Here is a 57,671-nt window from a genome sequence, read left to right as displayed (position 1 = left end):
CCCTCCGGGAACGGCCGGACGATCACGCCCGCCTCGGCGCACGCGACGGCGAACTCCTGGGAGCGCTCGCCGAGCCCCAGCCAGACGAAGTTGGCCTGCGAGTCCGGGATGTCCCAGCCCTGGGCGCGCAGCCCGGCGACCACCCGGGTGCGCTCCTCGACCAGGGTGTCCACCCGCTCCATCAGCGCGGCCTCGGCGCGCACCGAGGCGACCGCCGCGTCCTGGGCGAGCTGGTTGACGCCGAACGGGACGGCGGTCTTGCGCAGCGCGTTCGCCACCGGCTCGTGCGCGATCGCGAAGCCGACCCGCATGCCCGCGAGGCCGTAGGCCTTGGAGAAGGTGCGCAGCACGCAGACGTTCGGGCGGTCCCGGTAGAGGTCGATGCCGTTGGGCACCTCGGGGTCGCGGATGAACTCGATGTACGCCTCGTCGACGACCACCAGGACGTCGGACGGGACGGCGTCCAGGAAGCGCTCCAGCTCGGCGCGGTGGATCACGTTGCCGGTGGGGTTGTTGGGGTTGCAGACGAAGATCAGCCGGGTGTTCGGGGTGATCGCGGCGAGCATCGCGTCCAGGTCGTGGTCACCGGACTCGGTGATGGGCACCGGGACGGGGGTGGCGCCGGCCACCTGGGTGATGATCGGGTACGCCTCGAAGGAGCGCCAGGCGAACATGACCTCGTCGCCGGGGCCGGCCGTGGCGAGGATCAGCGACTGGGCGACGCCGACCGAGCCGGTGCCGGTGGCGATGTGCTCGGCGGGCACGCCGAAGCGCTCGGCGAGCACCTCGGTCAGCCCGGTGACGGCCATGTCGGGGTAGCGGTTGAACGAGCCGGCCGCCGCGACCGCCGCCTCCAGCACGCCGGGCAGCGGCGGGTACGGGTTCTCGTTCGAGGACAGCTTGTAGGCGTCGGCGCCGGCCGGCTTGCCGGGCTTGTAGGTGGGGATGCCGTCGAGGGTCGGCCGCAGCCGCGGGCCCTGCGCTGACGTACCACTGCTCACGGTCGTACTCCTTCTTCTCTCTCCGGTGCGCTCGCCCGTCACCGGTGGGATCGCCACCGTGCCCCGGGATCTCGGAACGCGCCCGGACCACCCCGGTCGGGTGCCTTGAACGATACCGACCGCGCTCACCCGTAGGGGTGAGATGCCCGGTCGGCCGATGGGCGCAGATCAGCCATTCTGCCGGGTTCCTTTGGCACATGTCAGAGGTAAGACGGCTGGTTTCGTACGGGTATCGAAGGAGCGCACCCCGGCTCACTCGCGGAGAAACGTATCTCCAAGGGCTCCCGATGCGCCGGTCACAGACCCTTGTCAGGAGCCATACGATCGGTCCGCCATGACAGCAGCAGCCAACCAGAGCGGTCGGCGTCCCACCACCTCACGGCGTCTGGAGCGGGCCGGCATCCGGGATGTGGCAGCAGCCGCCGGAGTGTCGATCACCACCGTCTCCGACGCGCTGAACGGCAAGGGCCGCCTGCCCGACGAGACCCGCAGCCGGGTGCGCGAGGTCGCCGAGCGCCTCGGCTACCGCCCCTCGGCGGCCGCCCGCACCCTGCGCACCGGGCGGTCCGGCCTGATCGGCCTGACCGTCACGACCTACGGCGAGGAACCCTTCACCTTCACCGAGTTCGCGTACTTCGCCGAGATGGCCCGGGCCGCCACCAGCGCGGCGCTCGGCCGCGGCTACGCGCTGGTGGTGCTGCCCGCCTCCTCCCGGCACGACGTCTGGGGGAACATCGCCCTCGACGGCACCGTGGTGATCGACCCGCCCGACCAGGACCCGCTGGTCAGCGAGCTGTACCGGTCCGGCGTCCCGGTCGTCAGCGACGGCAAGCCCGGCAACTGCCCGGTCACCGCCTGGGTCGACAACGACCACGAGGCCGCCGTCCTCGGCATCCTCGACCACCTCTCCGAGGCCGGCGCCCGCCGCATCGGCCTGCTCACCGGCACCAGCACCGACACCTACACCCGGCTCTCCACCGAGGCCTACCTCGGCTGGTGCGCCAAGGTCGGCCAGGAGCCGGTCTACGAGGCGTACCCCGCGCACGACCCGGCCGCGGGCGCCGTCGCCGCCGACCGGCTGCTCGCCCGCCCCGACCGGCCCGACGCCGTCTACGGACTGTTCGACCCCAACGGCACCGACCTGCTCGCCGCCGCCCGCCGCTACGGCCTGCGCGTCCCGGACGACCTGCTGCTGGTCTGCTGCAGCGAGAGCGACGTCTACGCCGCCACCGAGCCGCCCATCACCACGCTCTCGCTCAAGCCCCGCCGGATCGGCACCACCGTCGTCAACCTGCTCATCGACGCGATCGAGGGTGTCGACTCCGGTACCGGCGTCGACATCGCCCGGCTCTTCCCGCCGCGGTTCCGCACCGCCGGGACGGGCCCGCCCCCGGGCACCCTGATGCCGACCGAGCTGATCGTCCGCGCGTCCTCCCAGCGCCGGAGCCCGCGCACCACGGTCAGCCCGCCCCGGCCCCCGGGCGAGGTCTAGACCATAACGAGCCGGGACAAAACGGACCATGCGGGCGGCCCGGCTGACGCTCCGGAGGATTGGATACCCACCAGGTGACGACGCCGGGAGAGTGGTCTTCCTATGATGGGCGGATGACACCCGAGGACCGCTTCCCCGGGCCTGAACACCCCGACTCAGGCCCCCGCCACCAGCCGGACCTCGACGTGCTGCCGTACGGCACCTACTACGAACCGGAGCCGGCCACCGGCTACCCGGGCACGCCGTACGACGCGGAGACCTACAGCGGCTACGGCGGCGCCCGCTACCTGGAACAGCACTGGCCCGACGACGGACAGGGCCACGGCCACACCGTGCACGCCCAGGAGCACGGCCAGGAACACGCCCAGGCCTTCGCCCACCAGGACCACCCCGGCTACGAGCCGACCCTGCCCGACCAGCCCTCCCCGGCCCTCCAGCTGCCCGGCCGCGACGACCCGCCGACCATCGAGCTCGGCCCGCCGCTGCCCGACCCCTCCGCCCCCAGCTACCCTTACCCGGCCCCCGGCCCCGGCGAGCCCCCCGGCCCGCTCTACGTCGTCGGCGACGTGCACGGCTACCTGGAGGAACTCCGCGCCGAGCTGCGCCACCAGGGCATCATCGACGCCGACGGCCACTGGTCCGCCGGCCGCTCCCGGATCTGGTTCCTCGGCGACTTCACCGACCGCGGCCCCGACGGCATCGGCGTCATCGACCTCGTCATGCAGCTCGCCGCCGAGGCCGCCGCCGCCGGCGGCTACTGCCGCGCCCTGATGGGCAATCACGAACTGCTCTTCCTCGGCGCCGCCAGGTACGGCGACGAACCCGTCCAGTCCACCGCCGGCACGGCCTCCTTCCTCGCCGCCTGGCGCCTCAACGGCGGCCAGCAGCACGACCTCGAACGCCTCGAGGCGCACCACATCAGCTGGCTCTCCCGGCTCCCCGCCATCGCGCTGGAGGACGGCCACCTGCTGCTGCACTCCGACACCACCGCGTACCTGGAGTACGGCGAGTCCATCCCCGACGTCAACGACGCCGTCCACAGCCTGCTCGCGGACGAGGGCGTCGACGAGTGGTGGGACTGCTTCCGCCGCTTCACCAAGCGCTTCGCCTTCCGCGGCGACGCCGGGCCGACCGCCGTCCACGAGCTGCTCGACACCTACGGCGGCACCCGCATCGTGCACGGCCACAGCCCCATCCCGTACCTCACCGGCGCCGTGCACGCCGACGACGGCCAGCCCCCGCACATCCCCGGGCCCTACGTCTACGCGGACGACCTCGCGGTGGCCATGGACGGCGGCGTCACCATGGAGGGGCGCCTGCTCGTCGCCCGACTGCCCGTCAACTGACCACCCCGCCGGCAGGCTTCCGGGCCCCGCCGGGAACACCTGTTCCCGGCGCCCGGGCCGCCGCGTGCGCGCGGCCCGGGGCGCGAAATTCCGGAAACCGACTGTCAGCACGGCCGCGCCCGCCCCTACCATGAGGCACACCACACCCGGCCGCCCGTCCGGCGGCCCGCCTCCGCGCCCGTTCCGGCGTCCCGGACGGCCCCCGCGGCCCCCGGGGCGGAGCGAACGGGGTCCGCACGAACGGGGTCCCCATGAACAACCCCCCGCCACTGCTCGCCGAGGACCGCCCGGAATACGAGCGCCTCCTCGCCGAAGCCCTGCGCGACCGCACCGTCCTCACCGCCCTGCGCGCCCCCGGCGCGCTCACCACCGACCAGCTCCGCGTCCGCGCCCTGCGCGACGCCGACACCATCGCCGCGGCCGCCGGCACCGAGTACGCGCACTACACCCGGCTGCGCGACGACCTGCGCGCCACCCCGCCCGTCCCCGAGGGCACCGAGCCCACCGCCCCCGGACTGCTCACCCAGCTGCGCTCCGCCAACGGCGGCGCCGGGCTCTTCCCCGTCCTCACCGTGCTCACCCCGATCCTCGCCTGGGTCGCCGCCCTCGTCCTGCTGCTGATCGGCTACCTGCTCCGCGCCGCCGACCCGGAGCTCGTGCTCGCCCGCTCCCTGCTCACCGCGGGCTGGATCGCCCTCGCCGCCGGCGTCGCCGCGATGGCCGTCGGCATCATCGGGCTCGTCCTCACCGCCGTGCGGGACGGCGCCGGAGCGGCCCCGGCCGGCACCGACCCGGAACTCGCCGCCGAACTCGCCGCCGCCCGCCGGGAGTGGCGCACCGCACTGCGCGACCGCGGCCTGCTGCCCTACCTGCACGCCGGCCTGCCGGCCGTGCCCGCCGCCCCCGCCGCGGGCGGGCCCGGCGTCCGGCCCGAGTTCAGCAGCCCCGACTTCACCGGGCCCGGCTACAGCTCCCCCTCGTTCACCAGCCCCGGCCCCGACGGCAGTGGCGACCCGGGCGTCCCCGGCCCGCGCCCCGCCTTCACCACCCCCGACTTCACCGGGCCCGGCTACAGCTCGCCCTCCTTCACCAGCCCCGACGACGTCCCCTGACGAGGACGCGGACCGGCCCGCGCTCCCCCCTCCGGAGCGCGGGCCGGTCGTGTCGGCGGCGGGGCTCAGTCCGCCAGCGGGAGGTAGACCCGGTTGCCCTGGGCCGCGAACTCCTCGGACTTGGCCTGCATACCGGCCAGCGCCTCGGCGTCGAACCCGCTGGCGACGGCGGTGGAGCCGTCGCCGTGCTCGTCGCGGATCTTCTGGGAGATCTTCATCGAGCAGAACTTCGGGCCGCACATGGAGCAGAAGTGCGCGGTCTTGGCGGGCTCGGCGGGGAGGGTCTCGTCGTGGAACTCGCGGGCCGTCTCCGGGTCGAGGGCCAGGTTGAACTGGTCCTCCCAGCGGAACTCGAAGCGGGCGTCCGAGAGCGCGTCGTCCCACGCCTGGGCACCGGGGTGGCCCTTGGCGAGGTCGGCGGCGTGGGCGGCGATCTTGTAGGTGATCACGCCGGTCTTGACGTCGTCGCGGTTGGGCAGGCCCAGGTGCTCCTTGGGCGTGACGTAGCAGAGCATCGCGGTGCCCCACCAGGCGATCATCGCGGCGCCGATGCCCGAGGTGATGTGGTCGTAGCCGGGGGCGACGTCGGTGGTGAGCGGGCCGAGCGTGTAGAACGGCGCCTCGTCGCAGATCTCCTTCTGGAGATCCATGTTCTCCCGGATCTTGTTCATCGGGACGTGGCCGGGGCCCTCGATCATCACCTGGACGTCGCGCTCGCGGGCGATCCGGCCGAGCTCGCCGAGGGTCTGCAGCTCGGCGAACTGCGCCTCGTCGTTGGCGTCGGCGATGGAGCCCGGGCGCAGGCCGTCGCCCAGCGAGAAGGTGACGTCGTAGGCCGCGAGGATGTCGCAGAGCTCCTCGAAGTTCGCGTAGAGGAAGTTCTCCTGGTGGTGCGCCAGGCACCAGGCGGCCATGATCGAGCCGCCGCGCGAGACGATGCCGGTCTTGCGGCGGGCGGTCAGCGGGACGTACCGCAGCAGCACGCCGGCGTGGACGGTCATGTAGTCGACGCCCTGCTCGCACTGCTCGATGACGGTGTCCCGGTACACCTCCCAGCTGAGCTCCTCGGCCCTGCCGTCGACCTTCTCCAGGGCCTGGTAGAGCGGCACCGTGCCGATCGGCACGGGGGAGTTGCGCAGGATCCACTCGCGGGTGGTGTGGATGTTGCGGCCGGTGGAGAGGTCCATGACGGTGTCGGCGCCCCAGCGGGTGGCCCAGGTCATCTTCTCCACCTCCTCCTCGATCGAGGAGGTGACGGCGGAGTTGCCGATGTTGGCGTTGATCTTCACCAGGAAGTTGGTGCCGATGATCGCCGGCTCCACCTCGGGGTGGTTCACGTTCACCGGGATGACGGCCCGGCCGCGGGCCACCTCGTCGCGCACGTACTCGGGCTCCAGACCCTCGCGCAGTGCCACGAACTCCATCTCCGGGGTGGTCACCCCCCGCTTGGCGTAAGCGAGTTGGGTGACGGCGGCACCTCCGCGGCCGCGCAGCGGACGGCGCGGGCGGCCGGGGAAGACGGCGTCGAGGTTGCGCAGGTTCCCGCCGCGCGGCGAGGTGTGCTTGATGCCGTCGTCCTCGGGGCGCGCCTCCCGGCCGTCGTACTCCTCGACGTCGCCGCGCTGGCGGATCCAGGAGTCGCGCAGGGCCGGCAGGCCGCGCCGCACGTCGGGCTCGTAGGCCGCGTCGGTGTACGGGCCGGAGGTGTCGTACAGCGGGACGGTCCGGCCGTTGGTGAGCTGCACCTCGCGGTACGGGACCCGCAGATCGGGTCGGGACCCCTCGCGGTAGGCCTTGCGCCAGGCCGGGGTGGGGTAGCCGGTGCCCGCGCTGGTGACGGCGGAGCCGTCGGCGTCGGTGCTGCGGGCAGACTTCGGCTGTGCGTCGAACGTGGTCATCTGACCTCATACTCCCTACGCCGGCATTACCCGGTCCAGGTTCCTGCGGTCGACGCAGCCGTCGGTCCGTCCGTCGACGGTCCGGTCAGCGTCCTCTCAGCCCGGTGCTCCGAGCTCCCGCGTCCACAGGCGGTGTTGCCTGCACATGACGCCCAACACCGTAGCGAGCCGATCGCCGCAGGTCCAGAGGGGGTCCACGGACGGCGGGGCGGGAGCGGCGGACCGGGCCGGCCGGGCGCGCGGCGGCCGGGAACGCCCGAGGCCCGGTACCCCGCGCGGGGTACCGGGCCTCGGGGGTGCCGGTCTCAGCCCTTGGCGGCCTTCTTGACCAGGACCACCACGGCGGCGGCGATGCCGACCACCACCAGCACCTTGATCACGATCGCCAGCAGGGCGCCCACGACGCCGAAGACGAATCCCACGACGTTCCAGAGCAGCACCAGGACCAGCACCGGGATGACGATGTTGCGCACCCAGGAGGGCAGCGACTTCCAGAGCTCAGCCATGTCCGTTCCTTCTCTCCCCGTGGGGTCGGCTGCCTGACCGGTGCCGTCTCCCGCTTGCTTTCGGTACGTCGATCGTACGGGGGCCGGGGTGCCGGAACGAGGGCCCGCAGCCCGGAGAGAACCCGGAGATCACCCCGACCCGGAGACCGGGGAAACCCTGGTCAGAGCCCGGGGAGGACTCCCGGAGAAGCCCCCGGAGGAGCCCCCGGGAGCGGCCCCGGAAGGCCCGGGCCGCGGTCCGGCCGGCCGTCAGACCGGCCAGCGCTCCCCGCGCCAGGCCGCGTCCCAGAACATCCACTCGTACCGCGAGGTGGTGACGAAGTGCTCGACCACGCGGCGCCGTTCGGCCGGGGACACCTCCTCGCCGAGCCGGTCGGTGAGCGCCAGCACCCGGCGCACCACGGACTGGAAGGCCTCGTCGCCGTACGTGGCGATCCACTTGGCGTACAGCGGATCGGGCGAGCCCTGGGCGAGCAGCGCCTCCCCGACCCGGGCGTAGATCCAGTAGCAGGGCAGCACCGCGCCGACCGCCTCGGCGAAGGAACCGCCGTAGACGGTGGCCAGCAGGTAGCTGGTGTAGGCCCGGGTGGTGGGCAGCACCGGCTCGGCGGCGGCCTGTTCGGCGCTGTCGCCGAAGGCCGTCATGAACTCGGCGTGCATGCCCTGCTCCGCGGCCAGCGCGCCGACCGCGTCGTCGGCGAAGGCCCGCACGTCCGCCTCGCCGGGTGCCTTGGCGGCGCAGACCGCGAGCGCCCGGGCGTAGTCGCGCAGGTAGTGCGAGTCCTGGACGACGAAGTGGCGGAAGGCGGCGCGCGGCAGGGTGCCGTCGGTGAGGCCGCCGATGAAGGGGTGGGCGAGGATCTCGGCGTACACCGGCTCGATGGCCGCCCAGAGTTCTTCCGTCAGGCTCATGCTCATGCCCCGACCCTAAGGCGTGCCCCGTGGATCACCGCCGGGGCCGGTCGCCGGGGCCGGTCGCCGGGGCGGGCCCGGAGCGGCGGCCGGAGCGGCGGCCGGCCGGCTCAGGCCTCCGGCGGCGAGAACACCACCAGCACCCGGAGTTCCTCGGTGACGTGGTGGAAGCGGTGCGGGGTGCCGGCCGGGACGTAGACGACGGTGCCGCGCGCGACGGTGGCGGTCTCGGCGCCGACGGTCAGTTCGGCGCGGCCGCTGATCACCTGGTAGATCTCGTCCTGGTCGTGCGCGGTCTGCGGGTCGGTCGCTCCGGGGGCGAGCGCGTAGAGCCCCGCGGACATCCGCGGTTCGCGCAGGAACCGCAGGTAGGCACCGTCGTTGGCCGCGCGTTCGGCGTCCAGCCCGTCCAACCGGAACAGCTTCACGCCGCCGTCCTCCCTCGTCCGTCCGTGGTGGGGTCGCTCGCATTCAACACCACCGGAGGCGGCGCCGGCCGTCCGCGGGGAGGCGCCGGGCGGGGCACCGGGAGCGGGGAGGCACGCCGGGGGAGCTTCCCCCGGGGCCTCGGGGCCTGCCACTCTTGGGCGCCATGAAGGGTTTCGTCATCAAGACACTGATCAACGCGGTGGCCATCTGGGTCGCCGCCTGGATCGTCACCGGTATCCAACTCGCCGACGGCAAGGCCGACTGGCAGCACAAGACGCTGACGGTGCTCGCCGTCGCCCTGGTCTTCGGCCTGGTCAACTTCCTCATCAAGCCGCTGGTCAAGCTGTTCTCGTTCCCGCTGTTCATCCTCACGCTGGGCCTGATCACCTTCGTGATCAACGCCCTGATGCTCTGGCTGACCTCCTGGGCGTCGGGGAAGCTGGAACTGGACTTCAACGTCACCGGCTTCGTTCCCGCGCTGCTCGGTGCGCTGATCATCAGCCTGGTCTCCTGGGGCCTGCACCTGGCCCTGGACGACGACTGAGCCCCTCCACCGGCCCCCGAGGGGCCCGCACCCGGGTGACGGCCCGGGCGCGGGCCCCTCTCGTTCCCGGTGCCGGCCCGGCGGGCCGCTCAGCCCGCGTTCTCGCGTCCGCCGAGGATGGCCGCGAGCTGGGCGTCGAGCTCCCGCCCGGCCGTCTCCCGGCCGGTCGGCACCAGCCGTTCGGTGCCCGCCAGGAAGGCGAGCACCGGCGCCGCGGCGGCCCGCAGCACGGCGGCGCCCTCCGGCGAGCGCAGCACGATGCGGAGCTCGTCCGGGTCACCGTCGGCGGGGTGGACGCGGACGTCCCCCTCGCCGCACGGGCGGCCGAGGCCGTGCAGCAGCAGCCCGCGCGCGAACACCCAGGTGACCGGGTCGTCGCCGGACAGGTGGAAGGTCAGGCGGACGGCGTACGGGTCGGCGGCCCGGTACTCCAGGTCCGCCAGGACGCGGAGGGAGAGCTCGCGCGAGACGACGAGGCTCATCTCGAGGTGGGCCTGGACGGTGCTCTGCTGCATGGCGCCGGTACCTCTCCTTCTGCCCGGCCGGTGGGGTGCGGCCGGTCCGCCGGCCGCCGGCCGTGCGGTTCGCTGACGTGTCGCCGGGACGCCGGGCCGGGGAGCACGGCGACCGGGCGGATCGTGCGGCATTCGGGCGGACCGACCGGTTCGGACGGGTTTCGCCCGGACCGCCCCGCGGGAGACTCCCGCACAACGCTCCCGCCCCGGAGGTCGCCATGGGCCCCGCCAACCGAATCCCGCCGCCCCGCCCGGTGGTCAAACGCACCGCGCGGGCGATCCTGCTGGAGCTCGACCCGGCCGACCCGTACGGCCCGGCCTCGATCGTGCTGATCCGGCGGGTCCGGCCGGGCTCGCCGCACCCGTACTGGATCACCCCCGGCGGCGGCGTCGAACGCGGTGACCGCACGGTGGTCGAGGCGCTGCACCGCGAGGTGGACGAGGAGCTCGGCGGCAAGATCACCGACGTGGTGCCCGCCTTCGTCGACACCATCAGCCACACCCACCACGACGACGGCACGCTGCTCCACCCGCACGGGGTCAAGGTGCAGCACTTCTTCGTCTGCCGGCTCGCCTCGATGGACCTCGACCGGCGGCACGGGCCCGAGGTGGACGAGCCCAACGGCGAGTACCAGGTGGTGCGGCTGCCGTTCACCCGCGAGGGCGTGACCTCCGTCAACGTCGTCCCGCCACGGCTCCGGGCGTACCTGGCGGCCAACATCGAGGGCGTCCGCGCGCTGCTGGCACCCGATCTGGGCTAGGGCGTGTCTTTCGGATCACGCCAGGCGGTCGCCGCCGGGGCACGCACTCCCCCAGCCTTCGGCCGGGGGTACCCCCACGCCGGCTTCTCGTCAGTCGCCGATGGCCCCCAGCCTGGCGGCCGGGAGGTGCCCCCACCGCATGGACTCCCTCCTCGGCGCCGCCGATGCACGCACCCCAACGACGCCCGCTGATCCGACGTGATCCGAAAGACACACCCTAGGGCGTAGGGGCGTCCCGGTTCGCCGGGCGTCCGGCCCGTTCGGCGGTCCGTGCTCCCGTCCGTTCAACCCGCCGCGAGGTCGCCGACCAGGTCGTGCCGGATCCACTCGGCCGCGACGCCCGACCGCAGCAGCACCCCGACGCCCCGCCGGACCATCGCGGGCGGCCCGCTGAGGAAGGCCTGCCGACCGCTCCACGGCCCGAACCGGCCGACCACCTCGGGCAGTTCGCCGGTCATCGCGCCACCGGACGGCCCGCTGCCGGAGAGCACCGGCCGCACCGTGAGCCACGGGTGCCGGCGGGCCAGCTCCTCCAACCCGTCCAGCTCGTAGAGGTCCGCCGCGCGGCGGGCGCCGTAGAAGACGTCCATGCTGCGCACCGGCGTGCCGCGCTCGGCGACCTCCTCGACCAGGGCGCGGATCGGCGCGATGCCGGTGCCGCCGCCCAGGCAGAGCAGGTCCGCCCCGGCGCCGTGGTCGACGGTCATCGAGCCGGCCGCCGGGCCGAGCCGCAGGACGTCGCCGGGCGCCGCCCGGTGCACCAGGGCGTTGCTCACCCAGCCCGCCTGGACGGCCTTGACGTGGAAGGTCAGCAGGCCGTCCGGGCGGGGGGCGGAGGCGAACGAGAAGTGCCGCCACACCCGGGGCCACCAGGGCGTCTCCAGGCTGGTGTACTGCCCGGCCCGGTACGGGTAGGCCTGGTCGGGGCGGACGGTGATCACCGCGACGTCCCGGGTGCGGCGTTCGTGCCGGACCACCTCGCCCTGCCACCACGGCGGCGAGGTCCGGGCGGCCTCCTCGGCGGCCTCGATCATGATCGACGACACCAGCCGGTAGACCCGGCGCCAGGCCAGCTCGGTCTCGGCGTCCCAGCGGCCGCCCGCGTACCTGGCCAGCGCCTGCACCAGGCACTCGCCCACCGGCCCGTAGTGCCCGGTCAGGGTGCCGTACCGGCGGTGGCCGCGGCCGAGCCCGCTCAGGTAGACGCGCAGGCCCTCCGGGTCGTCGGCGCTGCGGGCGGCGGCCAGCAGCGCCCGGAACAGGCGGTCGCGCTGGACGTCCATGGCGGCCGGGAAGAGCGCCCGGACCTCGGGGTGGTGCAGGAAGATCAGCGCGTAGAAGTGCGCGGTGGCCCGGTCGGCGAGCGGCTCGACCACCGCCAGGCTGGCCCGGATCAGTTCGACGTCCCGTGCGGTGGGCGGGAGTTCGGCGGCCGAGTGGTTGTGCGCCGGGTCGGGCAGGGCGGCCGGCCGGCCCTCGGCGAGCGTCTGGACGGCCCAGGCCTGGCTCCAGCTGTCGCCCGGGCCGGCCCAGTTGAGGCCGGGGGCATCGGTGAACAGCGGCTGGAACGCGGCGGCGGGCGGCGCGGCGACGGGCTCCGGGTAGCTCGGCGCGGGGACGACCGGCGGCCGGGCCGGCGGTTCGGGCACGGCCGGCCGCACCGGCTCGACGGCCACCGGCGGCAGGACGGCCGTCGGCGGACCGGCATCGGACGGCGCCGTCAGCACCGGCAGGACGGCCGTCGGCGCCTCCGGCGCGGCCGGGGGCGGGAGGTCGGGCGGGTCGAGCGGCATCGGCGGCCGTTCGTACCGGGCCGCCGGCGCCACCCCGTACGCCTGCGCGGGCGCGGCCCCCTGTGCCGGCCCGAGGGCGTCCCCGGGCGTCCGCGCCACCGTCGCGTCGGGCGGGAGCTCCGGCAGGCCCGGGACGGAGGCGGCTCCCCCCGCGCCGTGCCCGGTGCGGACCAGAAGTGTTCTGCGGGACTTCACCGCAACATTTCGAGTACCCAAGAGAATCGTTTCGCCTCCGGCCGGCCTGTGCCACCACCTGGCTTGTCCCTGTTGACGCCTAGGCAGCGTGGCACGCCCGAAGTGCTCATCCGACAAATCACGCGAAGCCCGGACACCCGGGCCGGGGACGCGCTACTCTCACCCGACCTACGGCCGGACGCCCCGGGCACGGAGTCCGCGCCCGGGGCGTCCCGACCTGCCGGAACGGCTCCCCGACAGAGCCGCCCCGCCCCTGGAGACGACCTCAGAGCTGCCGCAGCAGCGTCCCCGGCCGCTCCACGCAGTCCGCGACGAACCGCAGGAAGCCGCCCGCGGTGCCGCCGTCGCAGACCCGGTGGTCGAAGGTGAACGACAGCTGCACGACCTCGCGCACCGCCAACGCCCCCTCGTGCACCCAGGGCTTGGCGATGATCCGGCCCACCCCGAGCATCGCCGCCTCGGGGTGGTTGAGGATCGGGGTGGAGCCGTCCACCCCGAACACCCCGTAGTTGTTCAGGGTGAAGGTGCCACCGGTCAGCTCGGCCAGGGAGAGCGAGCCGTCCCGGGCCGAAGCCGTCAACCGCCCGAGCTCCTCGCCGAGCTGTTCGGTCGTCCGGGCGTGGGCGTCGCGCACCACCGGCACCACCAGGCCCCGCTCGCCCTGGGCGGCGAAGCCCAGGTGCACCGCGGAGTGCCGCACGATCGCCGAACCGTCCTCCGTCACGCTGGAGTTGAGCTCCGGGAAGCGGCCCAGCGCGACGGTGCAGATCCGGGCAAGCAGCGCCAGCACACTCACCTTCGGGCCCGGCGTGGCATTCAACTGCCGCCGCAGCGCCATCAGTTCGGTGGCGTCCGCGTCCACCCAGCAGGTCGCGTCGGGGATCTCCCGGCGGCTGCGGCTGAGCTTCTCGGCCACCGCCTTGCGCAGGCCGCGCAGCGGGACGACCTCCTCCCGCCCGTCCGGCGCGGGCGCGGCCGGGGCCGCCGCCTTCGCCGCGACCGCCCGGTCGACGTCCGCCCGCATGATCAGCCCGTCCGGGCCGCTGCCGGTCAGCCCGGCCAGGTCGACCCCCTGCTCCCGGGCCAGCCGCCGTACCAGCGGCGAGATCACCGGCACCACCGCGGGCGCGGCCGGGCCGGACCGCAGTACGGGGGCGGGGGCCGGCACGGCGGGGGCGGTCGCCACGGCGACCGGGGCGGCGGCGCCCACGGCCGGCACCCCCACCCGGCGCCGCCGACCGCCCTTGCCGGTCTCCGCCACGCCGTACCCGACCAGCGGCCGCTCCACCTGCTCGGCCGGCTCCCCCGGCAGCACCGGGCCGTCCGACGGAGCCACCGCCACCGTCACCAGCGGCGCGCCCACGGCGATCTCCTCGCCGGGCTCGCCGTACCGGGCGGTGACCACGCCGCCGTACGGGCAGGGCACCTCCACCACGGCCTTGGCCGTCTCCACCTCCACCACCGGCTGGTCGACCGCGATCACCTCGCCGACCTCGACCATCCAGCGCACCACCTCCGCCCCGGTGAGACCCTCACCGAGGTCGGGCAGCTTGAACTCGCGCACGACGGGCATCATCCTCGGTCCTCCCACTGCAGCCGGGCGACCGCGTCCAGGATCCGGTCCACCCCGGGCAGGTGGTGGTGCTCCAGCATCGGCGGCGGGTACGGGATGTCGAAGCCCGTCACGCGCAGCACGGGCGCCGCCAGGTGGTGGAAGCAGCGCTCGGTGACCCGGGCGGCGATCTCCGAACCCGTACCGCCGAAGCCGCTCGCCTCGTGCACCACCACGGCCCGGCCGAGCGAGCGCACCACCCGGCAGACCGTCTCGTCGTCGAACGGCACCAGCGTGCGCAGGTCCAGCACGGCGAGGTCCCAGCCCTCGGCCTTCGCCGTCTCCGCCGCCTCCAGGCAGACCGGCAGCGACGGGCCGTAGGTGATCAGCACGGCGGAGGTGCCGGGGCGGCGCAGGACCGCCCGGCCGACCGGCTCCACCGGCACCGCCGGATCGAACCCGTCCTTGCCCCAGTAGAGCCGCTTGGGCTCCAGGAAGACCACCGGGTCGTCCGAGGCGATCGAGGCGCGCAGCAGCCCGTACGCGTCGGCCACCGTGGCCGGCGTGACCACGTGCAGGCCGGGCGTGCTGGTGTAGTACGCCTCGGAGGCGTCGCTGTGGTGCTCGACGCCGCCGATGCCGCCGCCGTACGGGATCCGGACGGTGATCGGCAGCGGGAGCCGGCCCCCGGTGCGGTTGCGCATCTTGGCGACGTGCGAGAACAGCTGCTCCAGCGCCGGGTAGGCGAAGGCGTCGAACTGCATCTCGACCACCGGGCGCAGCCCGTACATCGCCATGCCGATCGCCGTGCCGAGGATGCCGGCCTCGGCCAGCGGGGTGTCCAGGCAGCGGTCGGGGCCGAACTCGGCGGTCAGCCCGTCGGTGATCCGGAAGACGCCGCCGAGCGCGCCGACGTCCTCGCCGAGCACGTGGACCGTCGGGTCCTCGCGCAGGGCGTCGCGCAGCGCGGCGTTGAGCGCCTGCGCCATGGTGGCGGTGCGCGCACCGGCGGGGCGGGCCGCGGCGGCCCGGGCCGGGGCGGCGGGCGACGGGTGGGAGGTCGGGGACATCAGTGCTGCACCTCGGCCTCGGCGGCCAGCTCGGCGGACAACTGGGCGGCCTGCTCCCGCAGCTGCGGGGTCGGCTCGGCGAAGACGTGGGCGAAGAGCGACATCGGGTCCAGCTCGGGATCGGCGTGGAACTCGGCCCGCATCCGGGCCGCCAGCGCCTCCGCCTCGTCCGCCGCGGCCTGCACCAGCGCGTCGTCCAGCACCCCGAGCCCGCGCAGCGCGCGCTCCATCAGCAGCACCGGGTCGTGCTCGCGCCAGGCCTCCACCTCGGGCTCGGTGCGGTAGCGGGTGGCGTCGTCGGCGTTGGTGTGCGCCTCGACCCGGTAGGTCAGCGCCTCGACCAGGGTCGGACCGCCGCCCGTGCGGGCCCGCTCGACCGCCTCGGCGAGGACGCCGTGCACGGCGGGCGCGTCGTTGCCGTCCACCAGCCGGCCCGGCATCCCGTAGCCGACGGCCTTGTGGGCCAGGGTCGGCGCGGCGGACTGCGCGCTGAGCGGCACGGAGATCGCGAAGCCGTTGTTCTGCACCAGGAAGACCACTGGGGCCCGGAGCACCGCGGCGAAGTTCAGCGCCTCGTGGAAGTCGCCCTCGCTGGTGCCGCCGTCGCCGAGCATGGCGAGCGCCACCACCGGGTCGCCGCCCAGCCGGGCGGCGTGCGCCAGCCCCACGGCGTGCGGGGCCTGGGTGGCCAGCGGGGTGCAGAGCGGGGCGGTGCGGCTGGCGCGCGGGTCGTAGCCGGTGTGGGCGTTGCCGCGCAGCAGGGTGAGCGCCTCCAGCGGGTCGACGCCCCGGGAGACCACCGCGAGGGTGTCCCGGTAGCTGGGGAACAGCCAGTCGCGCTCGCCGAGCACCAGTGCGGCGGCGACCTGGCAGGCCTCCTGGCCGGTGGACGCCGGGTACACGGCGAGCCGGCCCTGCTTGGTCAGGGTGGTGGCCTGCTGGTTGTAGCGGCGGCCGACCACCAGGCGGCGGTAGAGCTCGCGCAGCAGCGCCGGGTCGTACTTCTCCAGCTCGGGGGTGCCGAGCACCCGGACGGGGGAGACGTCCGGGAGCAGGGGGGCCGGATCGGAGCGCGGGGCGGTGGCCCCGGGCTCCCAACCGGGCACCGCCGTGTGGTGTCTGTGGTCGAGAACGGTCATCTCGGGGCACCTCCTGGGGTGGCGGGGGCTCCCTACCGATTGTTCGGTCGTCTGTTCATCTTGACCAGAAGCGTGACAAGGTGGTGGACATTCGGCCCGTTCGGCGGTCGACTGGTGGCAGTGCGTCCAATCGGTGAGGGTGGGGGGTCATGTCGGCTGAACAGATGTCCAGACTCGACCGGGTCGACCGGTCGATCCTGCGGCTGCTGCAGCAGGACGGTCGCGCCTCCATCCGCTCGGTGGCCGAGCGGGTGCACGTGTCCCGGGCCAACGCGTACGCCCGGATCTCCAGGATGGTCGAGGACGGCGTCATCCGCGGCTTCACCGCTCGGGTCGACCACGAACGGGCAGGTCAGGGCGCGTCCGCGTACATCACCCTGAAGATCGTGCAGAACTCCTGGCGGACGGTCCGGGAGCAGCTCCTGGAGCTCCCCGGGGTCGCCCACATCGCCCTGGTCGGCGGGGACTTCGACGTCCTGCTGCTGGTGCACACCGCCGACAACCACGCCCTGCGGGAGCTCGTGCTCAACCGCATCCAGTCCATCCCGCAGGTGCTCGGCACCCGGACCATGCTGATCTTCGAGGAGACCGACCAGGTCCCCCCGCTCTGAGCGGCGCCGGGGGCGGCGCTAGCGGGCGCGCAGGCCGTCGAAGGCCAGGTGGACGACCGCGTCCGCGACGCCGTCGGCGCCGCGCAGGCCCGGCCGGTACCACTCCACGATCGAGTTGATCATCCCGAACAGCAGCCGGGTGGCCAGCCGGGGCTCGACGTCCGCGCGCAGCGAGCCGTCCGCGACGGCCGCCCGCAGCAGCTCGGCGACCTGGTGGTCGAAGTCCCGGCGCCGCTCCAGCGCCCACAGCTCGGTGGCCGTGTTGCCGCGCACCCGCAGCAGCAGGGTCACGTACGGCAGCTCCGCCAGCAGCACCTCGGCGGTGCGCCGCACCACGTGCTCCAGCCGCTCCACCGCGGGGCCCTCGACCGCCGCCGGCTCGGACAGGATCGCGAACAGCCCGTCCAGCGCCCGCCCGACGGCCAGCCGCAGCAGCTCCTCCTTGCCGCGGACGTGGTGGTAGATGGACGACTTGGAGATCCCGGCGGCCCGGGAGAGGTCCTCCATCGAGGTGCCGTCGTAACCGCGCTCGTTGAAGACGTCGACGGTCACCGCGAGCAGTGACTCGACGGTGTAGGCGGTGCGCGTGGTGTGATCGGCCATCCCCCGAGTATCCCCGGCCCCCCGGCGCCGTACGCGATCGGGTCGGCCCGGTGCGCACCGTCCGCGGTCCGCACGGGCTCTGCTCCACACGGGCTCTGGTCCACACCAGCTCTCAGGGGCAGGGCCTAGACTCTGCGGACGATCGTCCACGTCCAGCAGGTGGGGTCCAGTCCGATGAACGCAATACCGGCCGTCGCCTCCGACGCGCCCGAGCAGCGCAGCGACGAGCCGGAGGGCGTTCCCGGCGGTTGGCGGGAGCACGCCCGGGCCCTGGTGGTCCGGTTCGGCCCGGCGGTGTGGTGCTACGCGGTGCTGAAGCTGATCGGCTTCACGGTCTTCATGAAGCTGCTCTCCTTCTCCGGCGACTACATCAAGAAGCACCCCCGGTTCGGCGGCGGTGCCAATCCGTGGGACGTCCTGGCCAGCTGGGACGGCTGGTGGTACCAGCAGGTGGCCGAGTTCGGCTACCACCCCGCGCTGATCCCGGTCCCGAACGGCCCGGTGGGCTTCACCGTCGAGCAGAACTCCGCCGCGTTCTTCCCGCTCTACCCGGGCCTGATGCGGATGACCTCGGACGTCACCGGCCTCGGCCTGTACGGCGCCGGGATGCTGGTGTCGGTGGTGGCCTCGCTGTTCGCCGCCGCCGGGATCTACGCGGTGGTGGACCGGATGGCCGGCCCGAAGGCGGGCGTGATCGCGGCCGGGATCTGGGCGATCGCCCCGGGCTCGGGCGCCGAGTGGGCGATCTACTCGGACTCGCTGTTCGTCGCGCTGGCCGCCTGGGCCTGCTACTGCGTGATGAGCAGGCAGTGGGTCGCGGCCGGCGTGATCACCCTGGTCGCCGGGCTGAACCGGCCGACGGCCGCGGCGCTGATCGGCGCGGTCGGGCTGGCGGCGCTGGTCGAGCTGTACCGGCGCGACAGCGGCGTGCTGCGCCCGCTGGCCGCGGTGGTGCTGGCCCCGGTCGGCCTGCTCGGCTACGTCGCCTGGGTGGGCTGGCGGATGGGCGAGTGGGGCGGCTACTTCCGGCTGCAGCACGACGCCTGGCTGCACTACTTCGACTGGGGTCAGGGCACCTGGGCGGCGATGCGGGGCGTGCTGCTGGGGCGCAACGACTACCCGTTCGCGTTCCCGGTGCCGGACCTCTTCGCGACCCTGATCGTGCTGGCCCTGCCGGCCCTGGTGGTGCTGCTGGTCCGGCTGCGCCCGCCGCTGGTGCTGACCGCCTACACGCTGGCCACGATCGTCTCGGTGCTCGGCAGCCTGGGCATCTTCGGCAACGTCTCGCGCTACCTGCTGCCGGCGTTCCCGCTGTTCATCGCGCTGGCGGTGGCGATGCGCAAGCTCAGCTGGCCGGTGCTGGCGGCGGTGCTGGGTACCGGGGCGATCGCCTCGGGCTGGTTCGCCGGGTACGTCATCTTCGAGCTGGGCGTTCCGTAGACCGACCACCGCTCCAGGCCCCCGGGGGCGCGTCCGCGACGGACGCGCCCCCGCGTGCTTCCCGGATTCGCGACCGCTGCACCCTCTTGAGCCGACCGATCGTTCGGTTACTCTGTGACGTGTCCCGTCCTCCCCTCTGAGGAGCGCACAGATGTCCGCAGCGGTCACCCACCCCCTCGTCGGCGAACTGGTCGAGCGCCACCAGGCCACCCTGGACGCCGCCCTCGACGCCGCCGCCAAGCGCGACTACTGGTCGCCCTACCCCGAGTTCCCCAAGGCGTACGGCGAGAACGGCCCGGCGGACGGCAAGGCCGCCTTCGACGGCCTGCTCGGCCGGCCGTTCGCCCTCGACGGCCACCCCGCCGACGGCGACCTGGTCGGCGGCGAGGCCTCCCCGTACGGCCTGGAGCTGGGCGTCGGCTACCCGCACGCCGAGCCGGACGCGCTGATCGCCGCGCTCGCCGCCGCCCGCCCCGGCTGGGCCGCCGCCACCCCGCTGGAGCGCGCCGCCGTCTGCCTGGAGATCCTGCACCGGATCAACGCCCGCTCCCACGAGTTCGCCCAGGCCGTCATGCACACCACCGGCCAGGCCTACGGCATGGCCTTCCAGGCCGGCGGCCCGCACGCCCAGGACCGCGGCCTGGAGGCCGTCGCCTACGCGTACGCCGAGCAGACCCGACTGCCCCGCCGGGCCGGCTGGACCAAGCCGCAGGGCAAGCGCGACCCGCTGGTGATGACCAAGGAGTTCACCGTCGTGCCGCGCGGCCTCGCGCTGCTGATCGGCTGCAACACCTTCCCCACCTGGAACGGCTACCCCGGCCTGTTCGCCTCGCTGGCCACCGGCAACCCGGTGCTGGTCAAGCCGCACCCGCGGGCCGTCCTGCCGCTCGCGCTGACCGTCCGGATCGCCCGCGAGGTGCTCGCCGAGGCCGGCTACGACCCCAACACGGTCTGCCTGGCCGTCGAGCACGAGGGCGGCACCGTCGCCCAGACCCTCGCCGTCCGCCCCGAGATCCGGCTGATCGACTACACCGGCTCCACCGCCTTCGGCGACTGGCTGGAGGAGCACGCCCGGCAGGCCGAGGTCTACACCGAGAAGGCCGGCGTCAACGCGGTGGTCATCGACTCCACCGACGACTACAAGGGCATGCTGGGCAACCTGGCCTTCGCGCTCTCGCTCTACAGCGGCCAGATGTGCACCACCCCGCAGAACCTGCTGATCCCGCGCACCGGCATCAGCACCGACCAGGGCGACAAGTCCTACGACGAGGTCGTCGCCGACCTCGCCGCCGCGATCGAGGGCCTGCTCTCCGACGACGCCCGCGCCGCCGCCGTCCTCGGCGCCGTGGTCAACCCGGGCGTGCTGCAGCGCTCGGCCGCCGCGGCCGGCGGCGAGTACGGCGAGCTCGCGCTCGCCCCGCGCGCGGTCACCTCCGCCGAGTTCCCCGGCGCGACCGTCCGCACCCCCGCGCTGGTCAAGCTGGACGCCGACAAGCCGGACGACCGCGCGGTCTTCCGCACCGAGTGCTTCGGCCCGGTCTCCTTCGCCGTCGCCGTCGAGTCCACCCCGGCCGCCGTGGAGCTGCTGCGCACCACCGTCCGCGAGAAGGGCGCCATGACCGCCACCGGCTACACCACCTCGCCCGAGGTGGAGGGCCTGCTGGTCGAGGCCGCGCTCGACGCCGGCGTCTCGCTGTCGCTCAACCTGACCGGCGGGGTCTACCCCAACCAGACGGCGGCCTTCTCCGACCTGCACGGCACCGGCGCCAACCCGGCCGCCAACGCGGCCTACTGCGACGGCGCGTTCGTCGCCAACCGGTTCCGCACGGTGGAGGTCCGCCGGCACGGCTGAGCCCTGCGGACCACCCACCCGGGCCCCGGCGGCACCGCCGCCGGGGCCCGGCGGTTCACAGTCCCCGGCGCGCCCGGGATGATGGAGGCTGGGAGAACGCCGGACACGGCGTCCAACCGACCTCCGAACACCGGGAGCTGACACATGACCGCGAAGCCGACGACCGCCACCGACGTCCTGATCGTCGGTGCCGGACCGACCGGACTGCTGCTGGCGGGGGACCTCGCCGCCGCGGGGGTCGGCGTCACCGTCCTGGAGAAGCGCGGCGCCGAGTCCAACCTGACCCGGGCGTTCGCCGTGCACGCCCGCACCACCGAGCTCCTGGACGCCCGCGGCCTCGCCGACGACCTGATCGCCACCGGCCGGCCGGTCACCTCGCTGCGGATGTTCAACCGCTTCGGCATCGACCTCGGCTCGCTGCCCACCCGGTTCCCGTTCGTCCTGATCACCCCGCAGTACAACGTCGAACGGCTGCTCCACGAGCGCGCCGTGCAGGCCGGCGCGACCGTCCTGCGGGGCGCCGAGGTCACCGCGCTGCGCCAGGACGCCGAGTCCGTCACCCTGGAGACCGCCGACGGACGGTCCTTCACCGCCGGGTACGCGGTCGGCACCGACGGCGTCCGCTCCACCGTCCGCGACCTGCTCGGCATCCCCTTCCCCGGCGAGTCCGTGGTCGACTCGGTGATGCTCGCCGACGTCCGGCTGGAGCGCGAACCCGCCGACGCCGTCACCGCCGGCGCCAACGAGGCCGGGTTCGCCTTCCTCGCCCCCTTCGGCGACGGCTGGTACCGCGTCATCGCCTGGGACCGCGAGGAGCGCCAGCCGGACGGCGACACCCCCTCGCCCGAGCGGATCGCCGACGTCGCCCGCGCCGCCCTCGGCGAGGACTACGGCCTGCACGACGTCCGCTGGAGCTCCACCTTCCACAGCGACGAACGCCAGGCCCCCAACTACCGCTCGGGCCGGGTCTTCCTGGCCGGCGACGCCGCGCACTGCCACTCCCCGGCCGGCGGCCAGGGCATGAACACCGGCCTCCAGGACGCCGCCAACCTCTCCTGGAAGCTCGCCGCGGTGCTCCGGGGCCGCGCCACCGACGCCCTGCTGGACACCTACCAGACCGAGCGGCACCCCGTCGGCCGGACGGTGCTGCGCACCTCCGGGGCGCTGATCCGGATCGCGCTCGCCGAGTCCGCCCCCACCCGCGCCCTGCGCGGGGCGCTCACCGCGCTCGGCGGCCACCTCGACGTGGTCACCCAGCGCGGCGCCCGGATGGTCTCCGGCCTCGACATCTCCTACCCGGCCCCGAAGGACGCCCACCCGCAGGTCGGCAAGCGCGTCCCGGACCTGCGGCTCACCGCGCTGAGCAAGCCCGTCGAGGGCGCTCCGGCCGCCCCGGAGCGGCTCTACGAGGCGCTGCGCACCGGGCGGTTCGTGCTGGTCAGCAATGACGAGCTGGCCGCCGCCGAGCCCTGGGCGGACCGGATGGTCACCGCCGCACCGGCCGACCCGCACGGGAAGCTGCGCGACACCGTCCTGCTGATCCGGCCGGACGGCTACGCCGCCTGGGCCGCCGTCGACCCCGGCCAGGGCGAGCTGCGCGCGGCCCTCACCGAGTGGCTCGGCGCCGTCTGACCCACCGCCGTCCGAACCACCGCCGGCGGGTGCGCGGCCGACCGCCCGCACCCGCCCACCGGGCCGCCGGAGCCCCGACCGCTCGTTCGGTCGTCGGTTAACCCCGGCCCTTCCCGTAGTGCCGCGCGGCCTTGGCGCGATTGCCGCAGACCGCCATCCGGCACCAGCGCCGGCGCCCGTTCTGCGACGTGTCGAGGAAATGCAGGATGCAGGCCTCGTGTGCGCACCGCTTGATGCGGTGCGCACCCCGGCCGAGCAGGTCGAGGAGGTCGTCCGCGGCCAGCCAGGCCGCCAGCCACTCGGCCCCGTCCACCTCGACGCGGGCGGCCGGCCCCTGCGGGCCGAGCTCCCGGTGCAGCCGCCCGTGCCGCAGCACGGCGTTCAGCCGCTCCGTCGCCTCCGCGCCCAACTCGCCTCCGGCGAGGACGTCCTGGACGACCGCGGAGATCGCCCCGCGGGCCTCGCGCAGGGCCGCGAGGGCGGCGTCGGTGTCCTGGCAGCGGTCGGTGAGGCCGGCGGAGGAGAGCCAGATCCGCTGCCCGTCCGGCTCGGCGAGCAGGTCGTTGACGGGGGTGCCGGCCCACCGGGTGTTCAGCAGGTCGAGTGCCAGCGGCTCACCGGTCAGCGGCCGGGGGTCCCGGGGGTCCGTCGTCACGTCGGTCATCGTCCTCCCTCGGATCGCCCCGATTCTACGTCCGCCCGTTCCGCCCCGAACTGGTATGGACCGGGCCGGGAATTCGGGCCATTCACTGTATGCGGGCGCGGCATTTCCAGCCCTCCACACTTGACTGTTTTTTAGCAACGAATTGCTTGACCATGAGCCAACTCGCGCAGTTGTTCTGTCATGTTCTAGCCAGCGTTCTCGACCCCGGAACGCCATGGCCCCCAGCCGGCCCCCACAGCCGGCCAGAGGAGGATCCGTTGCGCCCCCGCTCCCTTGCCCTCGCCGCGGCGATAGCCGTGCTGCCGCTGACCGCCGTCTCCCTCGGCGTCTCCACCGCGCAGGCCGCGCCCGCCCCCCGCGTCGCGCTCCCCGACACCGTCAACCCCGCGGTGGCCCACTCGGAGAAGAAGGGCGACGTCCCGGCCGAGCAGCAGATCTCGGTGGCCGTCAGCCTGAAGCTGCGTGACACCGACGCCCTGGACCGCTTCCTCACCGCGGTCACCACGCCGGGCGCCCCGGAGTTCGGCAAGTACCTGACGCCCGAGCAGTTCACCGCCCGGTTCGGCCCGACCCAGGCCGCCGTCGACCAGGTCAAGTCCTACCTGGCCGCCCAGGGCCTGACGGTCACCGACGTGAGCGCCAACCGCCAGGTGGTCAGCGCCCGCGGCACCACCGCCCAGGTCTCGCAGGCCTTCGGCACCCACGAGAGCGCCTACGTCGACCCGCAGCTGCAGCGGGCCTTCTTCGCCAACGACGCCGCCGCCTCCGTGCCCGCCGACCTGGCCTCCGTGGTCCAGGGCGTCGAGGGCCTGGACAACCACGCGGTGCGCAAGAACCGCCTGGCCAAGCCGAACGCGATCGCCCCGAAGGCCGCCACCGCGACCCCGAGCGGCTTCGGCCCGTCCCAGTACGACGGCGCCTACAACCTGAACAAGACCGGCGCCGACGGCACCGGCGTGACCGTCGCCCTCTGGGAGTTCGACGGCTACTCCAAGGGCAACCTGACCACCTACGACTCGCAGTACGGCCTGACCGGCCCGGCGGTCTCCACCGTCTCGGTGGACGGCGCCAACTACGACTCCAAGCCGGGCGAGGGCCAGGGCGAGGTCGAGCTGGACAGCGAGATCGTCCGCGGCGCCGCGCCCAAGGCGACCCAGCTGGTCTACGAGGCGCCCAACAGCGACCAGGGCGAGATCGACATGGCCAACAAGATCGTGGCCGACAACCGGGCCTCGGTCATCTCGATCTCCTGGGGCTCCTGCGAGCCCGACACCACCGCCGCCTCGATGACCGCGGTCGACAACGCCTTCAAGCAGGCCGCCGCCCAGGGCATCTCGATCTTCTCCGCCTCCGGCGACGACGGCTCGCGCGACTGCACCCGCTCCACCAGCGGCTCGACGGTCAAGGCGGTCGACTTCCCGGCGTCCAGCCCGCACCAGACCGGCGTCGGCGGCACCAACCTCAAGGTGTCCGGCACCACCTACTCCTCCGAGAGCGCCTGGAGCACCGCCGGCGGCGGCGTCTCCACCGTGTTCGCCAAGCCCGCCTGGCAGACCGGCACCGGGATCAACGGCACCATGCGCACCGTCCCGGACGTCTCCTCCAACGCCGACCCGGCGAGCGGCTTCGCGATCTACACGGCCGGCGGCTGGCAGGTCTACGGCGGCACCAGCGCGGCCGCGCCGCTCTGGTCCGGCTACGCGGCCCAGTTCAACCAGAAGGCCAAGGCGGCCGGCCAGCCGGTGCTCGGCGAGGCCAGCCCCCGGCTGTACGCGGTCGCGAACGGCAGCGGCTCCGCCTCCGCGTTCCACGACGTGACCAGCGGCTCCAACCAGGACTTCCCGGCCAAGGCCGGCTACGACCAGGTCACCGGCTGGGGCTCCCCGATCGCCGACGGCCTGACCACCGCCCTGCTCGGCGGCACCACCCCGCCGCCCAGCGGTGGCTGCACCGCCGCCCAGCTGATCGGCAACGGCGGCTTCGAGACCGGCACGGCGTCCCCGTGGACGGCCTCCAGCGGCGTGGTCGACAACAGCTCCTCGCAGGCGGCGCACGCGGGCAGCTGGAAGGCCTGGATGGACGGCTACGGCTCCGCCCACAGCGACACCGTGTCGCAGACCGTCTCGATCCCGGCCGGCTGCAAGTCCGCGAGCCTGACCTTCTGGCTGCACGTCGACACCGCCGAGACCGGCTCCACCGCGTACGACAAGCTGACCGTCCAGGCCAACAGCACCACGCTGAAGACCTACTCCAACGTGGACGCCGCGGCCGGCTACGTGCAGCGCACCCTGGACCTGACCTCGTTCGCGGGCCAGACCGTCACGATCAAGTTCACCGGCACCGAGGACTCCTCGCTGCAGACCAGCTTCGTGATCGACGACGTGGCGCTGAACGTCGGCTGATCCCCGACCGCCAGCACCACCAGACCCCCGCCGGGGCGGCGCCGTACGGCCCGCCCCGGCGGTGTCCGTCGTCCGGCCGGATCCACGGCGGGTGTTTCCGAAGTGTTTCAAGATCGCTAACCCTTCGGTTCACCTGCCGTGACCACTGTCATACGCACGACTGATGACGTAGCCTCTCGACCGTGCATAGGGTTCCCCAAAGCTCGGTGAAGCCGCTGGCGGCGCGCCCCGGCGTCGGCCAGGTCCCACCGAACTCACCTGGTGGGGAGTGTCACCGCATGGCCGCACAGCAGCCTCAGGACTCCGCGCGGCTCCGACTGGTCGGACCGCGCCCGGAGCGCCCCGGCCCACCCGCGCCCGCACCGGCGCCGAACACCCCCTCCGCAGGACGGCCCGCCCCCGCGGGCGGCTTCGCGGACACCCTGCACCTGGCCATCGAGGCCAGCGGCCTCAGCCTGGACCGGATCCGGGCCGCACTCGCCCAACGCGGTGTCAGGGTCAGCGTCACGACCCTGAGTTACTGGCGCCGCGGGCGCAGCCAGCCCGAGCGGGCCAGCTCGCTGCGCGCCGTCCACCTGCTGGAGGAGCTGCTCGGGCTGCCGCACAGCGCGCTGACCTCGCTGCTCGGCCCGCCGCGCCCCCGCGGCCGCTGGGCCGCCACCGCCAACACCCTGCACCTCGGGCTGGAGGACGTCTGGCCCGGAGAGCAGGAGATCGCGGACATCTTCACCGAGCTGGACGCGCCGCCGGCCGGTGAGCTGGAGCGGCTGAGCATCCACGACTCGTACTACGTGGACGCCGAGCGGCGCGGCAACCTGCTGCGGATGCGCCAGGTGGTGCGGGCCACCGTCAGCGGCGTCGGCCGCTGCCTGGTGGTGCACAAGGCCGACGAGGAGGCCACCGGCTGCCCCGAGATCACCTCGGTGCGGCACGGCCGGCTCGGCCGGGTCCGCCGCCGCCCGGAGGCCGGCCTGACCGTCGGCGAGCTGATGCTGGACCGCCCGCTGGCCCTCGGCGACAGCACGGTCTTCGAGTACGAGGTGGAGATCCCGCCCGGCGGCCCGACCCTGGAGTACAGCCGCCGCTTCGCGACGACGGTGCGCGAGTACGTGCTCCAGGTGCACTTCGACCCGGCGGCCGTCCCCGCGCACTGCGAGCGCTACGACCGCGAGCCGGGCGCCGACGTCGACCACCGCCGCGAGCAGCTCTGGATCGGCGCCTCCGCGAGCGCCCACGTGCTGGCCCCGGACCAGCAGCCGGGACACATCGGCATCCGCTGGGAGTGGCAGTAGCCGCCGGCCGTCCCGTGAGCACCACCCCTTGACCGAACCCCGTTGACCGACCCCCGTTGAGCCCGCCGGACCGCGTCCGGCGGGCTCTTCGCGTGCCCGGTCCGGCCGCGCACCCATGCCGACACCTAACCCCTTCGCGGACCGGTACCGGTTGACGCCCCATCACCTAACCCCTACATTCGTGAGTACCGGTTAGGCAGCAGCCTCGCCGACGGCCCCCACACCACGGGAGTGACCAGGCATGTCCGCCAGCACCGCGCTCCGCACCCTGACCACCGGCCACATCGGGCTGAACGTCACCGACCTGGCCCGCTCGATCGACTTCTACCGCGCCGTGTTCGGCCTGGAGGTCACCCGCGAGGGCACCGACCCCGAGCGCCGCTTCGCCCTGCTCGGCCGCGACGGCCGCCTCGTGGTGACGCTCTGGCAGCAGAGCGAGGGCACCTTCGCCACCTCCGCGCCCGGCCTGCACCACCTCTCCTTCGAGGTCGAGAGCCTCCGGGAGGTCCGCGCCGCCGAGGAGCTGCTGCGCGGGCTCGGCGCCTCCTTCGCCCACGACGGTATCGTCCCGCACAACGAGGGCTCGGCCTCCGGCGGCATCTTCTTCACCGACCCCGACGGCATCCGGCTGGAGATCTACACCCGCACCGGGGTGGACGAGACCGGGGCCACCGCCCCCACCCCCTCCGCCCCGACCTGCGGTTTCTTCTAACGAGCCCCCCACTGGAGCCGGCCATGACGCCCCCCACCGCGACGCCCTACCACCCCGGCGAACGGGCCGCCCAGGCCCGGGCCGGCCGGAGCGACCGGGCGGACCACGCCGGCCGGTCGATCCGGGACACCGTCCCGGCGGTGGCCGCCCGCTTCCTCGCCGAACGCCGGATGCTCGTCCTCGGCGCCGCCGACCGGGACGGCCGGATCTGGGCCACCCAGCTGGCCGGCCCCGCCGGCTTCCTGCAGGCCCCCGACGAGCGGACCCTGGCGGTGGCCGCCCACCCCGCCGGGGACGACCCGCTGGCCGCGGCGCTGACCCGGCCCGCCCGGGTCGGCACCATCGCCCTGGACCCGGCCGGCCGCCGCCGGATGCGGCTCAACGGCCGCTCCGCACCGGACGGCCGGGGCGGCCTGACGATCACCGCCGAGCAGGTGGTCGCCAACTGCCCCAAGTACATCCAGCGCCGCACCCCGCTGGACCGGCCCGCCGCCGGCCCGCCGCGCGCGGTCGCCGCCGGGCCGGTGCTGTCCACCGCCCAGCAGCTGACCGCGGCCACCGCCGACACCTTCTTCGTCGCCACCACCGGCCCGGACGGCAGCGTGGACGCCTCCCACCGGGGCGGCTTCCCCGGCTTCCTGCAGGCGGTGGCGCCGGACCGGCTGCGCTGGCCCGAGTACCCGGGCAACAGCATGTTCCTGACCCTCGGCAACCTGGAGCTGGACCCGCGCGCCGGCCTGCTGCTGCCCGACTGGGAGACCGGCGGGGCGCTGCTGGTCACCGGGGAGGCCCGGACCGACTGGTCCGACGGGGCCCGGCAGGGCGCCCCGGGCGCCGAGCGGATGGTCGAACTGACCGTCACCGGCGTCCGCGAGCTGGCCGACGCCACCCCGCTGACCTGGACCGGACCGGAGTACTCCCCGGCCCTCCCGCCCGCCGCCGCGGCTTGACGCGCCACCACCGCCCGCCCCGGACAAGGCCTTCCGCCCCGGCCGTCCGCCACCGCGGGGCCGCCTTCCCCGGCCCGGACGCCTTCCGGCCCGGCGCCCGCGACGACAACGTCCGTCTGCTCGGCGAGCAGCTGGTCCGCAGGGGCTTCGGCGGCTCCTACCGGACCGGCCCCGGCCCCGACTGGAGCGAGAGCGACCGCCCGGCCGTCCAGGCCTTCCGGCAGGCCCAGGGCTGGACCGGCCCGGACGCCGACGGCTCCCCGGGCCCGGAGACCTGGCGCCGGCTGTTCTCCTGACCGCCCGACGGCCCGCGGGGCGACGCCTCAGCGCCGCCCGGACATCCAGTGGAAGAGACCCATCGCCACGCTGGTCGCCAGGTTGAAGCTGGACACCCCCGGCTGCATCGGCACCGCGACCAGCTGGTCCGCCCGCGCCCTGAGCTCCGCCGAGACGCCGTGCCGCTCAGTCCCGAAGGCGAGCAACGCGTCGTCCGGGAAGGGCAGCGTGCGGATGTCCGCGCCCTCCGGGTCCAGCACGTACAACGGGCCGGCGGGCAGCTCCGGCAGGGCCAGCCGCTCCACGGCGGTGGCGAAGTGCAGGCCGGCGCTGCCGCGCAGCACCGTCGGGTGCCACGGGTCCAGGTCGCCGGTGGTGACCACGCCGGTGGCGCCGAACCCGGCCGCCAGCCGGATCACCGCCCCGACGTTGCCCAGGTTGCGCGGGTTCTCCAGCAGCACCACCGGGGCCCGCCGGGGGCGCTCGGCCAGCACCGCCAGGTTCGCGGCGACGGACGGCCGCACCGCCAGCGCGATCACCCCGGTCGGGTGCAGCCGGGGCGCCAGCGCCCGCAGCCGCGGCTCCGGCAGCTCCTCGGCCAGGCCGTCCAGCGCGGGCAGCACGTCCGCCGCCAGCTCCGCGGCCAGCTCCAGCAGCGCCGCCCGGTCGGCGGTCAGCACCCGCCGGACGTCCCCGCCGAAGCGCAGTGCGTGCTTCAGCGCGTGGAACCCGTCCAGCAGCAGCGCCCCCGGCTCCCGCTCCGCCGCCCGCCACGCCCGCACCAGCTCGTCCTCGTCCATGGCGTTCACTCTGTCACCCCGGTGGACCCCGGCCCGCCGGGGCCTAGGGTCTGTCTTCAAACCCCCGTCGTCCGCCCGGAGGGCGGGGCGGGGCGGCGTTGGGGTGCGTGCATCGCAAGGCGGAGGAGGGAGCCACTGCGGAGCATTGGCGACCGACGACAACGCGGCGAGGTGCGTGCCCCGGCGTCGCCCCGCAGACGCGGGTTTGAAGACAGACCCTAGCGCGGGCCCTCCGGCGCCGGCACCGCCTCCCGGTACCGCGCCTCCTCCGGCCCCCGGACGTCCTCCCGCCCGCGCAGCGCCCGCTCCAGGTCCTTCAGCGCCTGCCCGAGCAGTCGCGTCCCGGCCCGCACGACGTCCCGCTGCACCCCGGCCGGCGCCTGCGCCAGCCGCTCCTCCAGCCGCGTCTGGGCCTCCCGCACGGCGTCGAACTCCACCGGCCGCCCGGTCAGCAGCGCGGCCCCCGCGAGCGCGGTGGCCAACCGCAGCTCCTCCGCGTACTCCGCGGTGCCCGGGACGGGATCGGCGTCGGCGGCCGGGAGATGGGCCTCCAGCAGGACGGCGACCCGCCCCAGGTGCCCGACCGCGGCCCGGGCCCGGTCCAGCTGGCGCCGGTTCAGCCCGGGCAGCCCGGAGGCGTGCCGGCCCGGTTCGGCGTCGGCCCGCTCCATCGCCTGGAGCAGTTCGGAGCGGGCCTCCCGGGAGTCCAGCAGTGCCGAGCGCACCGCCCGTCCACGCGGCGCCGCCGGGTCCTCGTAGCAGGCGACGACGGCGCCCGCGTACCGCCCGGCGGCGGCCAGCCACTCGGCCAGCCGCTCCCCCAGCCGGGCGGTCTGCCAGGTGGGGAAGAGCGCGTACGCGACCAGCGCCACCGACCCGCCGAGCAGGGTGAGCCCGACCCGCTCGACGGCCGTGGTGAACGGGTCCCCGGCCTGCAGGCCGAGCAGGAACACCACGTAGGAGGAGATGCCGACGGTCATCAGCGCGTACCCGGTCCGCAGGGTGAGGTACGCCCCGCCGATGCAGAGCACGGCGAGCACCGCCAGGACCCACTCGCCGGGGTGGGCGAGCTGCACCACCAGGGTGGAGACGGCCACGCCGACGACGGTGCCGGCCAGCCGGGCGACGCCCCGGCTGTAGGTCTGCGCGAAGTCCGGCCGCATCACCATGGCCGCCGTCATCGGTGCCCAGTACCCGTGGTGGAAGCCGGCCAGCCGGGCCAGCAGGTAGGCGACGGTGACCACGCCGGCGAGCCGGACGGCGTGCTGGAAGACCGCGGAGCGCGGCTGGAACTGGCGCTGAACCATGCGCAGGGCCACCGGCAGCATCCGGAACATCGGCGGCTTGTGCAGCGCTCCGCCGGCCCCGACCACCGGGGTGCTGATGGTCTCCTCGTCGCCCCGGTCGAGGGCGTCGGCGGCCTTGCGCAGCAGCCCGCCCAGCCGCCGGGCGGACCGCCGGGCCGCGCCCCGGAGCCGGACGCCCTCCTCGGGGGTGGCCAGCGTGAGCGAGGGCGCCGAGCGGGGCAGCCGGACCGCCTCGCCGCTGCGGACGGCCCGGGCCAGGGCGTCCATCACCTCGGCCGAGGCGGCCAGCACCTCGCGGGCCCGGTCGCGCTCCGGGCCCTCCGCGGGAGCACCGACCCTGGGGTCGGCGAGTGCGGCCAGGGTGGGCCGGATGCGCTCGGCGAGGCCGCGCAGGCCGCGCAGTTCGGGTGGCCGGTGGCGGTCCTGCCAGGGCGTGAGCGCGGCGGCGTGCCGGGCGGTCATGAACGGTGCCGGGTCGACGTGCGCGGTCGGGTCCTGGCGCAACCTGCGGGCGTAGTCGGCGAGTTCCGCGTAGGTGTCGGCGAGGGCGTCCCGCTGGGCGGTCCAGCTGCCGATCGGCCAGAGGGTGATCACGGCGGCCTGGACGACACCGCCGAGGGCACAGAGCAGTCCGTGGCCGAGCGCGGCGAGCGCGCTGACCGGCAGCTGGACGACGACCAGCATCACCGAGACGGTGTTGGCGGCGACCACGCCGGCGGTGGGCCCGATCGCCCAGGCCAGTCCGGCGCCGAAGGCCCAGACCGCCAGCAGCACCGGGAAGAGGCCGGCGACCCCGGCCGCCAGGTAGCCGAGGAAGGTGCTGGTGCCCAGCGCGAGGCCGGCCGCGACGGCGAGGCTGGCCCGGGGCCGGAAGCTGCGCTGGAAGGTGGCCGTACCGGCGATGAACGCGCCCATCGCGGCGGAGGTGGCGGGGGTCGGGCCGGCGAGCGCCAGGGTCGGGAGGAGCACCAGGGCGACGGCGACGGCACCGCGGACGGCCCGTTTGGGGTCGGTGAGCGCCCGGTCGAGGGTCAGTCCGGTCCGTGCGGTGTCACGAAGGGCGGCGAACCAGGACATGTCGGTCAGCCTAAGTGACGGTCCCCCGGCCCCGCCGGATCCGCTGCACCCGGGCCGCCAGCCAGAGCAGCGCCCCGGTCGGCAGGAAGACCGCGTCCGCCGCGATCATCGCGAGGGAGAAGACCGGCAGCCCGAGCAGCACCGCGATCCCCAGGTGCTCGGCCATCATCACGGCCAGCAGCACGTTCTTCACCCGCCGGTTGAGCAGGGTGAAGGGGAACGCGACCTGCACGACCACCGTGCCGTAGGAGATCAGGAAGACCGGCACCAGAGCCGAGCCGACCAGGGCGGACAGCCACGGCCAGGGCGCGAAGTAGTCCAGGTGCAGCGGGTAGTACAGCGCGGTGCCGTCCTGCCACCGCGAGCCCTGCACCTTGTACCAGCCGGCCGTCGCGTAGATCAGCACCACCTCGGCGGCGATCACCAGCATGGCGCAGTTGTGCACCATGGTGGCCAGCGCGTCCAGCACCGCCCGCGCCTCGCCGTCCGGGCGCAGCCGTCCCAGCACCCACCAGAGCCCGGCGACCGCCCACAGGCCCCAGAACAGCGGCGCCCAGCCGACGTACGGGAAGGTCCGGGCCGTCCAGGTGAGGCTCTCGCCGGAGAAGTCGCCGAGCTGGCAGAGCGCCAGGACGGCGCCGAGCAGCCCCCAGAGCAGCACCCCGCCGCGGTCGGCCCCGGACCGGCCCGGGGAGAGCGCCCGGCGGGCGGCCCGGCGGGCGTCGAACGACCACGCCTCGGCGCAGCGGGTGAAGACCAGGTAGACCGCCATCAGGTGGACGACGTTGTCGCCGCCGTCGCCCAGGAAGACGTCGCGGTTCTGCAGGGACAGCACGGTGACCAGGAACAGCACGCCGCTCGCCCTGGTCCGCCAGCCGAGGACCACGGCCAGCGCGGCCAGCACCGCCAGGTGGTAGACCAGCTCGAACCAGAACCGCCCCCCGAACCAGGGCAGCACGGTGAACGCCCCGTTGTCGGCGAGCAGTCGCTCGGCCAGCTCCATCGACCAGGGGGAGCGATCGCCGTACAGCACCCGCCGGTTGGGCCACTCGCGCAGCAGGTAGGCGAGCCAGACCAGCCCGAAGCCGATCCGCACCACCGCGGCCTGGTGCCGGCCGAACAGCTGCCCGGTGAACGCCGCGAGGGCCCGCGCGGCCGCCGTGCCCAGGGCCGCCCGGGCGGCGGGTACGGTGCCACCGGGTGCGACGGCCCCGGGCGCGACGGCCCCGGCCGCGGGCGGCGGCCCGCCCTGCTGCGGCAGCCCGACCGCCCCGGCGTCGACGGGGGCCTGCGCGGGGGCACCGGCCGGTGGCCGCGACGACGTCTCGTTCACCCGAGCCCCCGGTAGTCCTCGTCGCCCACCGGCCACCACGGCAGCTCCCGCGCCTTCGGCGCCGCCGGCGCGGCCTCGCCGCTCCAGGACGGCGGCGGGACGGTCGTCGCGGTCACCCGGAACTCGATCTCCAGGATCTGCTCACCGGCCACCTCCCGGCCGATCCGCTGCAGGGCGATCCGCTTGAGGTACTGCTCGGCGAGCTTGCCGCGGGCGTTGGTGAGGGAGTCGTCCTGCGGGCTGTGCGAGCCCTCGTAGAAGTCCCAGGCCCGGCGCAGCAGGTTCTGGTCGACGTGGCTGGGCGCGGGGTTGCCACGCACCGCGGCGAGGTCCTGCGCCGTCAGCCCGGTCCAGTCCCGGGTGGTGGTGGCGCCGCCGTCCCCGACGGTGCGCACCCGGGCGTCCAGGCTGACGTTCTGCTGCAGCGGGTTGGGCGCGAACAGCTTCCAGTTCTGCTCGAACTCCGGGTACACCAGGCCGTCGACCTCCGCCCGGTACTGCCGGGAGAGCGCGTTGGGCGGCGCGACGTGCAGGAACACCGCGGCGAGGAAGAGCCCGGTCGCGACCACCAGCACCGCCCCGGCCAGGCCCAGCACCAGTTGCGCGGGCGCCGACCAGACCCGCCCGGGGGCCGGCGCCGGCCCCGTCGTCGTCTCCGTCACGGCCTCCCCGATCCGGTGGGCGCGCCGGCCCGGTCCCGTCCCGGCGCGGTCGCGCGCCCATCCTGCCCTACCGGGCGGGGATGCAGGAGACCTCAGAGCACGTAGGCGTCCTGGCCGGTGCTGCTCACCATCGGGCGGCCGGCACCCTCCCAGGCGTACATGCCGCCGTCCACGTTCACCGCGTCCCGGCCCTGCTGCACCAGGTACTGGACGACCTGCGCGGAGCGGCCGCCGACCCGGCAGAGGACGTAGAGCTTGCCGTCCGGCAGCTCGCCGAGCCGGGCGATCACCTCGCCGAGCGGGATGTGCAGCGCGCCGTCCACGTGCCCGGCGTCCCACTCGTCCTGCTCGCGCACGTCCAGCAGGGCGGCGTCGGCGGGCACGGCGGCAGCGGCGGCGGAGGGGATCTGCGCGAACATCGTGGGGCTCTCCTGGTGGGGGTGCGTTCCGGCCGAAGGAGGCCGGGGGGCGGCGGTCGGGTCGGTGCCATTGTCGCCCACCGGCGGGCGGTGACCGCCGTGCGCGGACCGCGGGCCGCCGAGCAGCCGCTCCAGTTCGGCCTGCTGGGCGGCGGCCTTGGCGAGCAGTTCCTCGGCGAGTTGCTCCAGCAGCCCGTCCGGGTCCTGCGGGGCGAGTGCGAGCAGCTGACCCATCGGGGTGCGCTCCAGCCGGACCTGCTCGACGGCGGTCTCGGTGATCTTGGCGGTCAGCCACTCGAGCCGGCGGCGCAGCCACTCCAGCCGGTCGGGCGCGTCGACGGCGGGCGCGGCCTCGGGCGCGGTCGACCACTCGGCGGCCAGGCCCTCCAGCGCGGTGCCGTCGCCGAGGGCGTAGGCCTCGTTGACCCGGGCCAGGAACGCGGCGCGCCGCTCCTGTTCGGCCGGGTCGGTGCTCAGGTCGGGGTGGGCGCGGCGGACCAGCTCGCGGTAGACCCGCTGGGCGTCCCGCCCGGGGCGCACCCGGGCGGGCGCTGCGGGCGGCGGCGCGGCCGCCTCCTGCTCCCGCACGGAGTCGAACAGCGCGTCCAGGTCGGGCAGCTCCTCGACCTGTCGGCGGGCCTCGGCGGCCCGGCGCAGGTCCTCGGGGTTCCCGGTCCGGGCGGCGACCGCCTCGGCGACCAGCGCCTCCAGCTCGTCCAGCCGCGCGTACAGCGGGCCGAGCAGCTGATGGTGGATCAGGGCGAAGTTGTCGATCTCGACCCGGAGCGTCTGCACGTCGACGTCCATGCTCAGCCAGGCGAGTTCCGCGGCGGCGACCCGCTCCTCCAGCTCCTGCTGCTCCGGATCCGTCCAGCGGACGGGGCTCTGCGCGCTCACTTCTCGCCTCTGTCTCGTCCGGCCTGCTGCGTCCCGCGGAACCGCCCCGCGGGGCGGCCCGGCCTGCCACCCTACCGTTGTGCGCGAAAGCCCCGTCCGGGTGAACGAGGAGCGCGGACCGGCGCGCGCCGCACGACACGCAACCGATCCTGAGGAATCTCCCCGTTTCGGTATCGAGCCCGGCCCGGTCCGTGCTTCGCTGGTATCCACACAGCGTGCCTTCCTCCGGAGAGACGGCCGCCTCCAGGCGTGGCGGCCAGGCGGGAGCAGACCGAATCCATGGTGGCCGAGTCCAACTCCACACCGCGTCCGGCGGGCGCCGACACCGTGCCGGGTGACCACCCGACCGGCGTGGCCGCCCTGGTCCGGCTCGCCCTCGTCCTGGTCGACCGGACCGGACGGATCGCCCAGTGGAGCCGGGCCGCCGAGGAACTGTTCGGACACCGCGCCGACGTCGCCCACGACCGTGCCGCCAGCGGGCTGCTGCCCGCCGTCGAACCGCTCGGCGTCTCCGGCTCCGTCGTCCGGCGCCGCTGCGACGCCCTGGACACCCTGGCCGCGCTGACCTCCGAGGGCCGCCCCTGGGCCGGACAGATGCCGGTCACCGACCGCGAGGAGCACCTGCGCGACGTGCTCTGGTGGGCCTACCCGCTGCCCGAGCCGTTCGGCGGCCTGCTGGCCCTCGCCGCCGACGCCCGGCCGCTGCGCACCGCCGGCCCGCGGCTCGTGCTCGGCGAGCGGCTGCTCCCGTTCGCCGCCACCCCGTCCGCCCGGGGCGGCTTCCACCGGCTGGGCGCCGCCCTGACCGCACCGGGGCGGCTGAGCGCCGGCCTGCTCCCGGCCGACCGGCTCGGCCCGCTGCTGCCGGCCGGCTCGGCCGACCGCCGGGCCCTGCTGCTCGACGCCCTGGACCGGGCCGGGCTGCCCGCCCTGCGGCTGGACGCGTCCACCGTGCTGCCGGTCCTGCCCGCCGACGCCCAGGCCGCCGCCGCGCACGCGGCCGCCGGGCTCGGCCGGCGCTACCCGACCGCCCAGCAGCGCGCCGCCCGGCTCGGCCCGACCCCGCCGCCCGACCCCGCCGCGCCCGCGGCCCGCACCGTCCGGGGCCGCCCGCCCGGGCCGCTGCCGGCCCAGCGCGAGGCCGCCGAACCCGTCACCGCCGAATCCGTCACCGCCGCACCGCCGACCGCCCCGCCGCCCGCCGGAGGAGGAGTCCCCATCGACCAGGCCGCCGCCGAGCCGTCCACCCGCGAACCGTCCTCCCCCGGGGCGTCCGGCCCCGAGCCGGCCGGCAACGGCCACCGGCCGCCCCCCGTCGTCCCGGCCCCCGCGGCCCCCACGGCCGCCGAGGCCGCGCAGCCCGGGCGGCTGGGCCCGTTCCTGACCAACGGGCAGGCCGGCGAGCAGCTGGCCCTGCTGAACGAGGTCGGCGGCAAGGTCGGCACCACCCTGGACCTCGGCTTCACCGCGCACGAGCTCTGCCAGGTGCTGGTCCCCCGGGTCGCCGACTTCGCCTGCGTGGACCTGGTGGACGGGCTGATCTCCGACTCCGAGCTGCCGGTCGCCCGGCCGGACGACGACACCATGCTCCGGAGGGTCGCCCTCGTCTACAACGAGACCGGCGGCGCCTGGGACCACGTGCTCGCCGAGGGCTCGCTGGTCAGCATGCCCCGCCGGACCCCGCCCGGGATGGCCCTGCAGCTCAACCAGCCGGTGCTGGTCCCGGTGGTCAGCGAGGACGTCGCCGTCGACTACGCGATCGCGCTCGGCGGCGTCCGGCTCGCCCCGGTGGTCACCGGCCGCTCGATGCTGGTGGTGCCGCTGTCCGCCCGGGGCACCGTGCTGGGCATCCTCAAGCTGCTCCGGCTGCCGGACCGCGCGCCCTTCGACGAGAGCGACGCCGCCACCCTCAAGGAACTGGCCGTCCGCGCCGCGCTCTCCCTGGACAACGCCCGGCTGCACCGCGCCGAGGCCAGGGTGGCGACCACCCTGCAGCGTTCGATGATCCCGACCCGCCCGCCGCAGATCCCGGGCGTGCAGATCGCCCACCGCTACCTGCCGGGCGACCCGAAGGCCGAGGTCGGCGGCGACTGGTTCGACGCGATCCAGCTGCCCGGCAGCCGGGTCGCCCTGGTGGTCGGCGACGTGATGGGGCACGGCCTGCACTCGGCGGCCGCGATGGGCCGCTTCCGCACCGCCATGCAGACCCTCGCCGCCCTCGACCTGCCGCCCGGCCAGCTGCTGCGCCACCTGGACAACCTGGCCCACAAGCTCGGCGACGACCACCTCGCCACCTGCCTGTACGCGGTCTACGACCCGATCAACCGCACCTGCGAGCTGGCCAGCGCCGGCCACGTCCCCCCGGTGCTGGTGCACCCCGACGGCTCCGGCGAACTGCTGGAGATCCCGGCCGGCGCACCGATCGGCGTCGGCGGCGTCCCGTTCGTCGCCAAGACGATCGACGTCTCGGACGGTTCGATGCTGGTGCTGTGCACCGACGGCCTGGTCGAGGTCCGCGGCGGTGACATAGGGGCGGGCCTGGCCGCGCTCTGCGGGAACCTGATCGACCCGCGGCAGAGCCCGGAACAGGCCTGCGACGTGGTGCTCAAACGGCTGCACTCGGACGACCGGAAGGACGACGTCGCCCTGCTGGTGGCCCGCTTCGACGGGGTCGCCCCGTCCGAGGTGGCCACCTGGGACCTCACGGTGGACCACCGCGAGGTCCGCCGGGCCCGTTCACTGGTCCGCGAGCAGCTGGCCGGCTGGCACCTGGAGGCGCTCAGCGACACCACCGAGCTGCTGGTCAGCGAGCTGGTCACGAACGCCGTCCGGGTGGCCCGGGACCGCGTCCAGCTCCAGCTGATCCGGGTGGACAAACTGCTGGTCGAGGTCAGCGACGACAACCACAACCTGCCGTCGCTGGAGCCCGCCGAGCAGCTCGGCGAGACCGGCCGGGGCCTCACCCTGGTGACCAAGCTGGCCGAGCGCTGGGGCACCGCCCGCAAGGCGGTGGGGAAGGTCGTCTGGTTCGAGCTCCCGCTCCCGCACGCCTGACGCTCCGGTGCGCGCCCGGCCCGCGGCCCGGCGCGCACCCCGGCTCCGGGCGCCTCAGGGGATGACCGCACCCGCCGACCGGCGGCGCCGGGCCTCCACCGCGACCTCCCGCGAGGCGGCCGCGGCCACCGAGGTGGCGGCTCCGACCCCGGCCAGGACGCGCGGCCAGAAGTCCCCGAACACCTCGACCGAGACGGCGATCAGCAGCGCGGCGATCACCGCCACCACGTGCTCCAGACCGGCCAGGTTCGGCAGCACGACGGCCTCGCCGACCATCAGCGCCACGACCAGGCCGGCGGTGAACCAGGCCCGGCAGCGGAACGCGATGACGATCGCCAGCGCCACCACCGCGGCCGACGGCCCGGTGTCCCGCACGTAGGCGACCCACTTCGGGAAGCCGAACAGGTGGTCCGGGCCGATCGCCACGCCGACCCGGGCGAACAGCGTGCCCGCCACGGTGCAGGTGTAGGCGACCACCAGGGTCATCCGCCGGCCCAGCACGATCTCGGCGAGGCCGAAGACCACGAACACCTGGGCCAGCGCGCCCCAGACCGGCAGGTCCAGGGCCGGCACGTACAACGAGAGCGGGGTCCGCAGCAGCGAGACCTCCAGCGGCAGCGCCGCCTTGACCACCCCGATGTGGTTGACGAAGCGCTCGCCCCCCGGCAGGTGCTGGGTGATGCTGAACAGCAGGATCAGAAACGTCGCCGCCGTGGCCATCGGTACGGCCGCGAGCTTCTTGCGCGCCACCGTGTCCCGGACCGTCACGTACAACGTTCCCCACTCGGCGACAGCGGCCGAACCGGCGACTGCCAGCGGCCCCTTTCGCACGCCCCCCGCGTGGGTCCTGTGAATCACAACCGTTACTCCCGAATCCCCGAACTTCTCAGCTACTCCAACATTAGAAGCCGGTTAACAAATCCACATCGGCATGGATGGGGATCCCGGTCATCCTCAGGGGGGAGGGAGATCCCTGAGCGCACCCCCATACGGCCGCCCCGGTACTCGGCCGACCGGCCCCCCTCCGCCCCCCGGCGGAGGGCTACCCCTTCCCGTCCCGGGCCGCGACGGGCTCCCGGGGCGCCACCACGGCGGACCCGGCGTGCCGGCGGCGGAACAGGGCGGGCAGGCTCGGCGCGACGATGAAGCCCTCGGCCCGCGCGCTCGCCAGGCCGATCCGCGGAATCTCGCTGCTCTTCCCGAAGAGCAGGTAGCGGGGCTCCCAGATCGGCCGGTACTTCGCGTTCGCGCGGTACAGCGACTCGATCTGCCACCAGCGCGAGAAGAAACCGAGGACGGAACGCCACAGCCGCAGCACCGGGCCGGCGCCGAGCCGCGAACCGCGCTCGAAAACGGAACGGAACATCGCGAAGTTCAGCGAGACCCGCTTCAGCCCGACCTCCTCGGCCCGCTGCAGCAGTTCGATCACCATGAACTCCATCAAGCCGTTCTCGGTGTCCCGGGCGCGGCGCATCAGGTCCAGCGAGAGGCCGTCCGGGCCCCACGGCACGAAGCTCAGCAGAGCCTTGAGCTCGTCGTCGCCGTCGTGGCACTCGAGCATCACGCAGCGGCCGTCGCCCGGGTCGCCGAGCCGGCCGAGGGCCATCGAGAAGCCGCGCTCGGTCGCCCCGTCGCGCCACTGGTCGGCCTTGGCCACCAGCTCGGCCATCTCGCACTCGGGGATGTCCTCGTGCCGCCGGATCCGCACCGTGTAGCCGGCCCGCTTGACCCGGTTGTACGCCTGGCGGACCACCCGCATCGCCCGGCCGTCCAGCGAGAACTCGTCCAGCTCGACGATCGCCTCGTCGCCCAGCTCCAGCGCGTCCAGCCCGTGCCGGGCGTAGATCACCCCGGCCTCCTCGGAGGCGCCCATCACGGCCGGCGCCCAGGCGTGCTCGCGGGCCTCGGCCAGCCAGGCGTCGATCGCGCCGGGCCAGGCCTCCGGGTCGCCGATCGGGTCGCCCGAGGCCAGCGAGACGCCGCCGACGACCCGGTAGGTCACCGCCGCCTTGCCGCTGGGGGAGAAGATCACCGCCTTGTCGCGGCGCAGCGCGAAGTAGCCGAGGGAGTCCCGCTCGCCCTGCTTGTCGAGCAGCCCCCGCAGCCTGGCCTCGTCCTCGGGGGTCAGCAGCTCCTTGCCGCGCGGGCTGCGGAACGCCACGTAGAGGACGAGCAGGAAGAGCGCCCCGCCCATCGCGTTGATCGCCGCGTTCACCCAGGTGGGCGCGGAGATCACCGACCGCAGGTGCTCGGACGGGGTGATCGTGATCATGCGGCCGACCGAGTACCGGAAGAGGTCCCAGAAGCCCGCACCGCTCAGCCCGTTGGTCATCCAGACCAGCAGCGCGCCCACCGTGCCGCCGAACAGCAGCCCGCCGACGAAGGTGGCCGCCGCCGTCTTCGGGTTGGAGCGGTCCCCCTTGGACGTGAACTCCTTCCGCCCGACCAGCAGCGCCAGCACGAACAGGCAGGTCAGCACGGTGGAGATGTAGTTCAGCGGGTGCCGGTTGAAGCGCTCGTCGGGCAGCACCATGGCGGCCAGGTAGAGCAGGGCGAACACGCTCGACAGCGCGATGTTGAAGATCCAGGCGGCCCGCTTGCGCCGGCGCATCGCGATCGCCAGGAAGACCGACAGGACGGCGCTGGCCAGGCCGGAGGTCATCAGGTACGGGGTGAAGTACTCACCCTCGTTGTGCTCGCTGACCTGGTCGCGGAAGGGCACCAGCAGCACGGTCGCGATGTTCAGCAGCGCGATCAGCCGCAGGTACCAGACGGAGGCCGCGGCGGCCCGGGGGCGCCAGCGGTCGAGCACGCCGACGGGCCGGGGCCCGGTGGACGTGGCGGACGGCTCCGACTTCACAGTGGACGACACAGCTCAATTCCAAACGATCAGATGGTGGGGCGCATCCGCACACGGCCCGGCGCCGGGCGCCCGCACGGGCCCGACGGACTGACCGGCGGCCCTCGCCTCGGCCGATCGCCCCTGGTGGGGAGCGGGTCGACAAAAGGGCAGCCAACTCAATGGTTCCCCACTCCACCTGAGAATCGCGTGAACCGGGTAGCGGATTCCGACCCCCGCCGAACGGCGGGGGTGCAGACCCGCCATGAGTTCGGCACGCCGCCCCCTCTGCCCCTACCCTCGATACGACCCACGCGGACCGCCCCCACCCGGCCGCCCGAACCGAGGAGGCACCATCTCCACCACCCGCGTGCTGATCGTGGACGACGAGATCCTGGTCCGCTCCGGCCTCGGCCTCATCGTCGGCTCCGCCCCCGACCTGGAGGTGGTCGGCGACTGTTCCGGCGGGCAGGCCGAGGAACACGTCCAACGGCTGCGCCCGCACGTGGTGCTGCTCGACATCCGGATGCCCGACCTCGACGGCATCTCCGTGCTGCGCCGCCTGCGCGCCCTGCCGGACCCGCCGGCCGTGGCCATGCTGACCACCTTCGACACCGACGAGTACATCGGCACCGCGCTGCGGGCCGGCGCCGTCGGCTTCCTGCTCAAGGACACCGCGCCCGAACAGCTGGTGCACGCCGTCCGGGTGCTCGCGGCCGGCGGCAACATCCTCTCCCCGACCGTCACCCGCACCGTGATCGGCGGCTACGTGGACGGCGGCGGCCCCGACGCCGAGGCCAGCGCGCTCACCCGCACCCTCACCGGCCGGGAGCTCGACGTGCTGGCCCTGCTCGGCGAGGGCCTGTCCAACGCCGAGATCGCCGACCGCCTGTTCCTCGGCACCGGCACCGTCAAGGACCACATCAGCGCCATCCTCGGCAAGCTCGGCGCCGCCAACCGCGTCCAGGCGGCCGTGCTCGCCCACCGCGCCGGGCTGGTCCGCCCGAAGCCCGGCGACGGGGCATGACGACCGCCGAACAGCTGCCGTCCCGCCGGCTCCCGGCCTGGTGCACCGCGCCCTGGCTGATGCTGCTGCTGCCCGCCCTCTACTCCCTGCTCGACGCCGCCCTGGTCGCCCGGGACGCCCCCTGGTGGCAGGTCACGCTGTCCGTGGTGGCCGCCGTCGCGCTGCTCTGGCGCCGCCGCTTCCCGGTGACGGTGCTGCTGCTCACCATGCCCGGCAGCTACCTCGACGACATCTGGCTCGCCCCGATCACCGCCGTCTACACGGTGGCCGCCGAGCGCCCGCGCCCCCGCGTCGTCATCCCCTGCGCGACCCTGTTCGCGCTGGTCGAGTACTTCCACTGGCCGCTGTCCGAGCAGATCGTCGAGCTCAGCCGGGACACCGCGCTCTACGCCATCCAGTCGGTGATGCTGGCCGCCGGCCCGGCCGCCACCGGTCTGCTCTCCCGGACCCGCCGGGAGCTGGCCGCCCGCCTCGACGAGCTCACCCGCGGGCAGGAGCGGGAGAGCCGGCTGCTGGCCGAGCGGGTGCTGATCAGCGAACGCGGCCGGCTCGCCCGGGAGATGCACGACGTGGTGTCGCACCAGGTCAGCCTGATCAGCATCCAGGCCGGCGCCCTCCAGGTCAGCACCGCGGACCCGGCCGCCGTCGCCTCCGCCCGCACCATCCGCGAGCTGGCCGTCCGCACCCTGGACGAGCTGCGCCAGATGGTCGGGGTGCTGCGCAGCACCCCGGGCCAGCGCGCGGACGCCCCGCTCGCCCCGCAGCCCCGGCTGGCCGACCTGCCCCGGCTGATCGAGGAGAGCGGGCTGGCCGCCGACACCGAGCTGAGCCCCGGCGACCGCCCGTGGCCGGAGGCGGTCGAGCGCGCCGCCTACCGCACCGTCCAGGAGGCGCTCACCAACATCACCAAGTACGCCCCCGAGGCGGGGGTGCACGTGAAGGTCCGGGCGAAGGGGCGCCGGCTGCGGGTCGAGGTGCGCAACGACGCGCCGCCCGGGCGGCCGGCCGAGGTGCTGCCCGGCGGCGGCCACGGCCTGGTCGGCCTGCGCGAGCGCGCCCAGCTGCTCGGCGGCACGCTCACCGCCGGCCCGACGCAGGACGGCGGCTTCGAGGTCCGCGCCGACCTGCCGGCCGAGCGGTCCTGAGGCGGGCCACCGGACCCCGGTCGCGGCACGCGTCGGGCCCGGCCGGTGTCCCCGGCCGGGCCCGTGGCGCCGCGCCCTAGAGGGTCAGATCGGCGATCTGCACCTGCTGGATCTGGCTGGTGCCCTCGATGATCTCCTGGATCTTGGCGTCGCGCAGGTGGCGCTGGACCGGGAAGTCCGGGCCGACGCCGTTGGCGCCGTGCAGCTGCACCGCGTCGTTGGCGACCCGGAAGCCGGTCTGCGAGGCCACGTACTTGGCGATCAGCGTCTGGCGGATCGCGTCGCGGTGGGCCGTGGCCCGCAGCGCGCCGGCCTGCCGGCAGAGCAGCCGGGCCGCCTCCACACCGGAGATCATGTCGGTGAGGATGCCGCGCACCAGCTGGTGCTCCTTGAGCGGGACGCCGAACTGGGTCCGCTCCCGCGCGTAGTCCAGGCTCGCGGTCAGGCAGCCCTGGGCGAGCCCGACCGCGCCGTAGGCGGTGCTGTAGCGGCCGTAGTCGAGGGACCCGGTGGCCAGCAGGTCGAAGGTGAGCCGACCGTGGCTGATCAGGTTGGCCTTGGGCACCACGCAGTTCTCGAAGGTCAGCTCGGCGAGCTCGGAGGCGCGCAGGCCCAGCATGTCCGTGATCGGCGTCGTGCTGAAGCCCGGCGTGCCGCGCTCGACCACGAAGGCGGCCGACTCGCCGTCCAGCTTGGCGAAGACCAGGAAGATCCCGGCCCGCTGGCCGAAACTGATCCACTTCTTCCGGCCGTTGAGGACGAAGTCCTCGCCGACCCGCTCCGCGCTCGTCGTACCGCTGCGGGCGTCGCTGCCGGCCTCGGGCTCGGTGAGCCCGAACGCGCCGACGGTCTCGCCGGTGCCGATGCGCGGCACCCAGCGGTCCGCCTGCTCCTTGCTGCCCCACTTGAGGATGGCGTGCGCGACCATGCCCTGGACGGCGACCAGGTTGCGGATGTTGCCGCAGCCCCGCCCCAGCTCCTCGCTCAGCAGGCCGTAGGTCATCACGTCCATCGCCCGGCCACCCGCCTCGACGGGCAGCGTGGGCACCAGCAGGCGCTCCTTGCCGAGCAGTTCGACGATCTCGTCGGAGAGGCGCTGCTCCCGGTCCCACTGGTTCGCCCGGGGGAGGAGGTGCTCGTCGGCGAAGGCCGCGAACGCGGACTGGTCCTCCCGCTGCTCCGCGGTCAGTGCGTACTGCATGCGTCTACCCAATCTCCTGTGCGACCACGGTCGGCCATCGTGCGGGATCACTGCCGTGCTGACTCAAGAAGGCGTGGACCAGCCGTTCCAGGCCGAACCCGACGCAGCCGCTCGCGATCGGGCCGCCGTCCGGGCCCTTGATGTCGAAGGACTCGCCGAAGAAGTGCCCGTGCAGGTTGAAGGAGCCCACGGCGATCGACCGGTCGGCCGCGACCGGCAGCAGGAGCTCGAACTTGAGCTCCATCATCCGCTGGGAGAGGATCTTGCCCGCGGTGTCCGCGTTGGCGAAGAAGTGGTCGTTGGCCACCTCGCACCCGCCGGCCAGCTCCAGCTCCTCCATCAGCGCGAAGGTCTGGCGCATCACGGAGTTGCGGCACTCGGCGGCGAACTCCGGGGTGCCCATGAAGACGATCTCGCGGATGGTGAAGTCCCACAGCCGCTCGAGGCTGGTGTGGTACCGGGACTCGTAGCGGAACGACTTGCCGCGTGCCGTGATCACCGAGTCCCCCGCCAACTCCCGCCCCTGGTACTGGTGGAAGCTGTGGTAGCACATCGTCGGCGGCAGGCAGTAGTCGGTGTTGGAGCAGTGCGCGAAGAGGTCGTCCGGGACCCGCTGCTCCTCCCGGTACCGCTCCACGAAGTCCGCGTAGACGTCGATGTCGTTGTGCAGCCGCGTCACGAACATCGGGAACTGCGGGAACGAGCCGAAGTACCCGAACCGGTCCAGGACGCTGGTCGGCAGCAGGGTCGGGTACTGGTACTCGCGGGCCCCCTCGAGGCTCAGCGCGATGGCGCGCAGCCTCCGGTCGAGGTAGCCGAACAGCGATATCAGCGGCTCCGCGAATCCGACTTGGCCCTCACCGGACACCACCACGGTGTCCTGGGCCAGGAGTTCGGGGAAGGCGTCCGTGAACTCGCTCCGGACCACCGGGGACTCCCAGACCGAACGGGGCGCCAGCGGACGCTGGGTCAGCACCTGCTCGGCCACCACGCGGTCGATCTTCTCGGCCACTCCGGCGGAATCCGCGGAATTCAGCGTCAATTCGACGCCGACCACGGAGCCGTCCTCCGTGAATAGCTGGAACTCTTCGATCGAGCTGGCCGCGAAGAAAAGTCGCTTCATCAGTTCGGGGGCCAGGGTTTCCGGCACCCGCTGAGAAAGTCGGACATGTACAGTCGGCATCCGAAAACCCTCTCGCCCTCCGATTCCGTCAGGCAGCGGCCAGTTTGCGGGTAACCAGTTCGTCGATCCGCTCGACCGTGCGGAAGTTGTCGAACTGGAGATCGTCACCGGTGACGGAGATACCGAACTCCTGTTCCACGAAGAGCACCAGCTGCATCACGAACATCGAGCGCACCAGACCGCGCTCGAAGATGTCCTCGTCGTCCCCGACGGTGGACTCGGTGATGCTTTCCAGAATGAACTCGCGAATGACGGCCCTGTTGTCGGCCATGTCTGTCGCCCTCCCTTTTCAGCCGCGCTTGGCGGACTCGTAGTTGAAGAATCCCTGCCCGCTCTTGCGGCCGTGCAGGCCGGCGTCCACCAGCTTGGTCAGCAGGGGGCACGGGCGGTACTTGCTGTCCTTGAACTCGTCGTACAGCACCTCGATCGAGAGCAGCACGGTGTCCAGGCCGATGAGGTCGGCGGTCTCCAGCGGGCCCATCGTGTGGCCGAAGCACTCCACGAACAGCCGGTCGGTGTCGGCCGCGGACGCGACGCCCTCGTGCACCAGGAAGGCCGCCTCGTTGACGGTCAGCATCATGACGCGGTTGGTGACGAACCCGGGGGAGTCGTTCACCACGATGCTCTTCTTGCCCAGGGCGGTGAGGAACTCGCGGGCCGCGTCCACCGTCGATTCCGAGGTGTGGTGGGCGCGAATGACCTCGACCGTAGGCTTCAACGGCACCGGGTTCATGAAGTGCATGCCGATCACGTTCTCGGGCCGACCGGTCAGAGCGCCGAGCCGGGTAATCGAGATGGCTGACGTGTTCACAGCGATGATGACGTCCGGCCGGCAGATCCCGCCGAGCCGCTCGTAGATCGGGCGCTTGACCGTCCAGAGCTCGGTGGCGTTCTCGACGACCAGGTCGACGTCCGCGAGGTCCTCGAGATTTGTCGTGAACACGGTCTCGGCAAAGAGCTCGTCGGCGGTGATGGCCGATCCCGGAGCGAGCATCGCGTACAGCCGGACGTCATCGCGCAGCCGGGCCCGGGTGCGCTCCAGGATCTCCTCGTCGCGGTCGACCAGGACGACCCGGAATCCGGCCTGCCGCAACGCCGTGGTGACACCCCGCCCCATGACCCCGGCACCGATGACCCCGACGGTGCGAACGTTCCCCATGGCTATTTCCCCTGTCTCCCCGTACTGGCCGGTAACCCCGACGGTCCTCGAAATAAGGACACCGGTCCCCTAATTGGTGTTCATGAAAAGGGCGGACGGAATACCACTCACGCCGATCAATAGAACAAACAGATGCTCCGCCCCCGGATCACGAGTCGGCAAAGGCGCGGCAACCGACGCCTTCGGCCACGAAGCACCGAGGAAGCCGGTGACATGCGGGAACGATGATCTCTCAACGCCGGACCGAGCTGACCGACCCGCAGCCTACCTGCTGAGCAGCATCCCACCATGTGATCAAGATAACAAGGGTTAACGCTGGACTGCCCAGAAGGTTCGACTGAGGATCTCGTCCGGGAAGCGGGGAACTCCGGGGGTCGAAAGTTCGTCAGCCACTCTTGCGCACCGGGTCACCCAGCTGCTTACTCTGGGGCCCGACGGCAGATCACATTGGCGCAACGGTCGACGATCTGACGACCGATCAACACTGATCAACGGGGACAGGTAGATCGCTGGTTCAACGGGGACAGGTAGATCACGGGTTCATTCGCCCGGGCCGCCGAGGGGACCGGCCGTCACGGGCCCTACGGGTAATCCAGCCGCTTCCGCATGCTCGCAAGTCAGACTCTGGGGGAACTGCACCATGAATAGCGCGGTCGGTACGCAGGGTCAGGGCGGCGCCCCGGAGTCGAGCGCGTGGTACGGCACCGCCGTCGACGTCCCCGCCGTCACGGTCCACGGACTCTTCCGGCAGGCGGTCGAGGCGGACCCGGACGGGATCGCGATCGTTCGGGGCGACAGGGAGTTGACCTACGGTCAGCTCGACCGGCTCGCCGAGGACGTCGCCGACCGGCTGCGCGCTGGCGGGGCCGGCCCCGGCGTCCCGGTCGCCCTGTGCATGGAGCGGACCCCCGAGCTGTTCGCGGCGATGCTGGGCGTCCTCAAGGCCGGCACCGCCTACCTCCCCCTGGACACCGCGGACCCCGACGAGCGGGTGCGCCACATCGCCGAACAGGCCGGTGTCGGCGTCATCGTGACGGACGGCTCCCGCCCGCTCCCGGACGTCCCCGCCCGGGTCCTCGTCCTGGACGAGCGGTGGGCCGCGGCCGCCGGGGACGGCACGGCCCGTCCCGACGGCGAGACCGCCGATCCGGACGCCCCCGCCTACGTGATCTACACCTCCGGGTCGACCGGCCGCCCCAAGGGCGTCGCCATGGCCCACCGGTCCCTCGTCAACATGCTGCTGTGGCACGACCGCACCCGCCCCGGCAGCTGCCGCGCGCGCACCGCGCAGGTCTGCACGGTGAGCTTCGACTTCTCCTTCCACGAGATCTTCTCGACCCTCTGCTTCGGCGGCACCCTGGTGCTCGCCGACGACGAGGTACGGCGCAACTCCTTCGCGCTCGCCGACTTCCTCACCGAGCAGCGCGTCGAGCGGCTCTTCGTCCCGGTCACCTCGCTCGGGCAGCTCGCCGAGGCCGTCACCGGCCGGGCGGCCCCCGCGGCGCTCACCGAGGTGGTCACCACCGGCGAGCTGCTCCAGCTCACCCCGGCCACCCTCGACCTGTTCCGCCGCACCGGCGCGCGCCTGCACAACCACTACGGGGCCACCGAGTTCCAGGACGCCGCCACCTGCACCCTCGACGGCGACCCGGCCGACTGGCCCCGGACGGTGCCGATCGGCCTGCCGATCGACAACGTCCAGGTGTACGTGCTCGACGCCCGGCTGCAGCAGGTGCCGGCCGGCACCGAGGGCGAACTCTGCATCGCGGGCGCCGGCGTCGCCGACGGCTACCTCGGACGCCCCGACCTCAGTGCCGAGCGCTTCGTCGCCAACCCCTTCGGCCCCGGCCGCCTCTACCGCACCGGCGACCTCGCCCGCGCCGCGGCCGACGGCACCGTCGAGCACCTCGGGCGGATGGACGACCAGGTCAAGATCCGCGGCGTCCGGATCGAGCCCGGCGAGATCGAGGCGGCCCTCACCGCCCACCCCGACGTGCGCGAGGCCGTCGTGCTCGCACACGGGGAACAGGACCGGAAGCGGCTGGTCGCCCACGTGGTGCTGCGGCCCGGAGCCGCCCGCGACGGCGCGGCGCGGCGGCTGCACGCCCACCTCGGCGACCGGCTCCCCCGCCACATGGTGCCCGAGGCCTACGACCTGCTCGACGCGCTGCCGCTGACCTCCAGCGGCAAGACCGACCGCCGCCGGCTCACCCCGCCCGCCGTCCTCGAGCGGCTCTCGGACGCCGCCGCGGTCCGCGCCGGCACCGACACCGAGCGCTTCCTGGTCGAGGTGCTGCAGGAGGTCCTGCAGCTCGACTCGATCGGGGTCCAGGACAACTTCTTCGACATCGGCGGCACCTCGCTGCACCTGGTGGCCGTCCAGCGCCGGATCACCGAACTGGGCCGCCCCTTCTCCGTCGTCGACCTGTTCCGCCACCCCACCGTCCGCGCGCTCGCCGCGCACCTCGACGGGGCCGGCACCGGGCCCGACGGCGGGGCGCCCGCCGCCCCCGCCCGCCGCGCCCCCGCGTTCGGCGCCGACATCGCGGTCATCGGCATGGCCGGCCGCTTCCCCGGTGCCGACGACCTGGAGGCCTTCTGGCGGAACCTGCGGGACGGCGTGGAGTCCGTCACCCCGCTCTCGCCCGAGGAGCTCGACCAGGTGGACCCGCGCCTGCGCGACCACCCCGACTACGTGCGGGCCGGCGCCGTGCTGCCGGACATCGAGGGCTTCGACGCGGGCTTCTTCGACATCACCGCCAAGGACGCCGCCACCATCGACCCGCAGCAGCGGGTGTTCCTGGAGTGCGCCTGGGAGGCGTTCGAGCACGCCGGCTACGTGCCGGGCGACGCGCACGGCCCGGTCGGCGTCTTCGCCGGCTCCGGCATGTCCACCTACCTGGTCAACAACCTCAACCCGCACTTCGGCATCCCCGACAGCGGCCCGCTGATCGAGGCGGACATGCTGCAGTTCCAGCTGAAGCTCGGCAACGACCGCAACTACCTGCCCACCAGGGTCTCGTACAAGCTCGACCTGCGCGGCCCCAGCGTCAACGTGCAGACCGCGTGCTCGACCTCGCTGGTCGCCCTGCACCTCGCCTGCCGCAGCCTGCAGGCCGGGGAGAGCGCCATGGCGCTGGCCGGCGGCGTGTCGATCGTGGTGCCGCAGAAGGGCGGCTACCTCCACGAGGAGGGCATGATCCGCTCCCGCGACGGGCACTGCCGAGCCTTCGACGCCGAGGCGGAGGGCACGCTGTTCGGCAACGGCTGCGGCGTGGTGCTGCTCAAGCGGCTCGACGAGGCGCTCGCCGACGGCGACCACGTCATCGCCGTCGTCAAGGGCTCCGCGATCAACAACGACGGCTCGGACAAGGTGGGCTTCACCGCGCCGAGCGTCGAGCGGCAGGCCGACGTGGTCCGGGAGGCGCTGGACGCCGCGGGCGTCGACGCCTCGACCGTCGGTTACGTCGAGGCCCACGGCACCGGCACCGCGATGGGCGACCCGATCGAGATCGCCGCGCTCACCGAGGCCTTCCGGGACGCCGCCGCGGAGCCCGCGCCGGCCGGCTCCTGCGCCATCGGATCGGTGAAGACCAACATCGGCCACCTGGACGAGGCCGCCGGCATCGCCGGCCTGATCAAGACGGCGCTGGCCCTGCGGCACCGCACCCTGCCGCCCAGCCTGCACTTCACCGAGCCGAACCCGCGCATCGACTTCGCCGCCGGGCCGTTCTTCGTCAACACCGCCACCACCGACTGGGCGCCGGGCACCGCACCGCGCCGCGCCGGGGTCAGCTCCTTCGGCATGGGCGGCACCAACTGCCACGTCGTCCTGGAGGAGGCCCCCGGGACCGGGGCCGCCGAGAACGCCGGGGAGGAGCGGCCGCACCTGCTCACCCTCAGCGCGCGCACCCCCGGGGCCCTGCACGAGCTGGCCGGGCGCTACACCCGCTGGCTCACCGACCACCCCGAACTGCCCTTCCCCGACGCCTGCTTCACCGCCGCCGTCGGCCGCCGGGCCTTCGAGCACCGCCTGGCCGTGGTGGCCCGCACGGCGGAGGAGGCCGCCGCCGCACTCGCGGCCCACCCCGCCGGGCCCGCGGCCCCGCGCCGCACCGGGCGCACCGCCTTCGTCTTCAGCGGCCAGGGCTCCCAGTACCCGGGCATGAGCCGGGAGCTGTACGGGACCGAGCCCGTCTTCCGGGCCGCCCTCGACCGCTGTGCGGCCCTCCTGGACGGCAGGCTGGCCCGCCCGCTCCTCGACGTGCTCTTCCCCGCCGAGGGCGCGGAGCCGCTCGTCGACCTCACCGAGTACGCCCAACCCGCCCTGTTCGCGGTCGAGTTCGCCCTGGCCGAGCTGTGGGAGGCCTGGGGTGTGCGGCCGGACGTGATGATCGGCCACAGCCTCGGCGAGTACGTCGCGGCCTGCCGGGCCGGGGTCTTCTCGCTGGAGGACGCCCTGACGCTGGTCGCCGAGCGCGGCCGGCTGATGCAGGAGCTGCCCGCGGGCGGCCGGATGGTCTCGGTGGCCGCACCCGAGCGGGACGTCGCCGAGCTGATCGCCCCGTACCCGGCCGAGGTCTCGATCGCGGCCGTGAACGGGGCCCGCTCGACCGTGGTGTCCGGCGCGGGGGAGGCCGTCGGGGCGATCGTCGCGCAGCTCGTCGAACGCGGCGTGCGCCACCGCGAGCTGACGGTCTCGCACGCCTTCCACTCGCCGCTGATGGAGCCCGTGCTGGCCCGGTTCGCCGAGGTCGCCGGGGCCGTCGAGTACCGCGCCCCGCACACCCCGGTCGTCTCCAACGTGACCGGCGAGGTCATCGGCGCGGAGATGGCGCGGGCCGAGTACTGGGTCGACCACGTCATGCGCCCGGTCCGGTTCTCCGACGGGGTGGCGGCGATGGAGCGCCTCGGCGCCGACGTCTTCGTCGAGGTCTCGCCCCGGCCCACCCTGCTGCAGTTCGTCGGGGAGCAGCTCGCGCACGCCGAGCCGCTGGTGGTGGCGAGCCTGCGGGCCGACCGCGAGCGGAGCCAGCTGCTGGAGGCGGTCGGCGCGCTGTGGCAGGCCGGCGTCCCGGTCGAGCCGGCGCGGCTGTACCGGCCCGGGACGCACCGCAGGGTCCCGCTGCCCGGCTACCCCTGGCAGCGGCAGCGGCACTGGATCGACGCCCCGGCCGGCCCGGCCCGGCGGCCCGCCGCCCCGGAGGGCCTGCCGCTCATCGGCACCCGCCTGGACCTGGCCGACACCGACGACATCCGCTTCGGAGCCGTCGTGGGCGCGCGCCACCTGTCGTGGCTGGAGAACCACCGGGTCTTCCAGACCATCGTGATGCCCGGCGTGGCCTACATGGCGACCGCCTTCGCCGCCGGTCAGGAGGCCTTCGGCAGCGAGGCCGTCGAACTGCGCGACTTCTTCATCCACCGCGCCATGACCTTCCCCGACGAGCGGGCCGACCGCGACGTCCAGATCGTGCTGAAGCCGGAGGGCCAGGACGAGCACGGGCTCGGGATCTTCTCCCGCCTCGCCGACCAGGGCCGGGGCCCCTGGACGCAGCACATCTCGGGGCGCCTCGCCCCGGCCGCCCGCCAGGAGCCCGCCGACCGGGCGGCCGAGCCGCTGGCCGGGCTGCGCGCCCGCTTCACCACCGAGATCCCCGTCGAGGAGATCTACCAGGGCGAGCGCGAACGCGAGATCGACCTGGGCCCGCTGTTCTGGGCCACCGAGCGGCTGTGGCGCGAGGACACCCGCTGCCTGTCCCGGATCGCCCTGCCCGAGGCACTACGGCACGAGGCCCCGCAGCACCGGATCCACCCGGTGCTGCTGGAGGCCTGCTTCCTGGCCCTGACGGTGACGTACCCGGAGAAGTACGGGCGGCGCACCTACGTGCCGGTCGGCGTGGAGCGGATGCGGTTCCACGAGCGGGTCGGCACCCACGCCTGGTGCCACGCGCGCCTGCGGCCCGCCGACAGCGACGACCCCGAGACCCTGCACGGCGACGTCGACCTCTACGACGCCGACGGCCTGCTCCTGCTCACCATGGAGGGCGTGCTGCTCAAGCGCGCCGACCGACAGACCATGGTCGGCCGCCCGGACGCCGCCTGGCGCGACTGGCTCTACCGGCTGTCCTGGACGCCCGAGCCGCTCGACCCGGCGGCCGCCCCGGGCCGGGAGCGCTGGCTCGTCCTCGCCGACGGCCCGGCCGGCCGGGCCCTGGCGGACGCCGCCCGTGCCCGCGGCGTCGACTGCCGCACCGCGGACCCGGCGGGCGCGGACGGCCCCGACGGCTTCACCCGGCTGCTGGACGAGGCGGGCGACCGCGACCTCGTCGTCGCGGCCTGGCCGGTCGAGACCGCCGCCGACGGCCCGTCCGACGGCGGCCCGTCCGACGGCGGCCCGTCCGACGGAGGCCCGTCCGACGGAGGCTCGTCCGACGGAGGCTCGTCCGAGGCCGCGCTCGACCACGGGGTGCGCCTGCTGCACCTGGTCCAGGCCCTGACCGCGCGCGGCGAGCGGGCACCGCGGCTCGCCGTGGTGACCCGGGGCGCCCAGGCCCTCGCCGACCGCGAGGCGACCGAGCCCGCGCAGGCCGCCCTGTGGGGCTTCGGCCGGGTCGTCGTCCTGGAGCAGCCGGACCTGCGGCACACCCAGATCGACCTGGACCCGACCCGGCCCGCCGCCGGTCAGGCCACCGAACTCGCCGCCGAACTGCACGCGCTCGCCGGCTCGGACGAGAACCAGATCGCCTACCGCGGCGGGGTCCGGCACCTGGCCCGGCTTACCCGGGCGACGGTCGGGACCGACGGGCCGGCCGTCCGCGCGGACGGCAGCTACCTGGTCACCGGCGGCCTCGGCGGGCTCGGACTGGAGACCGCCCGCCTGCTGCACGAGCAGGGCGCCCGCCACCTGGTGCTCGCCGGGCGCGGCGCGCCGGGCCCGGCCGCCGAGGAGGTGCTGGCCGAACTGCGCGCCGCGGGCACCCGGGTGGTGACCGTCGCCGTCGACGTCGCCGACGGGACCGCCCTGGCCGGGTGCCTGCGCGAGCTCGCCGGCACCCCCGGCCTGCCGCCGCTGCGCGGGGTGCTGCACCTGGCCGGCGTGCTGGACGACGGGGTCCTCGGCCAGCAGTCCGCCGAGCGCTTCGAGCGGGTGTTCGCCGCGAAGGCCCGCGGCGCCTGGCTGCTGCACCGGCTGACCGAGGGGCTGCCGCTGGACTTCTTCGTCCTGTTCTCCTCGGTGTCCTCCGCGCTCGGCTCCCCGGGACAGGCCAACTACGCCTCCGCCAACGCCTACCTGGACGGGCTGGCCTCGTACCGCCGCGGCCTCGGCCTGCCCGCCCTCGCGGTGCAGTGGGGCTCCTGGGCCGAAGCCGGGATGAGCGCCCGGCTGGGTCTCGACGGCAAGCTGGAGCGCATGGGCGAGGGCGTCATCCCCAAGGCCCAGGGCGTCGAGGCGCTCGGCGCGCTGCTCCGCACGAACGCCGACGGCGGTGCCGTCGCGGTGCTGCCGATCGACTGGCCCCGCTTCCTGGAGCACCAGGTCGGAGCGGTGCCGCTGCTGTCCCGGTTCCGCACCCGCGGACCGGCCGGCCCGGCGGCCGCCCCCGCGCAGTCCTTCCGGGAGCGGCTGGCAGCGGCCGAACCGCACCAGCGCCGCAAGCTGCTGGCCGACCAGGTCTGGGACCAGGTGGTGCGCAGCCTCGGCTCGGACCGCGGGCTGGAGCCCGACGTGGGCTTCTTCTCGCTCGGCCTGGACTCGCTGGGCTCCATCGAGCTGCGCAACCGGCTCCAGACGGCGCTCGGCTGCCGACTCGGGCAGACCGTGGTCTTCGACTACCCCACGTTCGACACCCTCACCGACCACCTCTGGGACGTGGTCGGCATCACCGACGACTCGGGCGACGGCGCCGGCGACCAGCCGGCCGACGCGACCCGCCAGGACGGCCCGCAGAGCCGCTCCGGGGCGGACGAGGCGGCTCTACTGCTGGCCAAGAAGCTGGGGATCGGGAACTTCGACCATGCGTGAGACGAACGACGCCTACGAGGCCCTCCTGAAGGGGGCGCTGGCCCGGATCGAGGCACTGGAGGCCGAGGTCGAGCAGGCCCGCGGCCGGGCCGCCGACCCGGAGCCGATCGCCGTCGTCGGCATGGGCTGCCGCTTCCCCGGCGCCGACGGACCCGACGCGTACTGGCGGCTGCTGACCGAGGGCCGCGACGCCGTCGTCGAGGTGCCCGCCGACCGGTGGGACGTCGACGCCTACTACGACCCGGACCCGGACGCCCCCGGCAAGATGTCCACCCGGTACGGCGGGTTCCTGGACGGCGTCGCCGAGTTCGACGCCGCGCTGTTCGGCGTCTCCGCCCGCGAGGCGGCCAGCATCGACCCCCAGCAGCGGCTGCTGCTGGAGGTCTCCTGGGCGGCCTTCGAGGACGCCGGCATGCCGGTGCGGAGCCTGCCCGCGCGCACCGGCGTCTTCGTCGGCATCAGCAACGTGGACTACCGCGAGGCGATGGTCTCGCACGGCGCCGAGCACCTCGACGGGTACTTCAGCTCCGGCAGCACCACCAGCACCGCCAGCGGCCGGCTCTCCTACTTCCTCGGCCTCACCGGGCCCGCGCTCTCGGTGGACACCGCCTGCTCCTCCTCGCTGGTCTCGGTCCACCTGGCCGTGATGAACCTGCGCAGCGGCGCCTGCGACATGGCGCTGGCCGGCGGCGTGAACCAGATCGTCACCCCGCACGAGACGATCAGCCTGTCCAAGGGCCGGATGATGTCCCCCGACGGGCGCTGCAAGCCCTTCGACGCCGCGGCCAACGGGTACGTGCGGGCCGAGGGCTGCGGCATGGTCGTGCTCAAGCGGCTCTCCGACGCCCGCCGCGACGGGGACCGCGTGCTCGCCGTCGTCCGCGGCGGCGCCACCAACCAGGACGGCCACCGCAGCGGCCTGACCGTGCCGCACGGCCCCTCCCAGCAGGACGTCGTCCGCCGGGCCCTGGAGGACTCGCGGGTCGAGCCGCACCAGGTCGGGTACGTCGAGGCGCACGGCACCGGCACCGCCCTCGGGGACCCGATCGAGGCCGCCGCGCTGGGCGCGGTGTTCGACGGCCGGCCCCGCCCGCTGGCGGTCGGCTCGGTGAAGTCCAACTTCGGGCACCTGGAGTCGGCGGCCGGCATCGCGGGCGTCATCAAGGCGGTCCTCGCCGTGCGCGAGGCCGCGATCCCCCCGACCCTGCACTTCGACACGCCCAACCCGCTCATCGACTGGGACACCCTGCCGCTGCGCGTCCCGACCGCGCTGGAGCCGTGGACCGAGGAGCGCCGGGTCGCCGGGGTCAGCTCCTTCGGCTTCAGCGGCACCAACTGCCACCTGGTGCTGGAGTCCGCGCCGCAGGAGGAACCGGCCGCCGGGGCGCCGGCCCGCCCGCTGCACGTGCTGACCGTCTCCGGTGCGACCGCGGCCGCACTGGACGAGGCGACCACCCGGATGGCCGCCTTCCTGGCCGACGGCGCGGGTGGCGCCGACCTCGCCGACGTCTGCGCCACCGCCAACTCCGGTCGCAGCCACCTGGACCACCGCCGGGCCGTCGTCGCCGCCACCGCGAGCGAGCTGGTGCAGCGGCTCACCGAGGGCGGCCCGGGCAGCTTCGACGGGCACGTCCAGGGGCGTCGCAGCGTCCCGGAGGTGGCCTTCCTCTTCACCGGCCAGGGCTCCCAGTATCCGGGCATGGGACGGGAGCTGTACGAGTCGCAGCCGGCCTTCCGGCAGGCCGTCGACGAGTGCGCCGCGGTCCTCGACCCGCTGATCGGCCGGTCACTGACCGGGCTGCTGTACCCGGACGGTGCACAGCCGGCCGGCGACGAGCTCGACCGCACCGGGTACACCCAGCCGGCGCTGTTCGCCGTGGAGTACGCGCTGGCCCGGCTCTGGCGATCCTGGGGCGTCGAGCCGCAGGTGGTGCTCGGCCACAGCGTCGGCGAGTACGTGGCCGCCTGCGTCGCCGGGGTGTTCTCGCTGTCGGACGCACTGCGCCTGGTCGCCGAGCGCGGCCGGCTGATGCAGGAGCTGCCGGCCGGCGGGGTGATGGTGTCGCTGCGCGGCCGCCCCGAGGTGGTCGAGGCCGCCGTCGCCGGCCACCCGCTGGTCTCGGTCGCCGCCGTCAACGGGCCCGAGGAGGTGGTGGTCGCGGGCGACGCCGGGCAGGTCGAGCAGGTCGTCGCCGAACTCGCCCGCCAGGGCGTCACCGGGCGCTCGCTGCGGGTCTCGCACGCCTTCCACTCCCCCCTGATGGAGCCGGTCACCGCGCCGCTGACGGCGCTCGCCAGGACCGTCAGGTACTCGGCGCCGCGGATCCGGGTGATCTCCAACGTCACCGGTGAGGCGGTCGGCGCGGACCGGCTGTGCGACCCGGAGTACTGGGCCCGGCACGCGCTCGCCCCGGTGCGGTTCGCCGACGGGATCCGGGCCGCCCACGCCGGCGGCGCCCGCGCCTTCGTGGAGATCGGGCCCAAGCCGGTGCTCCTGGGGCTCGTCCGCGCCTGCCTGCCGGACGCCGACGACGCCGTCCTGCTGCCCAGCCTGCGCCCGGACCGCGACCTGACCGAGCTGCTCGGCAGTGCGGCCGCGCTGCACGTGCGCGGGGTGCCGGTCGACTGGGCCGCCGTCGACGGCCGGCCGCGGCCGCGCCGGGTCGCCCTGCCGACCTACCCCTTCCAGCGGGAACGCCACTGGTTCACCGAGGAGACCGCGCCCGGTGCGCGGCCCCTGCCGGCGGACGACGACTGGCTGGTGGGTGTCCGGTGGGAGGAGACCACCGAGGACAACCCGCCCGCCCCCACCGGACACTGGCACGTCACCGGCACCACCACCGACG

General features: G+C 74.2%; 41 protein-coding genes, 1 pseudogene and 1 riboswitch (1 of these 43 running past the window's edge). Of the genes and pseudogenes, 19 read left to right on the top strand and 23 right to left on the bottom strand.

The window, feature by feature from the left end; genetic code table 11:
* Positions 1 to 1,001, bottom strand: partial view of a histidinol-phosphate transaminase gene (hisC, locus tag ACIRS1_RS36490; RefSeq protein WP_360211972.1) — the 5' portion only. The gene continues 79 nt to the left of window position 1, outside the view; only the first 1,001 of its 1,080 coding nucleotides appear in the window; its start codon is at positions 999 to 1,001; its stop codon lies beyond the left edge, outside the window.
* 334 nt (positions 1,002 to 1,335) lie between these two features.
* Between hisC and ACIRS1_RS36485 the strand changes: the two genes are divergently transcribed.
* The 3 genes from ACIRS1_RS36485 to ACIRS1_RS36475 all read left to right on the top strand — a co-directional run bounded on the left by ACIRS1_RS36485 (position 1,336) and on the right by ACIRS1_RS36475 (position 4,951).
* Positions 1,336 to 2,493, top strand: a complete 1,158-nt coding sequence (locus ACIRS1_RS36485; RefSeq protein ID WP_078859964.1) for a LacI family DNA-binding transcriptional regulator — start codon at positions 1,336 to 1,338, stop codon at positions 2,491 to 2,493.
* A gap of 113 nt (positions 2,494 to 2,606) precedes the next feature.
* Positions 2,607 to 3,839, top strand: a complete 1,233-nt coding sequence (locus ACIRS1_RS36480; RefSeq protein ID WP_360211974.1) for a metallophosphoesterase — start codon at positions 2,607 to 2,609, stop codon at positions 3,837 to 3,839.
* A 251-nt stretch (positions 3,840 to 4,090) separates the two neighbouring features.
* On the top strand, positions 4,091 to 4,951 hold the full coding sequence (locus tag ACIRS1_RS36475; RefSeq protein WP_402846785.1) for a hypothetical protein: 861 nt from the start codon (positions 4,091 to 4,093) through the stop codon (positions 4,949 to 4,951).
* 65 nt (positions 4,952 to 5,016) lie between these two features.
* On the opposite strand, the gene thiC is transcribed toward ACIRS1_RS36475, so the two are convergent.
* The 4 genes from thiC to ACIRS1_RS36455 all read right to left on the bottom strand — a co-directional run bounded on the left by thiC (position 5,017) and on the right by ACIRS1_RS36455 (position 8,695).
* Entirely contained in the window at positions 5,017 to 6,849 is a 1,833-nt protein-coding gene (thiC, locus tag ACIRS1_RS36470; RefSeq protein ID WP_402846784.1) for a phosphomethylpyrimidine synthase ThiC, read from the bottom strand.
* A riboswitch (TPP riboswitch) is annotated at positions 6,845 to 6,980 on the bottom strand. (Overlaps the previous gene by 5 nt.)
* A gap of 174 nt (positions 6,981 to 7,154) precedes the next feature.
* Positions 7,155 to 7,355 (bottom strand): DUF5326 family protein, encoded by a 201-nt coding sequence (locus tag ACIRS1_RS36465; protein WP_360211986.1) that lies wholly within the window; start codon positions 7,353 to 7,355, stop codon positions 7,155 to 7,157.
* 249 nt (positions 7,356 to 7,604) lie between these two features.
* Entirely contained in the window at positions 7,605 to 8,273 is a 669-nt protein-coding gene (gene tenA, locus ACIRS1_RS36460; RefSeq protein ID WP_360211988.1) for a thiaminase II, read from the bottom strand.
* 104 nt (positions 8,274 to 8,377) lie between these two features.
* Positions 8,378 to 8,695, bottom strand: coding sequence for a cupin domain-containing protein (locus ACIRS1_RS36455; RefSeq protein WP_402846781.1), 318 nt, complete (start codon positions 8,693 to 8,695; stop codon positions 8,378 to 8,380).
* Positions 8,696 to 8,859: 164 nt separating this feature from the next.
* Between ACIRS1_RS36455 and ACIRS1_RS36450 the strand changes: the two genes are divergently transcribed.
* Positions 8,860 to 9,240 (top strand): phage holin family protein, encoded by a 381-nt coding sequence (locus ACIRS1_RS36450; RefSeq protein WP_360211992.1) that lies wholly within the window; start codon positions 8,860 to 8,862, stop codon positions 9,238 to 9,240.
* An 89-nt stretch (positions 9,241 to 9,329) separates the two neighbouring features.
* Here the strand turns inward: ACIRS1_RS36450 and ACIRS1_RS36445 are convergent, their stop codons facing one another.
* Positions 9,330 to 9,755 (bottom strand): SsgA family sporulation/cell division regulator, encoded by a 426-nt coding sequence (locus tag ACIRS1_RS36445; protein ID WP_402846778.1) that lies wholly within the window; start codon positions 9,753 to 9,755, stop codon positions 9,330 to 9,332.
* 218 nt (positions 9,756 to 9,973) lie between these two features.
* On the opposite strand from ACIRS1_RS36445, the gene ACIRS1_RS36440 reads away from it, so the two are divergent.
* Positions 9,974 to 10,516, top strand: a complete 543-nt coding sequence (locus ACIRS1_RS36440) for an NUDIX domain-containing protein (RefSeq protein WP_360211995.1) — start codon at positions 9,974 to 9,976, stop codon at positions 10,514 to 10,516.
* A gap of 284 nt (positions 10,517 to 10,800) precedes the next feature.
* Here ACIRS1_RS36440 and ACIRS1_RS36435 read toward each other — a convergent pair whose 3' ends face one another.
* From ACIRS1_RS36435 to ACIRS1_RS36420, 4 genes are all read right to left on the bottom strand, one after another.
* Positions 10,801 to 12,504: a globin domain-containing protein gene (locus ACIRS1_RS36435; RefSeq protein ID WP_402846776.1), complete on the bottom strand. Its 1,704-nt coding sequence runs from the start codon at positions 12,502 to 12,504 to the stop codon at positions 10,801 to 10,803.
* Positions 12,505 to 12,769: 265 nt separating this feature from the next.
* Positions 12,770 to 14,077, bottom strand: coding sequence for a dihydrolipoamide acetyltransferase family protein (locus ACIRS1_RS36430; protein WP_402846809.1), 1,308 nt, complete (start codon positions 14,075 to 14,077; stop codon positions 12,770 to 12,772).
* Positions 14,077 to 15,045, bottom strand: coding sequence for an alpha-ketoacid dehydrogenase subunit beta (locus ACIRS1_RS36425; RefSeq protein ID WP_402846807.1), 969 nt, complete (start codon positions 15,043 to 15,045; stop codon positions 14,077 to 14,079). Before ACIRS1_RS36425 ends, ACIRS1_RS36430 begins: the two co-directional genes overlap by 1 nt.
* A gap of 80 nt (positions 15,046 to 15,125) precedes the next feature.
* Positions 15,126 to 16,265, bottom strand: coding sequence for a thiamine pyrophosphate-dependent dehydrogenase E1 component subunit alpha (locus ACIRS1_RS36420; RefSeq protein WP_402846774.1), 1,140 nt, complete (start codon positions 16,263 to 16,265; stop codon positions 15,126 to 15,128).
* 149 nt (positions 16,266 to 16,414) lie between these two features.
* Here ACIRS1_RS36420 and ACIRS1_RS36415 point away from each other — a divergent pair, with 149 nt between their 5' ends.
* The gene (locus ACIRS1_RS36415) at positions 16,415 to 16,876 is read left to right on the top strand and encodes an Lrp/AsnC family transcriptional regulator (RefSeq protein WP_360212001.1); all 462 of its coding nucleotides are present in this window, start codon (positions 16,415 to 16,417) and stop codon (positions 16,874 to 16,876) included.
* Positions 16,877 to 16,894: 18 nt separating this feature from the next.
* Here ACIRS1_RS36415 and ACIRS1_RS36410 read toward each other — a convergent pair whose 3' ends face one another.
* Complete coding sequence (locus tag ACIRS1_RS36410) at positions 16,895 to 17,479, bottom strand: TetR/AcrR family transcriptional regulator (protein ID WP_360212003.1); 585 nt, start codon at positions 17,477 to 17,479, stop codon at positions 16,895 to 16,897.
* A 174-nt stretch (positions 17,480 to 17,653) separates the two neighbouring features.
* On the opposite strand from ACIRS1_RS36410, the gene ACIRS1_RS36405 reads away from it, so the two are divergent.
* The 3 genes from ACIRS1_RS36405 to ACIRS1_RS36395 all read left to right on the top strand — a co-directional run bounded on the left by ACIRS1_RS36405 (position 17,654) and on the right by ACIRS1_RS36395 (position 22,403).
* Positions 17,654 to 18,919, top strand: a complete 1,266-nt coding sequence (locus ACIRS1_RS36405) for a hypothetical protein (RefSeq protein WP_402846772.1) — start codon at positions 17,654 to 17,656, stop codon at positions 18,917 to 18,919.
* 151 nt (positions 18,920 to 19,070) lie between these two features.
* Positions 19,071 to 20,771 (top strand): phenylacetic acid degradation protein PaaN, encoded by a 1,701-nt coding sequence (gene paaN / locus ACIRS1_RS36400; RefSeq protein ID WP_402846770.1) that lies wholly within the window; start codon positions 19,071 to 19,073, stop codon positions 20,769 to 20,771.
* A gap of 144 nt (positions 20,772 to 20,915) precedes the next feature.
* Entirely contained in the window at positions 20,916 to 22,403 is a 1,488-nt protein-coding gene (locus ACIRS1_RS36395) for an FAD-dependent monooxygenase (RefSeq protein WP_402846768.1), read from the top strand.
* 97 nt (positions 22,404 to 22,500) lie between these two features.
* On the opposite strand, the gene ACIRS1_RS36390 is transcribed toward ACIRS1_RS36395, so the two are convergent.
* Positions 22,501 to 23,058: a CGNR zinc finger domain-containing protein gene (locus ACIRS1_RS36390; protein WP_402846766.1), complete on the bottom strand. Its 558-nt coding sequence runs from the start codon at positions 23,056 to 23,058 to the stop codon at positions 22,501 to 22,503.
* A 266-nt stretch (positions 23,059 to 23,324) separates the two neighbouring features.
* Between ACIRS1_RS36390 and ACIRS1_RS36385 the strand changes: the two genes are divergently transcribed.
* From ACIRS1_RS36385 to ACIRS1_RS36365, 5 genes are all read left to right on the top strand, one after another.
* Positions 23,325 to 25,469, top strand: a complete 2,145-nt coding sequence (locus ACIRS1_RS36385; protein WP_396317884.1) for a protease pro-enzyme activation domain-containing protein — start codon at positions 23,325 to 23,327, stop codon at positions 25,467 to 25,469.
* Between the two features lie 278 nt (positions 25,470 to 25,747).
* Positions 25,748 to 26,761, top strand: a complete 1,014-nt coding sequence (locus tag ACIRS1_RS36380; RefSeq protein WP_360212015.1) for an XRE family transcriptional regulator — start codon at positions 25,748 to 25,750, stop codon at positions 26,759 to 26,761.
* Positions 26,762 to 27,002: 241 nt separating this feature from the next.
* Entirely contained in the window at positions 27,003 to 27,473 is a 471-nt protein-coding gene (locus ACIRS1_RS36375) for a VOC family protein (RefSeq protein ID WP_402846763.1), read from the top strand.
* A gap of 23 nt (positions 27,474 to 27,496) precedes the next feature.
* Positions 27,497 to 28,423 (top strand): pyridoxamine 5'-phosphate oxidase family protein, encoded by a 927-nt coding sequence (locus ACIRS1_RS36370; protein ID WP_360212019.1) that lies wholly within the window; start codon positions 27,497 to 27,499, stop codon positions 28,421 to 28,423.
* Complete coding sequence (locus ACIRS1_RS36365) at positions 28,420 to 28,719, top strand: peptidoglycan-binding protein (RefSeq protein ID WP_402846761.1); 300 nt, start codon at positions 28,420 to 28,422, stop codon at positions 28,717 to 28,719. The genes ACIRS1_RS36370 and ACIRS1_RS36365 overlap by 4 nt, the downstream gene beginning before the upstream one ends.
* Before the next feature lie 27 nt (positions 28,720 to 28,746).
* Here ACIRS1_RS36365 and ACIRS1_RS36360 read toward each other — a convergent pair whose 3' ends face one another.
* The 5 genes from ACIRS1_RS36360 to ACIRS1_RS36340 form a co-directional block, all read right to left on the bottom strand.
* Positions 28,747 to 29,499 carry an RNA methyltransferase gene (locus ACIRS1_RS36360; protein WP_360212021.1) on the bottom strand — a complete coding sequence of 251 codons (753 nt, stop codon included), beginning with the start codon at positions 29,497 to 29,499 and terminating at the stop codon, positions 28,747 to 28,749.
* 218 nt (positions 29,500 to 29,717) lie between these two features.
* Positions 29,718 to 31,883, bottom strand: a complete 2,166-nt coding sequence (locus ACIRS1_RS36355; protein ID WP_402846758.1) for an FUSC family protein — start codon at positions 31,881 to 31,883, stop codon at positions 29,718 to 29,720.
* A 10-nt stretch (positions 31,884 to 31,893) separates the two neighbouring features.
* A complete protein-coding gene (locus ACIRS1_RS36350; RefSeq protein WP_402846756.1) occupies positions 31,894 to 33,216 on the bottom strand; it encodes an HTTM domain-containing protein in 1,323 nt (440 codons plus the stop codon).
* Positions 33,213 to 33,878 carry a DUF5819 family protein gene (locus tag ACIRS1_RS36345; RefSeq protein ID WP_402846753.1) on the bottom strand — a complete coding sequence of 222 codons (666 nt, stop codon included), beginning with the start codon at positions 33,876 to 33,878 and terminating at the stop codon, positions 33,213 to 33,215. Before ACIRS1_RS36345 ends, ACIRS1_RS36350 begins: the two co-directional genes overlap by 4 nt.
* A gap of 92 nt (positions 33,879 to 33,970) precedes the next feature.
* Complete coding sequence (locus tag ACIRS1_RS36340; protein ID WP_402846751.1) at positions 33,971 to 35,194, bottom strand: rhodanese-like domain-containing protein; 1,224 nt, start codon at positions 35,192 to 35,194, stop codon at positions 33,971 to 33,973.
* A 249-nt stretch (positions 35,195 to 35,443) separates the two neighbouring features.
* On the opposite strand from ACIRS1_RS36340, the gene ACIRS1_RS36335 reads away from it, so the two are divergent.
* A complete protein-coding gene (locus ACIRS1_RS36335; RefSeq protein ID WP_402846749.1) occupies positions 35,444 to 38,248 on the top strand; it encodes a SpoIIE family protein phosphatase in 2,805 nt (934 codons plus the stop codon).
* 54 nt (positions 38,249 to 38,302) lie between these two features.
* Here the strand turns inward: ACIRS1_RS36335 and ACIRS1_RS36330 are convergent, their stop codons facing one another.
* Both ACIRS1_RS36330 and ACIRS1_RS36325 read right to left on the bottom strand, forming a co-directional pair.
* The gene (locus ACIRS1_RS36330; RefSeq protein ID WP_387905018.1) at positions 38,303 to 39,016 is read right to left on the bottom strand and encodes a hypothetical protein; all 714 of its coding nucleotides are present in this window, start codon (positions 39,014 to 39,016) and stop codon (positions 38,303 to 38,305) included.
* A gap of 274 nt (positions 39,017 to 39,290) precedes the next feature.
* Positions 39,291 to 41,120: a phosphatidylglycerol lysyltransferase domain-containing protein gene (locus ACIRS1_RS36325; RefSeq protein ID WP_402846746.1), complete on the bottom strand. Its 1,830-nt coding sequence runs from the start codon at positions 41,118 to 41,120 to the stop codon at positions 39,291 to 39,293.
* Positions 41,121 to 41,463: 343 nt separating this feature from the next.
* Here ACIRS1_RS36325 and ACIRS1_RS36320 point away from each other — a divergent pair, with 343 nt between their 5' ends.
* Together ACIRS1_RS36320 and ACIRS1_RS36315 are read left to right on the top strand one after the other, a co-directional pair.
* A complete protein-coding gene (locus ACIRS1_RS36320; protein WP_360212055.1) occupies positions 41,464 to 42,114 on the top strand; it encodes a response regulator transcription factor in 651 nt (216 codons plus the stop codon).
* On the top strand, positions 42,111 to 43,259 hold the full coding sequence (locus ACIRS1_RS36315) for a histidine kinase (RefSeq protein WP_360212035.1): 1,149 nt from the start codon (positions 42,111 to 42,113) through the stop codon (positions 43,257 to 43,259). Before ACIRS1_RS36320 ends, ACIRS1_RS36315 begins: the two co-directional genes overlap by 4 nt.
* A gap of 76 nt (positions 43,260 to 43,335) precedes the next feature.
* Here ACIRS1_RS36315 and ACIRS1_RS36310 read toward each other — a convergent pair whose 3' ends face one another.
* The 4 genes from ACIRS1_RS36310 to ACIRS1_RS36295 all read right to left on the bottom strand — a co-directional run bounded on the left by ACIRS1_RS36310 (position 43,336) and on the right by ACIRS1_RS36295 (position 46,802).
* Positions 43,336 to 44,460 carry an acyl-CoA dehydrogenase family protein gene (locus ACIRS1_RS36310; protein ID WP_360212037.1) on the bottom strand — a complete coding sequence of 375 codons (1,125 nt, stop codon included), beginning with the start codon at positions 44,458 to 44,460 and terminating at the stop codon, positions 43,336 to 43,338.
* A gap of 4 nt (positions 44,461 to 44,464) precedes the next feature.
* Positions 44,465 to 45,583 carry a hypothetical protein gene (locus tag ACIRS1_RS36305; RefSeq protein WP_402846743.1) on the bottom strand — a complete coding sequence of 373 codons (1,119 nt, stop codon included), beginning with the start codon at positions 45,581 to 45,583 and terminating at the stop codon, positions 44,465 to 44,467.
* 88 nt (positions 45,584 to 45,671) lie between these two features.
* Positions 45,672 to 45,914 carry an acyl carrier protein gene (locus tag ACIRS1_RS36300; protein WP_360212041.1) on the bottom strand — a complete coding sequence of 81 codons (243 nt, stop codon included), beginning with the start codon at positions 45,912 to 45,914 and terminating at the stop codon, positions 45,672 to 45,674.
* 18 nt (positions 45,915 to 45,932) lie between these two features.
* Positions 45,933 to 46,802 carry a 3-hydroxyacyl-CoA dehydrogenase NAD-binding domain-containing protein gene (locus ACIRS1_RS36295; protein ID WP_360212043.1) on the bottom strand — a complete coding sequence of 290 codons (870 nt, stop codon included), beginning with the start codon at positions 46,800 to 46,802 and terminating at the stop codon, positions 45,933 to 45,935.
* A 640-nt stretch (positions 46,803 to 47,442) separates the two neighbouring features.
* On the opposite strand from ACIRS1_RS36295, the gene ACIRS1_RS36290 reads away from it, so the two are divergent.
* Positions 47,443 to 54,825: an amino acid adenylation domain-containing protein gene (locus ACIRS1_RS36290; RefSeq protein ID WP_402846740.1), complete on the top strand. Its 7,383-nt coding sequence runs from the start codon at positions 47,443 to 47,445 to the stop codon at positions 54,823 to 54,825.
* Between the two features lie 121 nt (positions 54,826 to 54,946).
* Positions 54,947 to 57,671 (top strand): annotated as a pseudogene (gdnF, locus tag ACIRS1_RS36285) (guadinomine polyketide synthase module 2 GdnF); the annotation flags it as partial.

The organism is Kitasatospora sp. NPDC101176 (genome assembly GCF_044768035.1).
GTDB lineage: Bacteria > Actinomycetota > Actinomycetes > Streptomycetales > Streptomycetaceae > Kitasatospora.
This window is presented reverse-complemented; position numbering and strand designations above follow the sequence as displayed.

Bases quoted from the DNA above. Each gene is read 5' to 3' on its own strand.
- ACIRS1_RS36485 (WP_078859964.1), top strand. From the start codon at position 1,336: ATGACAGCAGCAGCCAACCAGAGCGGTCGGCGTCCCACCACCTCACGG.
- ACIRS1_RS36480 (WP_360211974.1), top strand. From the start codon at position 2,607: ATGACACCCGAGGACCGCTTCCCCGGGCCTGAACACCCCGACTCAGGC.
- ACIRS1_RS36475 (WP_402846785.1), top strand. From the start codon at position 4,091: ATGAACAACCCCCCGCCACTGCTCGCCGAGGACCGCCCGGAATACGAG.
- thiC (WP_402846784.1), bottom strand. From the start codon at position 6,849: ATGACCACGTTCGACGCACAGCCGAAGTCTGCCCGCAGCACCGACGCC.
- ACIRS1_RS36465 (WP_360211986.1), bottom strand. From the start codon at position 7,355: ATGGCTGAGCTCTGGAAGTCGCTGCCCTCCTGGGTGCGCAACATCGTC.
- tenA (WP_360211988.1), bottom strand. From the start codon at position 8,273: ATGAGCATGAGCCTGACGGAAGAACTCTGGGCGGCCATCGAGCCGGTG.
- ACIRS1_RS36450 (WP_360211992.1), top strand. From the start codon at position 8,860: ATGAAGGGTTTCGTCATCAAGACACTGATCAACGCGGTGGCCATCTGG.
- ACIRS1_RS36445 (WP_402846778.1), bottom strand. From the start codon at position 9,755: ATGCAGCAGAGCACCGTCCAGGCCCACCTCGAGATGAGCCTCGTCGTC.
- ACIRS1_RS36440 (WP_360211995.1), top strand. From the start codon at position 9,974: ATGGGCCCCGCCAACCGAATCCCGCCGCCCCGCCCGGTGGTCAAACGC.
- ACIRS1_RS36430 (WP_402846809.1), bottom strand. From the start codon at position 14,077: ATGCCCGTCGTGCGCGAGTTCAAGCTGCCCGACCTCGGTGAGGGTCTC.
- ACIRS1_RS36425 (WP_402846807.1), bottom strand. From the start codon at position 15,045: ATGGCGCAGGCGCTCAACGCCGCGCTGCGCGACGCCCTGCGCGAGGAC.
- ACIRS1_RS36420 (WP_402846774.1), bottom strand. From the start codon at position 16,265: ATGACCGTTCTCGACCACAGACACCACACGGCGGTGCCCGGTTGGGAG.
- ACIRS1_RS36415 (WP_360212001.1), top strand. From the start codon at position 16,415: ATGTCGGCTGAACAGATGTCCAGACTCGACCGGGTCGACCGGTCGATC.
- ACIRS1_RS36410 (WP_360212003.1), bottom strand. From the start codon at position 17,479: ATGGCCGATCACACCACGCGCACCGCCTACACCGTCGAGTCACTGCTC.
- ACIRS1_RS36405 (WP_402846772.1), top strand. From the start codon at position 17,654: ATGAACGCAATACCGGCCGTCGCCTCCGACGCGCCCGAGCAGCGCAGC.
- paaN (WP_402846770.1), top strand. From the start codon at position 19,071: ATGTCCGCAGCGGTCACCCACCCCCTCGTCGGCGAACTGGTCGAGCGC.
- ACIRS1_RS36395 (WP_402846768.1), top strand. From the start codon at position 20,916: ATGACCGCGAAGCCGACGACCGCCACCGACGTCCTGATCGTCGGTGCC.
- ACIRS1_RS36380 (WP_360212015.1), top strand. From the start codon at position 25,748: ATGGCCGCACAGCAGCCTCAGGACTCCGCGCGGCTCCGACTGGTCGGA.
- ACIRS1_RS36375 (WP_402846763.1), top strand. From the start codon at position 27,003: ATGTCCGCCAGCACCGCGCTCCGCACCCTGACCACCGGCCACATCGGG.
- ACIRS1_RS36370 (WP_360212019.1), top strand. From the start codon at position 27,497: ATGACGCCCCCCACCGCGACGCCCTACCACCCCGGCGAACGGGCCGCC.
- ACIRS1_RS36360 (WP_360212021.1), bottom strand. From the start codon at position 29,499: ATGGACGAGGACGAGCTGGTGCGGGCGTGGCGGGCGGCGGAGCGGGAG.
- ACIRS1_RS36355 (WP_402846758.1), bottom strand. From the start codon at position 31,883: ATGTCCTGGTTCGCCGCCCTTCGTGACACCGCACGGACCGGACTGACC.
- ACIRS1_RS36315 (WP_360212035.1), top strand. From the start codon at position 42,111: ATGACGACCGCCGAACAGCTGCCGTCCCGCCGGCTCCCGGCCTGGTGC.
- ACIRS1_RS36310 (WP_360212037.1), bottom strand. From the start codon at position 44,460: ATGCAGTACGCACTGACCGCGGAGCAGCGGGAGGACCAGTCCGCGTTC.
- ACIRS1_RS36305 (WP_402846743.1), bottom strand. From the start codon at position 45,583: ATGAAGCGACTTTTCTTCGCGGCCAGCTCGATCGAAGAGTTCCAGCTA.
- ACIRS1_RS36300 (WP_360212041.1), bottom strand. From the start codon at position 45,914: ATGGCCGACAACAGGGCCGTCATTCGCGAGTTCATTCTGGAAAGCATC.
- ACIRS1_RS36295 (WP_360212043.1), bottom strand. From the start codon at position 46,802: ATGGGGAACGTTCGCACCGTCGGGGTCATCGGTGCCGGGGTCATGGGG.
- ACIRS1_RS36290 (WP_402846740.1), top strand. From the start codon at position 47,443: ATGAATAGCGCGGTCGGTACGCAGGGTCAGGGCGGCGCCCCGGAGTCG.